Origin of the sequence: Chroococcidiopsis sp. TS-821, from assembly GCF_002939305.1 — a bacterium.
Taxonomy (GTDB): Bacteria; Cyanobacteriota; Cyanobacteriia; order Cyanobacteriales; family Chroococcidiopsidaceae; genus Chroogloeocystis.
The window spans coordinates 1-57,671 of record NZ_MVDI01000014.1 but is presented as its reverse complement, the minus strand read 5'-3'; the positions used below and the strand labels follow the sequence as shown (position 1 = coordinate 57,671).

At 42.1% G+C, this 57,671-nt stretch carries 47 protein-coding genes and 1 pseudogene (1 of these 48 running past the window's edge); 24 read left to right on the top strand and 24 right to left on the bottom strand.

Annotation, left to right across the window (positions count from 1 at the left end):
- The 9 genes from murJ to B1A85_RS21865 all read left to right on the top strand — a co-directional run.
- Positions 1 to 308: the final stretch of a murein biosynthesis integral membrane protein MurJ gene (gene murJ / locus B1A85_RS21905; protein WP_104548844.1), read on the top strand. 1,048 nt of this gene lie to the left of the window's left edge; the window shows 308 of its 1,356 coding nt (coding positions 1,049-1,356); its start codon lies beyond the left edge, outside the window; it ends in the stop codon at positions 306 to 308.
- 81 nt (positions 309 to 389) lie between these two features.
- Positions 390 to 1,502: a glycosyltransferase family 4 protein gene (locus B1A85_RS21900; protein ID WP_104548843.1), complete on the top strand. Its 1,113-nt coding sequence runs from the start codon at positions 390 to 392 to the stop codon at positions 1,500 to 1,502.
- A 13-nt stretch (positions 1,503 to 1,515) separates the two neighbouring features.
- Positions 1,516 to 2,610: a glycosyltransferase gene (locus tag B1A85_RS21895; protein WP_104548842.1), complete on the top strand. Its 1,095-nt coding sequence runs from the start codon at positions 1,516 to 1,518 to the stop codon at positions 2,608 to 2,610.
- A 47-nt stretch (positions 2,611 to 2,657) separates the two neighbouring features.
- Positions 2,658 to 3,995: an O-antigen polymerase gene (locus B1A85_RS21890; protein ID WP_104548841.1), complete on the top strand. Its 1,338-nt coding sequence runs from the start codon at positions 2,658 to 2,660 to the stop codon at positions 3,993 to 3,995.
- A complete protein-coding gene (locus tag B1A85_RS21885) occupies positions 3,992 to 5,143 on the top strand; it encodes a glycosyltransferase (protein WP_104548840.1) in 1,152 nt (383 codons plus the stop codon). The genes B1A85_RS21890 and B1A85_RS21885 overlap by 4 nt, the downstream gene beginning before the upstream one ends.
- Entirely contained in the window at positions 5,136 to 6,263 is a 1,128-nt protein-coding gene (locus tag B1A85_RS21880; protein WP_104548839.1) for a glycosyltransferase, read from the top strand. Before B1A85_RS21885 ends, B1A85_RS21880 begins: the two co-directional genes overlap by 8 nt.
- A gap of 399 nt (positions 6,264 to 6,662) precedes the next feature.
- Positions 6,663 to 7,775 (top strand): GNAT family N-acetyltransferase, encoded by a 1,113-nt coding sequence (locus B1A85_RS21875; RefSeq protein ID WP_210404673.1) that lies wholly within the window; start codon positions 6,663 to 6,665, stop codon positions 7,773 to 7,775.
- Positions 7,776 to 7,832: 57 nt separating this feature from the next.
- A complete protein-coding gene (locus B1A85_RS21870; RefSeq protein WP_104548838.1) occupies positions 7,833 to 8,600 on the top strand; it encodes a bifunctional 2-polyprenyl-6-hydroxyphenol methylase/3-demethylubiquinol 3-O-methyltransferase UbiG in 768 nt (255 codons plus the stop codon).
- Between the two features lie 33 nt (positions 8,601 to 8,633).
- On the top strand, positions 8,634 to 9,290 hold the full coding sequence (locus tag B1A85_RS21865) for a sugar transferase (protein ID WP_104548837.1): 657 nt from the start codon (positions 8,634 to 8,636) through the stop codon (positions 9,288 to 9,290).
- Positions 9,291 to 9,295: 5 nt separating this feature from the next.
- Here the strand turns inward: B1A85_RS21865 and B1A85_RS21860 are convergent, their stop codons facing one another.
- Positions 9,296 to 10,147, bottom strand: a complete 852-nt coding sequence (locus B1A85_RS21860; RefSeq protein ID WP_210404672.1) for a hypothetical protein — start codon at positions 10,145 to 10,147, stop codon at positions 9,296 to 9,298.
- A 121-nt stretch (positions 10,148 to 10,268) separates the two neighbouring features.
- On the opposite strand from B1A85_RS21860, the gene B1A85_RS21855 reads away from it, so the two are divergent.
- Entirely contained in the window at positions 10,269 to 11,399 is a 1,131-nt protein-coding gene (locus B1A85_RS21855) for an aminotransferase class I/II-fold pyridoxal phosphate-dependent enzyme (protein WP_104548836.1), read from the top strand.
- 7 nt (positions 11,400 to 11,406) lie between these two features.
- On the opposite strand, the gene B1A85_RS21850 is transcribed toward B1A85_RS21855, so the two are convergent.
- Both B1A85_RS21850 and B1A85_RS21845 read right to left on the bottom strand, forming a co-directional pair.
- Positions 11,407 to 13,593: a polysaccharide biosynthesis tyrosine autokinase gene (locus tag B1A85_RS21850; RefSeq protein ID WP_104548835.1), complete on the bottom strand. Its 2,187-nt coding sequence runs from the start codon at positions 13,591 to 13,593 to the stop codon at positions 11,407 to 11,409.
- A gap of 251 nt (positions 13,594 to 13,844) precedes the next feature.
- Positions 13,845 to 15,173: a hypothetical protein gene (locus B1A85_RS21845; protein ID WP_104548834.1), complete on the bottom strand. Its 1,329-nt coding sequence runs from the start codon at positions 15,171 to 15,173 to the stop codon at positions 13,845 to 13,847.
- A gap of 422 nt (positions 15,174 to 15,595) precedes the next feature.
- Here B1A85_RS21845 and B1A85_RS21840 point away from each other — a divergent pair, with 422 nt between their 5' ends.
- Positions 15,596 to 16,075, top strand: a complete 480-nt coding sequence (locus B1A85_RS21840; protein ID WP_104548833.1) for a hypothetical protein — start codon at positions 15,596 to 15,598, stop codon at positions 16,073 to 16,075.
- Positions 16,076 to 16,098: 23 nt separating this feature from the next.
- Here the strand turns inward: B1A85_RS21840 and B1A85_RS21835 are convergent, their stop codons facing one another.
- Positions 16,099 to 16,446 (bottom strand): hypothetical protein, encoded by a 348-nt coding sequence (locus B1A85_RS21835; RefSeq protein ID WP_104548832.1) that lies wholly within the window; start codon positions 16,444 to 16,446, stop codon positions 16,099 to 16,101.
- Positions 16,447 to 16,645: 199 nt separating this feature from the next.
- On the opposite strand from B1A85_RS21835, the gene B1A85_RS21830 reads away from it, so the two are divergent.
- From B1A85_RS21830 to B1A85_RS21800, 7 genes are all read left to right on the top strand, one after another.
- On the top strand, positions 16,646 to 18,307 hold the full coding sequence (locus B1A85_RS21830) for a hypothetical protein (protein ID WP_210404671.1): 1,662 nt from the start codon (positions 16,646 to 16,648) through the stop codon (positions 18,305 to 18,307).
- Positions 18,308 to 18,420: 113 nt separating this feature from the next.
- Positions 18,421 to 19,917, top strand: a complete 1,497-nt coding sequence (locus B1A85_RS21825; RefSeq protein WP_210404670.1) for a glycosyltransferase family 39 protein — start codon at positions 18,421 to 18,423, stop codon at positions 19,915 to 19,917.
- A gap of 385 nt (positions 19,918 to 20,302) precedes the next feature.
- Entirely contained in the window at positions 20,303 to 21,400 is a 1,098-nt protein-coding gene (locus B1A85_RS21820) for an ABC transporter substrate-binding protein (protein WP_104548829.1), read from the top strand.
- Between the two features lie 18 nt (positions 21,401 to 21,418).
- Positions 21,419 to 23,158, top strand: coding sequence for an iron ABC transporter permease (locus tag B1A85_RS21815; RefSeq protein WP_104548828.1), 1,740 nt, complete (start codon positions 21,419 to 21,421; stop codon positions 23,156 to 23,158).
- Between the two features lie 21 nt (positions 23,159 to 23,179).
- Positions 23,180 to 24,310: an ABC transporter ATP-binding protein gene (locus B1A85_RS21810; protein WP_104548827.1), complete on the top strand. Its 1,131-nt coding sequence runs from the start codon at positions 23,180 to 23,182 to the stop codon at positions 24,308 to 24,310.
- Between the two features lie 9 nt (positions 24,311 to 24,319).
- Positions 24,320 to 25,843: an acyl--CoA ligase gene (locus B1A85_RS21805; protein ID WP_104548826.1), complete on the top strand. Its 1,524-nt coding sequence runs from the start codon at positions 24,320 to 24,322 to the stop codon at positions 25,841 to 25,843.
- Positions 25,844 to 25,929: 86 nt separating this feature from the next.
- The gene (locus B1A85_RS21800; RefSeq protein ID WP_104548825.1) at positions 25,930 to 26,907 is read left to right on the top strand and encodes a 2-dehydropantoate 2-reductase; all 978 of its coding nucleotides are present in this window, start codon (positions 25,930 to 25,932) and stop codon (positions 26,905 to 26,907) included.
- Here B1A85_RS21800 and B1A85_RS21795 read toward each other — a convergent pair.
- From B1A85_RS21795 to B1A85_RS21785, 3 genes are all read right to left on the bottom strand, one after another.
- Positions 26,896 to 28,479 (bottom strand): gamma-glutamyltransferase family protein, encoded by a 1,584-nt coding sequence (locus B1A85_RS21795; RefSeq protein ID WP_104548824.1) that lies wholly within the window; start codon positions 28,477 to 28,479, stop codon positions 26,896 to 26,898. The two genes, B1A85_RS21800 and B1A85_RS21795, sit on opposite strands and share 12 nt — an antisense overlap.
- A gap of 4 nt (positions 28,480 to 28,483) precedes the next feature.
- On the bottom strand, positions 28,484 to 29,728 hold the full coding sequence (locus B1A85_RS21790) for an EcsC family protein (RefSeq protein WP_210404669.1): 1,245 nt from the start codon (positions 29,726 to 29,728) through the stop codon (positions 28,484 to 28,486).
- A gap of 193 nt (positions 29,729 to 29,921) precedes the next feature.
- Complete coding sequence (locus B1A85_RS21785) at positions 29,922 to 30,674, bottom strand: hypothetical protein (protein ID WP_146087208.1); 753 nt, start codon at positions 30,672 to 30,674, stop codon at positions 29,922 to 29,924.
- A gap of 293 nt (positions 30,675 to 30,967) precedes the next feature.
- Here B1A85_RS21785 and B1A85_RS21780 point away from each other — a divergent pair, with 293 nt between their 5' ends.
- Entirely contained in the window at positions 30,968 to 32,557 is a 1,590-nt protein-coding gene (locus B1A85_RS21780; protein WP_104548822.1) for a glycoside hydrolase family 57 protein, read from the top strand.
- 27 nt (positions 32,558 to 32,584) lie between these two features.
- On the opposite strand, the gene B1A85_RS21775 is transcribed toward B1A85_RS21780, so the two are convergent.
- The 7 genes from B1A85_RS21775 to B1A85_RS21745 form a co-directional block, all read right to left on the bottom strand.
- A complete protein-coding gene (locus B1A85_RS21775) occupies positions 32,585 to 34,189 on the bottom strand; it encodes a hypothetical protein (RefSeq protein ID WP_210404668.1) in 1,605 nt (534 codons plus the stop codon).
- Between the two features lie 292 nt (positions 34,190 to 34,481).
- Complete coding sequence (locus B1A85_RS21770; RefSeq protein WP_104548820.1) at positions 34,482 to 36,029, bottom strand: glycosyltransferase family 39 protein; 1,548 nt, start codon at positions 36,027 to 36,029, stop codon at positions 34,482 to 34,484.
- 10 nt (positions 36,030 to 36,039) lie between these two features.
- Entirely contained in the window at positions 36,040 to 37,005 is a 966-nt protein-coding gene (locus B1A85_RS21765) for a lysylphosphatidylglycerol synthase transmembrane domain-containing protein (RefSeq protein WP_104548819.1), read from the bottom strand.
- Positions 37,006 to 37,058: 53 nt separating this feature from the next.
- A complete protein-coding gene (locus B1A85_RS21760) occupies positions 37,059 to 38,654 on the bottom strand; it encodes a hypothetical protein (protein WP_104548818.1) in 1,596 nt (531 codons plus the stop codon).
- A gap of 11 nt (positions 38,655 to 38,665) precedes the next feature.
- On the bottom strand, positions 38,666 to 39,676 hold the full coding sequence (locus tag B1A85_RS21755; RefSeq protein ID WP_104548817.1) for a glycosyltransferase family 2 protein: 1,011 nt from the start codon (positions 39,674 to 39,676) through the stop codon (positions 38,666 to 38,668).
- 148 nt (positions 39,677 to 39,824) lie between these two features.
- Complete coding sequence (locus tag B1A85_RS21750; protein ID WP_104548816.1) at positions 39,825 to 41,531, bottom strand: calcium-binding protein; 1,707 nt, start codon at positions 41,529 to 41,531, stop codon at positions 39,825 to 39,827.
- A gap of 271 nt (positions 41,532 to 41,802) precedes the next feature.
- Positions 41,803 to 42,276, bottom strand: coding sequence for a TspO/MBR family protein (locus B1A85_RS21745; RefSeq protein WP_104548815.1), 474 nt, complete (start codon positions 42,274 to 42,276; stop codon positions 41,803 to 41,805).
- A 147-nt stretch (positions 42,277 to 42,423) separates the two neighbouring features.
- Here B1A85_RS21745 and B1A85_RS21740 point away from each other — a divergent pair.
- Positions 42,424 to 42,603 (top strand): annotated as a pseudogene (locus B1A85_RS21740) (Uma2 family endonuclease); the annotation flags it as partial.
- A gap of 2 nt (positions 42,604 to 42,605) precedes the next feature.
- On the top strand, positions 42,606 to 42,764 hold the full coding sequence (locus B1A85_RS21735) for a hypothetical protein (RefSeq protein ID WP_210404666.1): 159 nt from the start codon (positions 42,606 to 42,608) through the stop codon (positions 42,762 to 42,764).
- Positions 42,765 to 43,325: 561 nt separating this feature from the next.
- Here B1A85_RS21735 and B1A85_RS21725 read toward each other — a convergent pair.
- The 4 genes from B1A85_RS21725 to sufB are packed head-to-tail and all read right to left on the bottom strand — an operon-like array spanning position 43,326 to position 48,294.
- Positions 43,326 to 44,585, bottom strand: coding sequence for a SufS family cysteine desulfurase (locus B1A85_RS21725; protein ID WP_104548813.1), 1,260 nt, complete (start codon positions 44,583 to 44,585; stop codon positions 43,326 to 43,328).
- A 51-nt stretch (positions 44,586 to 44,636) separates the two neighbouring features.
- Positions 44,637 to 46,013 (bottom strand): Fe-S cluster assembly protein SufD, encoded by a 1,377-nt coding sequence (gene sufD, locus B1A85_RS21720; protein WP_104548812.1) that lies wholly within the window; start codon positions 46,011 to 46,013, stop codon positions 44,637 to 44,639.
- Positions 46,010 to 46,801 (bottom strand): Fe-S cluster assembly ATPase SufC, encoded by a 792-nt coding sequence (gene sufC / locus B1A85_RS21715; RefSeq protein WP_104548811.1) that lies wholly within the window; start codon positions 46,799 to 46,801, stop codon positions 46,010 to 46,012. Before sufC ends, sufD begins: the two co-directional genes overlap by 4 nt.
- Before the next feature lie 56 nt (positions 46,802 to 46,857).
- Positions 46,858 to 48,294, bottom strand: a complete 1,437-nt coding sequence (gene sufB, locus B1A85_RS21710; protein WP_104548810.1) for a Fe-S cluster assembly protein SufB — start codon at positions 48,292 to 48,294, stop codon at positions 46,858 to 46,860.
- Between the two features lie 210 nt (positions 48,295 to 48,504).
- On the opposite strand from sufB, the gene sufR reads away from it, so the two are divergent.
- Both sufR and B1A85_RS21700 read left to right on the top strand, forming a co-directional pair.
- Positions 48,505 to 49,200, top strand: a complete 696-nt coding sequence (gene sufR, locus B1A85_RS21705) for an iron-sulfur cluster biosynthesis transcriptional regulator SufR (protein ID WP_104548809.1) — start codon at positions 48,505 to 48,507, stop codon at positions 49,198 to 49,200.
- Between the two features lie 117 nt (positions 49,201 to 49,317).
- Entirely contained in the window at positions 49,318 to 49,572 is a 255-nt protein-coding gene (locus tag B1A85_RS21700) for a hypothetical protein (protein ID WP_210404665.1), read from the top strand.
- Positions 49,573 to 49,816: 244 nt separating this feature from the next.
- Here B1A85_RS21700 and B1A85_RS21695 read toward each other — a convergent pair whose 3' ends face one another.
- From B1A85_RS21695 to B1A85_RS24970, 4 genes are all read right to left on the bottom strand, one after another.
- Positions 49,817 to 50,464 (bottom strand): HAD-IA family hydrolase, encoded by a 648-nt coding sequence (locus tag B1A85_RS21695; RefSeq protein WP_104548807.1) that lies wholly within the window; start codon positions 50,462 to 50,464, stop codon positions 49,817 to 49,819.
- Positions 50,465 to 50,554: 90 nt separating this feature from the next.
- Positions 50,555 to 51,742 carry an NAD(P)/FAD-dependent oxidoreductase gene (locus tag B1A85_RS21690; RefSeq protein WP_104548806.1) on the bottom strand — a complete coding sequence of 396 codons (1,188 nt, stop codon included), beginning with the start codon at positions 51,740 to 51,742 and terminating at the stop codon, positions 50,555 to 50,557.
- A gap of 50 nt (positions 51,743 to 51,792) precedes the next feature.
- A complete protein-coding gene (locus tag B1A85_RS21685; protein WP_371681704.1) occupies positions 51,793 to 53,385 on the bottom strand; it encodes a DUF655 domain-containing protein in 1,593 nt (530 codons plus the stop codon).
- Complete coding sequence (locus tag B1A85_RS24970; RefSeq protein WP_210404662.1) at positions 53,291 to 53,548, bottom strand: hypothetical protein; 258 nt, start codon at positions 53,546 to 53,548, stop codon at positions 53,291 to 53,293. The genes B1A85_RS21685 and B1A85_RS24970 overlap by 95 nt, the downstream gene beginning before the upstream one ends.
- On the opposite strand from B1A85_RS24970, the gene B1A85_RS21680 reads away from it, so the two are divergent.
- Entirely contained in the window at positions 53,547 to 54,716 is a 1,170-nt protein-coding gene (locus tag B1A85_RS21680; protein ID WP_104548804.1) for a cysteine desulfurase family protein, read from the top strand. The genes B1A85_RS24970 and B1A85_RS21680 overlap by 2 nt on opposite strands.
- Positions 54,717 to 54,766: 50 nt before the next feature.
- Here B1A85_RS21680 and argS read toward each other — a convergent pair whose 3' ends face one another.
- The gene (gene argS / locus B1A85_RS21675; RefSeq protein ID WP_104548803.1) at positions 54,767 to 56,524 is read right to left on the bottom strand and encodes an arginine--tRNA ligase; all 1,758 of its coding nucleotides are present in this window, start codon (positions 56,522 to 56,524) and stop codon (positions 54,767 to 54,769) included.
- A gap of 61 nt (positions 56,525 to 56,585) precedes the next feature.
- Complete coding sequence (gene nadC / locus B1A85_RS21670; RefSeq protein WP_371681703.1) at positions 56,586 to 57,407, bottom strand: carboxylating nicotinate-nucleotide diphosphorylase; 822 nt, start codon at positions 57,405 to 57,407, stop codon at positions 56,586 to 56,588.
- Positions 57,408 to 57,671: the final 264 nt, after the last annotated feature.

The window sequence follows — 57,671 nt, the reverse complement described above, 5'->3', positions numbered from 1 at the left end:
GCTCGTTTACATCTAGCGATACCATTATTGTTGCTCGCATTCAAGCTTTATATGCGTTACAAATTCCTTTTTATATTGCCAATATTTTTGTTGTCAAGTTAATTACTTCAATGCGACTCAATCATTTACTTATGTGGGTTTCTTTATTTAATTTGTTATTTAATATAATTTTTAATTATGTTTTTATGCAATGGATTGGAATTCAAGGTATTGCTTTATCAACAAGTTGTGTTTATGTTTTTTCTTTTACATACCTTTTCTTTTTTACAAAAAAGAACCTCAAACAATTTTCGGAGATTAGTAGCTAATTTAACTTATTAAATACCAAAATTACTGTTATTATCACTTCGCTAGTTTGAGTAAATCGAAACCGTAGGAATAATCGCTTAATGCAACTAACTTTGGTAATTCATGCTCTAACTGCTGGTGGGGCAGAACGAGTGATGTCGATTATGGCAAACTATTGGGCAGCTAAAGGTTGGAACATTACTATAGTTACTATGGATGATGGTTCTATACCCCCTTTTTACGATTTAGATACTCGTATTCAACACATTCCTTTGGGGTTAGCAACAAAATCTCCCAACTTTATCTGGGCAACTTGGCATAACTTAAGACGAGTTTTCATTCTACGCAAGACAATCTATCAACTTAAGCCTGACGCTGTTATCAGTTTTCTAGATACAACTAATGTGTTGACTTTGTTAGCAACACAGTCATTGAAGATTCCAGTGATAGTAGACGAGCAAAATCATCCAGCGATGTACTCTATTGGTAGGAGTTGGGAGAAACTACGCGAATTAACGTATCCTCAAGCGAGTAGAGTTGTAGCAGTTACTGCCAGAGCCTTAAGTTATTTTTCTTTAGCAATACAGTCTCGCGGCTCAGTTATTCCTAATCCTGCATTATCAGTCAAGCTTGATGAAAATTCAGCAACACCTAAGTTAGAAAAGCCATTTTTAATTGCTATAGGAAGACTCGAGGAACAAAAAGGTTTTGATATTTTATTACAAGCTTTTGAGCAAGTAGCAGACTCCTATCCTGAGTGGAAATTAATTATTCTTGGCGAAGGCTCTTTACGTCCACAATTAGAATCCTTAGTGCATCAACTCAATTTAGCAAAGCGCGTTCACCTTAAAGGTGTAGTTAAAAATCCTTTTAGCTTTTTGCAGCAAGCAGAGTTTTTTGTTATGTCTTCGCGCTATGAAGGGTTTCCTAACGCTTTATGCGAAGCAATGGCTTGTGGGCTACCAGTTATTGCAACAGATTGTCCGAGTGGTCCTCAAGAAATTATCCGTAACAATGTAGATGGTATTTTAGTGCCGAGTGAAGACGTATCTGCCTTAGCAGCAGCAATCAAGCGCTTAATATCGGATGAGGAAGAACGTAAACGTTTGGCGAGTCGTGCTACAGAAGTGACAGAAAGGTTTAGTTTAGAGAAGGTGATGAATATGTGGGAAACCTTACTTGCAGAAGTTATTTCAGAAAGAAAAAAGTTGTGATCGTTAATATGTAATGGCTACGGAACGTATTTCTTTTTTTCTACCAGCGTTGTATGGCGGCGGCGCAGAACGCGTGACAATTAATGTGCTTAAAGGCATGATACAAAGAGGTGTCGCATGCGATTTAGTCTTAGCTAGCGCTGAAGGACCTTATTTAGAGCAAGTACCTGAGCAAGTACGTATAGTTAACTTAAATGCAGGTAGAGTCATTAAAGCTATTCTACCTTTATCAAATTACTTACGCCGCGAAAAGCCTAAGGCGTTGGTATCGCATCTCAATCACGCTAACGTTGCAGCAATATTAGCAAAGAAATTAACGCGCGCAACAACTCGCTTAGTTGTGGTAGAACATAATACTTTGTCTGTTGATCGAGCTAAGTTGTGGCGAGGAAAATTGATTCCGCCTTTGATGAAGTTACTTTATCCGCAAGCTGATGCGGTTGTCGGTGTTTCGCAGGGCGTTGTGCAAGATTTAGAAACTTATCTCAAATTAAGACAAGGGATTAGTGTCATCTATAATCCTGTTGTTGATGATGTGCTTTTAACCCAAGCTGCAGCACCTTTGGATCATCCATGGTTTCAAGAAGGTACTCTGCCTGTATTTCTTGCCGTAGGAAGATTATGCGAGCAGAAAGACTTTTTGACTTTAATTAAAGCATTTGCTTTGCTCAGACGCAAAAAACCGGCGCGTTTAATGATTTTAGGCGAAGGAGAAGAGCGCAATAGACTCGAAGATGCGATCGCAACTCTCGGTATTAGCCAAGATGTGGCTTTACCAGGCTTTGTGGCTAACCCATACGCATATATGAGTCGGGCTAGCGCATTTGTTCTTTCTTCACGCTGGGAAGGGCTACCAACTGTACTGATTGAAGCAATGGCTTGTGGTTGTCAAGTGATTGCTACTGATTGCCCAAGTGGTGCTAAAGAAATACTAGATGCAGGAGTGTATGGAAAGTTAGTGCCTGTTGGAGATGTAGACGCGATGGCTTTCGCGATGCAGCAAGTGCTAGAAACTTCTACCAATCGGGATAGGTTAATTCAACGAGCGATGTATTTTACAATTGACCGAGCCGTTCCTGAATATTTAACACTCATAAATCATCTATAGAATGCTTGTCGTGAATCGCTTATTAACATAGCTTAGGGGAGTTCCTGATGCTAGATTCAGCTTACCTAGTTTTATTAGCTCTTATTGTCTTTATAGAAATATTTCGTGAAAAATCAAGTAAGTTTGATTTTCTCACTTTGTTTAATATCTACTTTGCTTTAATGTATCCTTTACCAGCATTTTTATTAGCTTTTGACTTTGCCAATGCAGCATCCTCATTAGGAGCAGGTATATCACTTTATACAAATAAACTCCAAACAGTATTAGCGATCTTTGTAGGTTATTTTTTAGTAGTCATTGGCTTTTACTCCAAGTCAGCGATCGCTTGGGGTCAAAAAATGAGTCTGAAAACTCGACATAATAATTCAGTTCTTATTTATGCTGTTGCTTTGTTGTTATTTTCTAGCATCTCTATTTATGTGTATGGTCTACAGTATGGGAGCTTTATCAATGCTTTATCGCAAGCTTCTCTAATTCGCGCGCGTGCAGTAGAAGGTGGTGCGCTTGTCTTTTTCAAGCATTTTACTTTGTTTGCTATGCCAGCTTCTTACTTATTAGCTTCGGTGGTCTTCTTTCAAAAAGATAAGAAGATTAATCCACTACTCATTCTTTTGATTTTTATTTTTTCAGTTATTGTTGCCGTTATTGCTATTACTTTAACTGGTGGACGTGGATATCTTATTAACTATTTTTTATGTTTTTATTTGGTTTATATTTTGAAAAACAGAAAAGTATCGTGGACTTTTAATATAGTTTTTGGCATATTTGCTGTTTTCTTTTTATTTTATGGTAAGGTATTCTTTTTTAGTTTAACAGCACTTCCTCAAGGATTTGATGCTGTTGTTAATACGTTTGTAAAGACAATTGAGAGCGATTCAGGCAGTGACTTCAACTTTTATCAATTTATGTACAACTTTCAATTTCCAGTTCATTCATTAGAAGTTGCTTTGCACCGAGACTATGAACTGCGCTGGTTTGTAGATATTCTATATGCTTTTGCGTCACTGATTCCGCAACGATTACTAGGAGTTGTTCCACCAGAAACGATTATGTACTACAACACGCAGTATATTATCGGTAACAATGATTTTAGTATTCCCACTGGTTTTTTGGCATTTGGGGTTTATAGTCTGTGGTGGCCTGGACTTTTTATTGTGACGTTTACTTATGGTTGGATTGGTCGCTATTTACAAACTATGTTAATTAAATACATAAATCAAATATTTTGGATGCCATTTATATACACAACGATTGCCCAGATTTGGATGGATTTTTTATCAAGCGATCCAGAAACTTTTATTCAAGGTTACTTTGCATTTTTAACAGGAATTGGGCTACTTTTTATCCTTTACAGTAAGATTTCTGTTGCTCAACAAAAAGCATGAATATGCTGATAAATACGACCAATCAAAAAATTGTAACGCATATTATTACTGGACTGTCTACTGGTGGTGCAGAAATGATGCTTTATAACTTGTTATCAAGAGTAGAGCGAGCTAAGTTTAAGCCAGTAGTTGTGTCATTAATGGATCGAGGTACGCTGGGCGATCGCATCTTGGCATTAGATATTCCTGTATACTCGCTCGGTATGCAGCCAGGAATGTTACCAACACCCAATATTCTCTGGAAACTAATTCATACTTTACGTGAATTACAACCTAATCTTATTCAAGGGTGGATGTATCATGGCAATTTAGCCGCGCAATTTGCTAGCCGTTTTTTCTCGCCTAAAGTTCCAGTCATTTGGGGGATTCATCACTCGATTGCGCAACTCGATGCTGAAAAACAAATGACACAAGTCATAATCAAATTGAGTGCTAAGATATCTCACTTGCCCAAAAAGGTTGTTTTTGTCTCTCAAACCAGTAGAGCGCAACACGAAGCTATAGGATATTCTCAGCACAATAGCTGCGTTATTCCTAATGGTTTTGATACTACCCTGTTTCAACCTGCATGGGAGACGAGAACACAAATCCGCTCAACTTTAGGATTAGCGACAGACACATTATTGATCGGATTATTTTGTCGCTATCATCCGATGAAAGATCACGCCAACTTTCTTCACGCAGCAGCACTTTTGAGTAAGAATTATCCAAACGTCCATTTTTTATTAGCTGGTACTGATGTCACGCCTACAAATCAAGAATTGCAACAGCTAATTTTGAACTTAGGACTAACTCAACAAGTTCATCTTTTGGGCGAGCGCAGTGATATTCCGCAGCTGATGTCAGCACTTGATATAGCAACTTTGGCATCTGCCTACGGTGAGGCATTTCCTTTAGTTGTTGGTGAGGCGATGGCGTGTGGCGTACCGTGTGTTGTTACCGATGTTGGTGATGCCAAATGGATTGTGGGCGATACAGGAAAAGTGATACCGCCAAAGAACTCTCAAGCGCTCGCGGATGCTTGGCAAGAACTGATAGCACTTGGAACAACAGCCAGAACTGCTTTAGGAAAAGCTGCAAGAGCAAGAATTCAAGAAAATTTTGCCCTCGATACAGTTGTCGCTCAGTATCAAGCTTTGTATGCCTAAACTTTTGATTGTTACGACAATTCCAGCAACGGTGCGCGCATTTCTTTTACCGTATATCAAGCATTTTCGTGCCCAAGGTTGGCAAGTCGATGCTATGGCACAAGGAATTACCGATTGTTCTGAGTGTACAACGGCGTGCGATCGCGTTTGGGACGTTGAGTGGTCGCGCAACCCCCTCGACCCGCGCAATTTCATCGCTGCGCCGCACCAAATTCAGCAAGTTCTAACCCAACAAAATTATGATTTAGTCCACGTTCATACACCAGTAGCGGCTTTTGTCACGCGTTATGCGATTCATCGTTGGCAACACCCAACAAAACCAAAAGTGATTTACACAGCGCATGGTTTTCATTTCTATCGTGGTGGATCGCCAGTCAAAAATACCATCTTTCTCACGCTAGAAAAACTGGCGGGGCGCTGGACAGATTATCTCGTTGTCATTAATCGTGAAGACGAACAAGCCGCAAAGCAGCAAAAAATTGTGCCTGCAGCGAAAATCCGCTATATGCCAGGGATTGGAGTTGATACAAATTACTACAGCCCACAAGCAGTTGCTCAAAGTGATGTCATGCAGCTACGCCAAGAATTAGGGCTAACGCCAGAACATCCGCTTTTTTTGTCGATTGCAGAATTTATTCCGCGCAAGCGTCATCGCGATCTTCTCCAAGCTTTTGCGTTGTTACCACCACACGCCCACCTAGCATTAGCCGGAACAGGGGTATTACAAACACAAATGCAAAGGTTAGCCGATCGATTAGGAATTGCTGAACGCGTTCATTTCCTTGGATTGCGACAGGATATTCCAGTTCTGATTCGCGCCTCAGTTGCAACCGTACTCGTCTCAGCCCAAGAAGGATTACCCCGAAGTGTTATGGAGTCTCTTAGCTTAGAAGTTCCTGTGATTGGGACAAAAATTAGAGGTATTCAAGATTTATTAGAAGCAGAACTTTTGGTTGAGTTGGGAGATGTTAACGCAATTGCACGAGCAATGACTTGGGTACTAGATCGTCCTCAAGCAGCTCAAACTTTAGGAAAAAGAGGACGCGATCGCATAGCGAATTATGACTTGCGGCAGGTCGTCGCAATGCATGAAAAACTCTATGCTGAAGCTCTGCTGTAAGTGTTATGTTTACATAGCTATTGCTACATAAGCTACCAGAGCGTGAGTAAGAAAGCATGAATAATATGTTGTAACCGCCAATAATAACCAGTGATTAGTGATTGCAAAAGAGAACAACTCATTCCGAGTAATTTTATTAAAGTTAAAGTTCGCCAAAGTTGGAATTAGAGGGTGCAGCTTCTTTAAAGCTGGCAACACATATAATTCGTTTTTTAAAACTAAATTTGTAGCGTTCATTTTTTTATTTATTATCTTAGATATATATCACTGCGGCACTTTAGAATTGAAAATTCTTATGACAGTGGTAATGTACCGCAGACAAGCATACATAATTAGTTAAAATATTCACACGTTGGGAGAAAAATCTCAATTGGCTACAATCAAAGTGAGCAAATGCAAATGAATAGCTGCTACGAAGCTCAATCTCACAACTCCTTATCACCAACCAAACTAATAGGGTGCCAAGTTCTTGATTTGTCACATCCTTTGTGGAAAATAACTCTCAACAACTTACGCCACGATATTTATCATCTACCTGAATATGTAGATTTAGAAGCACAAAGAATCCAAGCAACTGCTGAAGCTATTTTAATTACTCAAGGTGATAAAGTTTTTTTCGTCCCCTATCTATTACGTTCGTGCAACTTACTATTTCAGTCGGAGATAGAACTTTTTGATGTTATCTCTCCTTACGGCTACCCAGGAATTTTACTCAACGAAGCCGCTAGTACGCCGGAATTTCTCAATTTGGCATTTCAGCAATTCATTGAGTGTCTTGCTTACAAAAATGTTTGTTCGGCTTTTTTACGACTTCACCCCATACTTAATCAAAATTTGAGTCAGTATCCGTACTGCCAATTCAACGGCGAAACTGTTTCAGTCAATTTAACACTATCACTTGCAGAAATATGGCAGCAAACTCGCCCAGAACACCGCAATAAAATTAATAAAACCAAACGTAGTGGAATGGTAGCTAAAATAGTACCATTTGCGGACTACATTGATATTTTTGTCGATCTTTACGAACAAACGATGGATCGTGTAGGCGCAACTCAGTCATACTACTTTGGCAGAGATTACTTTGTGCAATTGTCGCAAGCATTAAAGAATCATTTACACTTGTGTGTTGTGGAATTGAATGATGAAATCATTTGTGGTGGCATATTTACTGAAGCTTGTGGCATAGTTCAATATCACTTGGGTGGAACCAAATCAGCTTTCTTGAAACAAGCACCAAGTAAACTTATGTTTGACTATGTCCGCACTTGGGCAAGAGAACGCGGAAATGAATTTTTGCATCTTGGTGGTGGAGTTGGTGGTGCAAAAGATAGTTTGTACCATTTTAAAGCGGGCTTTTCCAAACAAAGACATATTTTCTCCACTGTGCGTTTAGTTGTCAATCGGAAAGACTATGACAACTTAGTGCAAGTACGTGCAAAAGAGTTAGGTACTTCGGTTGCAGAGTTACTAAAATCTAACTTTTTTCCTGCTTATCGTGCCACTTGTGTTTGATAGTAAAACACTTGCAGAAGCTCAATAAGTGAACGTTTCTTAGTTACTTAGTTAACCATGAACTTAGTTAGCAACAAGCAAATATATAACACTGTAGAATTTGATACTTGGGCACATGAAACAAATTTACTTGATGAGGAAAAGTATCTTATAGAAACTTATTTAAACAAAGAAGCAAAGACGCTAGAAGCAGGTACTGGGGGGGGCAGAATTTTATTTGAAATGAAAAAAATGGGCTTTCATTCTCTCTACGGATACGATTATGTACCTAAGTACATTGCACAAGCTCAACATAAAGATCCAGAATCTGATATTTGCTTTGAAGTTCAAAATGCAACTCAGTTAAAATATGCAGATTCTAGCTTCGATCAAATTATTTATTTACAGCAGATTTTGAGTGTTATAGAAGATGAAAATGGACGAGAAAAAGCACTTCAAGAAGCTTACCGAATCCTCAAAAAGCAAGGAATGGCATTGTTTTCTTTTTTGTGTTTTGAATCTAGGATGAATAACATTGTATACTTTCCATTTTTAGTTTATTTGAGTATTGTAAGAAAATTGCGTGGCTCTCATCACTCATTGCGTTATCTTCCTTGGCTAAAACTAGGAGGAAAAGTTAACTGGAGAGCGCTGTGCGATCGCGCTCCCTACGTATATTGGTATAGTTTACACGAAGCAGTTCAAGCCTTAGCTTCAGTTGGTTTCAATATATTAGCAGTTGGTTCCACCAGGCAAATTCAAAAGCAACAAATGCATGCAAATTTAGAAAGTTTAACAGGTGAGCGGCTAGAAGGAATGCTTTACTGTGTGTGTCAAAAAAGTTGACTATACGTACGCCATTTTGGGAAGAGTTGAAAGATGAAGAACAAGTCGAATCATTTTTTGTATTGGTTAAGCCGTTTAATAAAATCTTTGACGGACATAGTTGTAGCAATCATAACTTTAATTGCGCTATCTCCTATCATGCTAGGAGTTGCGATCGCAATCTTTACTCAGATTGGACGACCAATTTTGTTCGCACAACCGCGCCCTGGAAAAGACGGTAAAATCTTCAACTTTTATAAGTTTCGCTCGATGACTAATGACTGTGACGCGCAAGGAAATTTGCTTCCTGACGAGCAACGTCTGACACCTATAGGTCAATTTCTGCGCCGCACGAGTTTGGATGAATTACCACAACTGTGGAATGTGCTAAGAGGCGACATGAGTATTGTTGGTCCTCGCCCTTTACTCGTCAAATACCTCGATCGTTACACTCCTGAACAAGCACGTCGCCATGAAGTCAAACCAGGTATTACTGGATTAGCACAAGTTAATGGTCGTAATGCCCTTTCGTGGGAAGAAAGATTTAAACTCGATGTTTGGTATGTTGACCATTGGAGCTTGTGGCTCGACCTCAAAATTCTGGGATTGACTGTGTGGAAAGTCTTACAGCGCGAAGGTATTAATCAACAAGGTTATGCTACGTGCGAAGAATTTAAAGGACAAAAGAACCAAGACCAAGCAGTAACGTAGAAGCGTTAATCTTTTCCAGTCAAGCGATAGTATACGTGTGGATAGCGCTTATGGATCAAGCTGCTAACTATTGGATTTAAGACAACTTTACCCGGAATCTGCTTTACTGGAAATCCGATACTCTCTTTGTAAACACATAGCGCTCGATCTTCACGCGAGTGTAGACCGTTGACAACCTCGCGAATTTTCCCACTGCGACGACAAACTTGTACAAACTCATATACGAGACCGCTATTAATATTAGTTGTTAATACCTCAGTTGCGACATAGAGATTTTCAAAGTAGGCTACTCCGTCAACAGCATAGCCACTGATGTATCCGCCGAGTTTGTCACCAATGATACCCGCAAGAACTAATCGATGCTTCGGGGCGATGAAGTGCTTAAGGTTGGCAAGATATTCTTGCTTAGAAGGTGCTTTTAAGTATTGAGTTCGCTTGGCTGCCGAGAAAACAACTTCATATCCTTGGTGGTGTAAGATTTCTGTATCAGTAAGTTCGACAATCTTCACCCGTTTCTGACATCGGCGAAGATTATGCCTGCGATTTGACGAAAAGTTTTGCAGATCGTAGTTATTGAGATCTGATAAAAGGTGAACAGGAATTGAGCCATTACTTCCTGCGATATCAGCCTCACTTAAAGCTGCTCGAAATCCCCAACATAGTGATGTTGGCTTTGTTGCTTGTTCTGCACTCAAGCGCGCTAGCAAATGAACGGGTTGATAAAAGCCAGGACGTATCTTTTCCCAATAGCGATCGCGATGCAAAATGATATGAAAGCCCTGCTGGTGTCTCCAGGTAGCCATTTCTAATTCTGTCATTGAGATTATGCTAGCTTCGGCGACTTTTCGTGCTTGCACTGATTTCTCCTGAGGAGTGCTGGTATTGCCTATCATGGATTCTAGGCTTGCGAAAGCCAAAATGTCAGAATTTGTTAACTTAACTTAGTCCACTACTCGTACGTCAAAATCAAGCTAAGTCGTGATTAAACCAATTCTCCTTTCAACGCCACATATGGGCGACCGCGAACTAGAGTTCGTCAGAGAAGCTTTTGAGACGAATTGGATCGCGCCTGTGGGCCCGCACGTTGATGCGTTTGAGCAAGAATTCTGCCAAACGATTGGCGCAAGTCATGCGGCGGCGGTGAGTTCCGGAACTGCAGCATTGCATTTAGCATTGCGACTTGTGGGAATTGAACCAGGTGATGAAGTCATTTGCTCGACACTCACGTTTATTGCAACAGCAAGCCCAATTACTTATTTGGGAGCAAAACCAATATTTATCGATAGCGATCGCACTTCCTGGAATATGAATCCCGATTTATTGCGGGAAACCTTAGCAAAGCAAGCGCATCAGGGAAAACTACCTAAAGCTGTTGTTGTTGTCCATCTTTACGGACAAAGTGCGGATCTATCTCCGATCGTTAATGCGTGTAATGAGTATGAAATTCCGCTGATTGAAGATGCGGCTGAGGCGTTAGGTGCGACGTACAAAGGGCGATCGCCAGGAACATTTGGGCGAATCGGGATTTTTTCATTTAATGGCAACAAAATTATTACAACTTCTGGTGGGGGAATGTTAGTATCTGAAGACGCTGATTTAGTCGCCAAAGCGCGTTTTTTAGCAACACAAGCGAGAGATCCTGCACCCCACTACCAGCACTCGGAAATTGGTTACAATTATCGCTTGAGTAATGTCTTAGCTGGAATCGGGCGCGGACAGTTGCGCGTTTTAGAAGAGCGCGTTGCTGCGCGACGGCGTAATTTTGCAACTTATCAGCAGGCGTTGGGCAAGTTACCTGGAATTGAATTTATGCCAGAGGCTGCTTTTGGGCGTGCGACCCGCTGGTTGACTTGTTTGACAGTTGATGCTGATACGTTTGGAGTCGATCGCGAGCAAATTCGCGTAGCACTAGCACAACAACAAATCGAAGTGCGTCCGGTATGGAAACCGTTACACCTGCAACCAGTATTTAGTGGATGTGAGTGCGTTGGCGGCGCGATCGCCGAAGATTTATTTAACCGTGGTTTATGTTTGCCATCTGGTTCGAATTTAACTTCTGAAGACTTGGAGCGAGTCATTCACGCGATCGCTGCACTTCACCAATGCTGATCGCTTCTTATCTTTTGTGGCTCTGCTGTAACACCCTCGGTCGCGTGGAATCGCTGCCGTAGTATTCTTGGGAAAAGTAATAATAGCTATGCGGTTCGTTTTCTGGAATTACACCATTGATGACTTGCCCAAGAACATGCTGTCCAGATTGCGCCAGAAATTCTTTGGCAAAAGTCGCACTCGCTGAATCAACAACTCCAGGACGGACAACAAGTAAAACACCATCAGCCATCTTACCTAAAATTGGTGCGATCGCATCAACATTCAACGCCGGAGTATCAATAATTGTAAAATCATAATTTTCAGAAAACATCGTTGCCAAGTTGGCCATGCGCTGCGATTCGAGTAAAGCTACTGGGTTAGGTGGTGTAGATCCGGCAGTCAAGACATGGATATTATCGATAACTTGCTTGACAACCGCAGGAAACTCTACTTGTCCAACTAATAAATTACTTAAACCTGACTGATTTGGCAGTTCCCAAATTTGATGCTGCGTAGGACGAAGCATATCAGCATCGACGAGGAGTACTCTTCGTCCTAACTGCGCCATTGATGCGGCTAAGTTTGCAGAGACAGTGGATTTACCTTCTTGGGGGACTGAACTCGTAATGACAACAACTTTAATTTGTTTATCAGAACTTAAAAACATCAAATTAGCTTGCAACATGCGATAAGCAGCACTCATTGGAGAACGCGGTGCAGCTTGAAGCATTCCTGGAGTATAGGTGTCTGATTCTCCTGCAATGGAGGAAGTTTCCGAGCTTTTAGAAATTGGAATCACCCCTAAAGGTGTAAAACCTAAAACTTGCTTTGCTTGCTCTACCGTTTGCAGCGATTTATCTCTGGCTTCGAGTAACAAAGCTGTAGCGATCGCAAACGCGCCACTGACGAGTAAACCGGTAACGATAAATAAAGGCTGACGCGAATTAACAGGTTCGTCAGGAATTGTAGCGGTAGCGATTACCCGTGCGTTGCCGACGTTTTGGTTTTCGGCAAGGCGACTTTCCTGGAGTTTTTGTGTTAGTAGTGAATATGCTGACTGCGCTGCTTCTAACTCGCGTTCTAACTCGCGTTGCCTTTGTTCTAACTGTGGAACTCTGTTGAGTTTTTGCGTATATTGCGCTTGTAATTCAGATAAAGCTGCCAGTTGACTACTTAAACCTAAACGTCTTGCTTCTGAATTTGCTAGTTGCTGGGTCAAGTTTTGCTCGTACGGGCTAATTTGTCCGTTACTTGCTTGTTGCAGGTTAGTATTAACAGCGCGTTGCGTTCGCTGTTGTAATAAACGCTCTAAATCAGCTTTGCGCGATCGCAGCGCGACAAGGGTAGGATGATCTTCGCGAAAACGGTTTTGATCTGTAACGATTTGCGTTTCTACTTGTTGAATTTCTTTGAGTAGCTCTTGTACTCCAGGAGCCTGGCTAATCGATGTCTCTGCGCTTGCAGTTGTTAAATCTCTGCCCAACTCTTTTTGTAAAAGTGCTGACTGCGCTTGCGCATCGGCGAGTTGCGTTTGTGTCGCGTTAATTTGTTTTTGCAGTTCAGTGTTAATATCAACGGCGGCGCGGCGTTCTTCTTCTGCAGCAACAATTTTGTTTTCTTCTTTGAACGATCGCAAAGCTGATTCAGCTCGATTAAGAGTTTCTCTGGCTCTAGGGATTTGATTTTCAATAAACTCGCGCGCGGCTGCAGCTTCTGTGCGATTACTCAAAAAATTATTTTCTAAATACACCGCCATTAGAGTATTTACAACTGCAACAGCAGTTTCTGGATTGCGGTCTTGGTAAGAGATTCGCAAGATATCCGTACCCCGAATGTTACTCACATTGAGGTTATTCAGAAACTGATTCAGTCTCAGGGGATTACCACTTGCATCTCTAAGATCCAATCGTTGCAGTGCTTTTTCAGCAACTTGTACCGAACGAATAATTTCTGCCTCTGTATCGAGTGGATTATTTTGCTGTTGCAAAGGATCTAATTGTCCAACGTTTGTTTCTACGCCAGTAATCGAAGATGTTGCATTTCCTCTTCTAAACAACAGTTTTCCTTCCGCAATATATTGGGGCTTTTGGAGTATCAAGCCCAGCATAAATAGCGAAAGAACTGATCCAAATGCAACTGAGGAAGGTAGCCATCGACGCTTGAGGATGCGCCAGTATCGTTGGAACCCTCCAGTAGATTCCCTAGATTCCATAATTCATTTGTAAAAAGGTTTTCCGATGAATGTAGGAAATTTTTCTTAGTAGATCCTACCGCAATATCTTGTTTGATTGAACTACAGGATTTAGCAAAAATGTATTAAATAGGTGGATATCACTAAATATCATACTTTTTGGGCAAGAGGTAATTGGTAATGGGTAATCGATCCTATTTGAGAATTACCGGTTACCAATCTTTTGGTGACATTTACTTTTATCCACTTACTAACAGCAGACAGATTTACCATCAAGTTCCTCCTGTATTATCCACCGATTCTCGATCGCCATGCGACTGTGACAATCGGCGTTGCCATTGAGCATCTATTTTGTCGGAGCGTTCTACTTCTTGTTCTAGCAGATCTGTTTCAGTACTGTAGATTAAATCTTCCTGAGTAATCACTGTATTTGCACTAAATTGCTTAGCGTAAGCCATTTTTTGTTGTAAAGTCGCATCAGGATTGGCTAAAGTTCCGGCTCGCAGTTGTCGCTGGCGATTGCGATCGCTAATTCGTTGATTCCGCGCTTTGATCCAGAAATAGCGCGCGAGAGGAACGGCTAAAAAGGCAGTACCGTATCCGAGAAGTAGCCAATAAATTCCCTGGGCAAACGCGACTATCCCTCCCAATTCGGCTGCGATCGCGCCGTCGGCTAACAAGTATCCTAAAAATACCGCACCGACAAAGTTTAACAATCCTAACCCTGCGGCTAACGCAATTTGTCCTGAACTTGCGGCACTAAAGCGCCAGAGTGACTCTTGTAAATACGGCGCAACCCCACGCGATCGCCGTTGCGCTGCACTCGCTTGTAATTCGGGAAAATGATACACTAGCTGTCCTTGGGGACTAACCGCCGGTTGTCCATTAAAGCGCGTGAGTACAGGTAACATATAATCTTCGTACTCTTGTGCGTACCCTGAACCGATATCGTCAAGATATGGCGCAATTTGTTCGGCAACAACTGCACCAGAGTTATTCCGAATGACAGTTGCAATCGATTGCCAGCGCTGTTCCTCTAAGTTAGCGTTAGGATTGCCATCACCGAATAAAAACGAGAAGATCGCTTCTAAAAAATTAAGTTCGTTCTTTTCATGGCGTCTTTGTTGGTAACGCGTAGTGTAATCAGGGTAAAAAAACCAATACCAACTAGGACTAATCCAAAAGCGGGGTATGTACACCATACCACCACCCGAACGATTGCCGCGATCGTCGCTATCGCGGTTTATCATACTGATAATAATAAAAATGCTCAGAAAAATGATCGCGATTGACAATATCAAAACAATACCGAAAGAAATCCGAATCAAATAAAATAAAACACGCCAAACCCTTTGCCACCATGCTTGTAGCCGTAATCTCCAAAACTTATTTCGCAGAACTGTACGGAAATTTTTGGGAAACTGATAGACAATTTCACCTGATTCAGCGACTTGCATATGTCCACCAGCTTCGGAAGCAAGCGTTAATAATCCCTGCTGTGCCAAGCTGACGTTTAATCCTGATTGCGTAGCAACGTCTCCAACCGTAACGCGGTAGCCTAGTTGCTCCACAGCTTGCATAATTGTGGGATTTGGAGCCATGATATTCCTCAGTCAAAAAAATCAGCTTCCTATTTATCAGTATAAAGTTCTGCCCTCTGACAGTTGAACTGTTTGATAAATGGCAAGTTGCGATCGCACCACAAATTGCCTACGTTACAATGTGTTTCCCAGCTTGCTAGAACAAGAACAGTTGTTTACGAAGATACAAGGAAAGATACAGAAGGGGAAAAACAGACCTATGTATCCCTGCACGCAAATTTAGGAGTTTTAACAGCGATTGCTTTTCTCACACTAAGTTCCTCAAAAAACCTTATCTCTCTGTTGAGTAATAAATTTAGGAACTTGGATCTATGAAGATAGAAAGAAATCACCTTCTACCCTCTGCCCTCTACCTTCTACCCTCTACCTTTTTCAGTCACAATTAAACTCAGCAGCACTAAATAATATTGAACAGACAACTTATGGTTAAGTACACTTTGCCGCAAAGCCCAGAAATTATCCTGAATGTTCCTGGTAAAGATTCGGCGAAAGCGCGGGACAAAGCAATGGATCAGCTAATGGAACTTATGGATGAAGGTAAGTTACCTACTGATCTTGCCGAAGGTTTTAGTTCTCAACAATTAATTGAGGTAAAAGAAGCAGCGACAGATACTGCGAGTGATGAAGATGCGGTGACGCAAGCAGTACAAGTTTTGAGTAATCTTGCTACGCTTAAACTCAAAGTGCAAGAATCGCGCGAAGAAGCAATGGTAGTGCGTGCTGCAATTGATGTACTGTTTACAGATAAGTCTGTCAGCGAAGAGGAAATTACTCGGATCAAAGAAGGCTTCAAAGTATTAAAAAACTTTGCGCAAGTCAATTTGCGTTATCAAGAAGCAAGGTCCAAAGCCGAAGAAGCGCGTAATATACTCGATCGAGCTTTAAAATCGCAAGAGTCTTAAATAGCAAACTTTGAGATTTTTACCTATAAACGTTTTTCTAAAGTAGAAACTCGCTTTTCTAAGTTGTTAACTTGTTGCTTAATCTCAATTACGAGCGTTGCTAATCTATCAAACATTTCTTCTTGGTTTGATTGCGCCCTCGGTCCTGGGGGTGTTGGTATATTTATTGGTGTTCGCGGTGATTGTATGCTGCGCGATTGATTAAGTTGGGCTTCAATGCGGTTAAGTCGCGATTGCACGCCGCGAAGATCGACTTCTAGTGCGTTAATACGTGATTGTACTTGTGATGCAGCAGGATGGGCAAGTAAATTGCCCCACACAAAGACAACGGCGATCGCCACCAGACTAAACCAGATAATTTTTCTAAACATTGTTGTTGAATGCGAAACCGCGAGTTTTGACGCCGAGTTGTTACAAAAATTCTTCCTATTGACGAAAGGAGAATTCTCATAGACAATCGCTGTACTTTCAACTCTAACTAATACCAATGTGTATTTATCAGCGATCGCGGTTATGCTAACGCAACTGCATAAGCTTCTCTTCCCGCAGAACTCTAAACCTAGCATTCAGATGAAATTCTGGTTTGGTCTGAGTCTCGTTTTTGCTGCTATTTATGGCATTCTAGCGCTTCAGCAAGCTTTTAGCAGTGAGTATGTGGTACAAGATGACGCGCGACAACACGTTTTTTGGATGCGTCGGTTTTTAAACCCTGACTTGTTTCCAAATGATTTGATTGCTGACTACTTTCAATCAGTTGCACCATCGGGATACGCGATCTTTTATCGCAGCTTTACTATTGTAGGAATTGACCCGCTGTGGTTAAGTAAAATTTTACCACTAATCTTAGGATTACTTACAACAAGTTACAGCTTTGGTGTTTGTTTGCAAATATTACCCATACCTCTAACTGGGTTTATTGGGGCAATTCTTCTTAATCAAAATTTGTGGATGCAAGATGGCTTAATTTCCGCTACACCAAAAGCTTTTATTTATCCCTTATTTTTAGCATTTTTTTATTACTTTTTACGACGTTCTTTGATACCTTGTTTAGTTGCGATCGCCCTTTTAGGATTATTTTATCCTTCGTTAATTTTTGTGTGTATTCTCATTTTGCTTTTTCAGATTTGTCATTGGCGACAATGGCGATTACGACTATCCCTAAATCGTCAAAACTACATCGGTATTGCCGGAATTGGAGTCGCAATTCTCGTTCTCTTACCCTATGCACTTTCTTTAAGTGAATTTGCACCGACGATCGCTGCATCAACTGCAAGAACTTTACCTGAATTCTTACCAGGAGGAAGAAGCAGCTTTTTTATCAACGATGCTTGGGAGTTTTGGTTTAATGAGAGTCGCAGCGGGATTCGGTTGACTTCGGCGTTAATGCCACCACTAGTGTACGCTGGGCTATTGCTACCAATGATGTTGTGCTATCCATCGCTGTTTCCTTTGACAACTAAGATCCGCAGTAACATTATTCTTTTACCACAGATGATAGTTGCATCTTTGGTCATGTTTTTCATTGCCCATGCGCTGATATTTAAACTTCATCTTCCTAGCCGCTATACGCAACATAGTTTGCGGATCGTCTTGACAACCGCTGCTGCTATTGCTTTAACTTTGTTACTTGATACTCTATTACGGCGATCGCACAAGTTTTATCCAGGAATATTTGACTATATAAAACGTACCTGCGCGCTGATAATTGCTTTAATATTGATATTTTATCCAGCTACATTACATCAGTTTTTATGGACAGGTTATATTGTTGGAAACAACCCTATTTTATATCAGTTTTTTCAACAACAACCCACAAATATTCTCATTGCTTCGCTAGCAAATGAGGCTAATAATTTGCCTACTTTTGCTCAACGGTCTATTCTCGTCGGTAGTGAATATGCTATTCCTTATCATTGGGGATACTATCATCAATTTCGTCAGCGCACGCTCGATCTCATTCAGGCACAGTATAGTCAAGATTTAACTGATGTACAGCAATTCATTCAAAAATACAATATTAATTTTTGGTTACTAGAAAAAAACGCTTTTACTCCAGAGTATGTGACAAGCGATCGCTGGATTCGACAATTTCAACCACTTACTACAAATATAATTCAAGGACTCCATCAGCAAGCCCCAGCTTTAAGTAAAGTCACCACTCAATGTACTGTTTTTGAAGTCGATAACTTTATTGTTTTACAAGCACAATGTATTCAAACAAAATCTGAATGACTCATTATAGATATAAATTTTCCTACCTTTATTTCTTCTTAATTGCTGTCATATCACTAGGTATATTCTTTAGATTCGTCAATCTCGATAAAAAAGTGTACTGGATTGATGAGGTGCATACTTCAGTACGCGTTGTTGGCTACAAGAAAACAGAATTTGTCGATGAAGTACCTAGCGATCGCATTATTAATATTCAAGATTTACAAGTTTTCCAACGCTTATCGCCAGAAAGAAATTGGTTCGATACGATTAATGCTTTAGCTGCGAATGCTGAACACACACCCGCCTATTATGCGATCGCCCGTTTGGCAATGCAAATTTTTGGAAGTTCCGTTACTGTCACTCGTGGTGTCGCGGCTGTTATTAGTTTATTCGTCTTTCCCTGCGTTTACTGGTTATGTTTAGAGTTATTTGCTGCGCCACTTGTGGGGTGGATTGCGATGGCTTTAGTCGCAGTTTCTCCAATACACGTACTATATGCCCAAGAAGCAAGACAGTATAGTTTACTAACTGTAACTACCTTACTAGCTAGTATTGCTTTCTTACGCGCTATTCGTCAAAAGACAAAGTTAAGCTGGGGAATGTATGCTTTAACCGTTGTTTTGGGTTTATATTCCCATCTTTTATTTATTTTAGTTTCTTTCGCGCATGGTGTTTACTTATTACTTCTAGAGCAATTTCGCGTAACTAAGAATTTTCTTGCTTATCTTATTGCTTCATTAGTTGCGATCGCAACGTTAATTCCCTGGATAATTCTATATTTTATTAATGCCAGTAGCATTGGAGAATGGACAGCGCGGGCAATTAGTTTTGAGGCTTTAATCCAAAGATGGTTATTAAATTTCACTGCTTTATTTTTTGATATGCAAGTTGCTTATAATAACGCTCAGTTCTTTGACGTTGAAGCAGGTAATGATATTCAATTTAATGCTAATGATGTTTTGCTATATGTAATTCCTTTATTTATAGCGCTAGTTGTATACGCATTTTATATTTTATGTAGTCGTACATCCATATCAAGTTGGTTATTCGTTGTTACACTTTTAATCATTCCTACTATAAGCTTAGTATTACCAGATTTAATTTCTGGCGGACAACGCTCTAGTATTGCTAGATATTTATTACCTGGTTATGTTGCTATACAAATAGCTGTTGCTTATTTATTTGCTAACCGTTTAACAGCGTCTTTGAAATATTCGCAGCAGAAAGTATGGCAAATTATTTTGGCGATCGCACTAGCAAGTGGAACTATCTCTTGTATTGTGAGTGCGCAAGCTGAAACTTGGTGGAATAAATATAGTAGTTATTACAACCCTGAGATTGCCAATATTATTAATCAAGCAAATCAGCCACTTGCGATCAGTAGTCAAAGGCGAGTAAGTCGTATTACTTCGCTAAGCTATGAACTTGAGCCCAACGTCAGTGTACTACTGGTGAGTGAAACTGAAATTCCTGAGGATGTTAAACGATTTCGTGAAATTTTCTTGTTTAGACCTGATGCAGAATTGCAAGCCAGATTACAAAACGACCCTGAATATAAGTTAGAACTCCTTCATGCTCCAGGTCAACTTTGGAGAGTGCAAATTGACGAGGCTCAACTATCCAATTAAAAAAGTTAACCTTTGTTATGTATCAATTTCTTAACATGAGAGTTGACAAGATTGAAGTTGGCAGCAGCGCATCTACACCTTTCTTAATCTCTTTAAAGTTTTACTTATAAGTATAATCCGACTAAGTTTATCAAAAACTTTTACTTATAAGTAGAAACAAAAAAAATAAACTCTTTCATAAAAAAAGATTTGGAAAACTGTAATATTCTGAACATAAGAATACGCAAACTAGTTCAAACCCAACTCGATTAAGTTTACTTATTTCATTAATAGTTAACCTAATAAATCTAGAGTTGACTTTTTAAACATTGTGGGAATCCTGGTGCTTGCCTGAACAGTTTTTTTTGACAACAGGCAAGAGATAGGTTTTCGGTCTGGAGGCTGAATGAAGAAAATTTCTCGACGCAAATTTATTGTCATTACTGGAACTTCATCTGTAAGCTTGATTGCACTAAAAGGATGTACAGCTAACCCTGGAAATCAATCGGCTTCGCTGGTTACAGAACAATCTCCTATATCACCGAGTGATGAAAAAGCTCTTTACGAAGCTGCAAAAAAGGAAGGAAAGCTTGTTCTATACACTGTTTTCTTTACTCAAGAGATAGTTAATGAAATCGGGGCAGCTTTTACAGCTAAATACCCAGGAATTACTTTTGAAGGAACTCGTAATGCTGCTGCAACGTTGTTTCAAAAAATTAACCAAGAAATACAAGCTGGCTTAAGAGTAACTGATGTTTTTGGCACGACTGATATCAGTCAAATGATGCAGCTAAAAGAGCAAGGAAGACTTTTACAATACGAACCATTAGGTAAAGCAAATATTCCAGAACCGTATCGCAATCTCGATCCAGATAACTTCTATCAAGTCGGTGCTTTGATTCCGATTGTGATTGCCTATAACACTCAAAAGCTGCCAGCAGCAAATGTGCCTAGAAGTTGGAAAGATTTAGTGCAAGCGCAGTATAGAGATCAAATTGCCACAGGTAGCGGTGCAGCAAGTGGACAAGTAGGAACGTGGGCGATCGCAATGCAGCAAAAATACGGTTGGGATGAATATATTGTGAGATTTAATCAACTTAATCCTAAGCTGGGGCGCTCGATTAACGACGTTATTCCGGTACTCGTATCTGGCGAACGCGCGATTGGGATTGCAACGTTGGGACAAACATTGACGCGTAAAGCGCAAGGCGACCCGCTGGAAGTCGTTTATCCCACTGATGGTGCAGTTGTCGTCGTGGGTCCAATTGGCATATTGCGTGATGCACCGCATCCGAATGCTGCCAGGCTATTTATGAATTTCTTGCTGACGAAAGAGTATTCAGAACTAATTGCTAAATATTACGAGCAACCGCTCATAGCTGGTGTTTCTATTCCTGGCGCGAAAACACTTAAAGATATGCAAGCTACAGTTCCTACAGCAGCGGAAATTCAACGCGATATCCCTGAAGTTATTAGGAAATGGCGTAACGAGTTTGGCGCTTGAAGCAACGGAGGAAAAATTTTGACGACTCAAACTGGTATCGCAAGATTCATTGTTAGCCCGCAGCGGTTCTTAAATCGTTGGTTTGGGAAATATGACTTTTCTTTCGTTTTTTGGATTGGATTTATTCTAATTTTGCTATTGCTGATTGGTTTACCAAGTTATTGGTTAGTCTTGCGTAGCTTAATGCAAGTCAATGAAGGTGGGTTTACTCTCAGCAATTACGTTGAAGTTTTGACAAACCCGCGCTTTCGCGAGGCAGCGCTTAACTCGTTGATACTAGCAACAGGAACAGGAGTTCTCAGTATTTTGATTGGAGTTCCTCTCGCTTGGGCGACGACTCGGACAAATATGCCGTTACGAGGACTTGTGCGGATTTTGTTGTTGGGGGCATTTTCGATGCCTACCTTTTTGGGTGGAATTGCGTGGATTCTGCTTGCTGCACCAACATCAGGTTGGCTGAATCGGGTTTTTGTTGAATTGACTGGCACAGAAAAAGGACCGCTCGATGTTTATACAATGTTGGGCGCAATCTTTGTAGTGGGAATCTACAGCTTTCAATATGTATTTTTGATGGTGAGTTCGGCGCTGGAGTTTGTCTCCTCAGAATTAGAGGATGCGGCGACAGTCTTAGGCGCAGGCACATTTGCAACAACATTTCGCATTACTTTACCACTCGTATTACCGGCAATTATTTCCGGCTTCATTTTGTCCTTTTTAGAAGCGATCGCACTGTTTGGTTCTCCTACCTTAATACTGATTCCAGCGCGAATTAATATCGTAACAACCGAAATCTGGCAGCAGTTTCAGTATCCTTCTAACGTTGAACTAGCTTCTGCTTTTTCGATATGTTTGGTTGTTCTCACCGCAGCGTTGCTGTTATTGCAACGTCGTCTGCTAGCGCGCAAGGGCTACACTACGCTAACGGGAAAAGCTGGACGAAAACGCCTTATTGATTTGGGATACTGGAAATGGATTTTTCTAGCTTTCTGCTTCCTTGTTGCGACGCTATCGCTGTTTTTGCCAGTTTACGTTCTATTACGTACAGCGCTATCAAAGTCTTGGGGACGCCCGCTGGATGCTTCTAACTTGACACTTGCCTGGTTTGAAGACGTATTGTTCAAGCAGCCTTTTACTTCAGTCGCGATTCAAAATACGCTCATTTATGCTGCTGGTGCAGCGACGTTTGCGATGTTAGTTGGAATTGCGATCGCTTACATCGTTAATCGCAAACTGGTACGGTTTTATCAGGTATTAGGCTTTCTTCCCATGCTACCTTTAGCAATTCCTGGAATTGTAATTGCTGTGGGAATTTTTTCGGCTTACTCGCGTCCACCTCTTGTACTGTACGGCTCAGCAGCAATTTTGATTGTTGCTTTTACAACGCGATTTTTACCGATCGCTTTTTCTAATGCTGGTAACATTTTCACGAGCATCAATCCTGAGTTGGAACTCGCGGCGCGTAACCTGGGCGCAACGCAGGCGACAACAGTCCACAAAATTACTGTGCCTTTGGTACAGCGCGGCTTAATCAGCGGCTGGCTGCTTGTATTTATCTTGTCGGTACGCGAACTTAGTTGTGCGATTTTACTCTATACGAATAACACGCAAGTCATTTCCACTGCCCTGTTTCAATTGGTAACAGAAGGCAGCTACGAACGCGTAGCCGCATTAGGAATCGTGATGCTAGCAATTATCTTCACCACAATAGGTATTGCTTACAAGTTCCTAGGACGCGATTTCATGCTGGAAAAAGGCTAAACAATCACGCAAATTAAATCTATGGCAAGCATTACAATCGACAATTTAACCAAATACTTTCAGAATAGCTGCGCAGTTGACCACATTAATTTGAATGTAGCCGATGGCGAATTGATTGCTTTGTTAGGTCCTTCGGGGTGTGGTAAAACGACGACGTTGCGGATGCTAGCAGGTTTTGTATTTCCCGATGAGGGACGAATTTTTGTAGGCGATCGCGTTGTTTCTTCTCCCCAAAAAACTGTACCGCCAGAGAAGCGCAATATGTCCATGATTTTTCAAAGTTACGCGATTTGGCCGCATAAAACGGTGTTTGAAAATGTAGCATTTGGACTAGAGTTGCGCCATGTAGGACGCGAACAACTGCGATCGCGCGTGAATCGAGCCTTGGAAATTGTCCACTTAAGAAGATTTGCCAATCGTTATCCCGCGGAACTATCCGGAGGACAGCAGCAGCGCGTCGCGCTAGCGCGGGCGATCGTTGTGGAACCACAGATTTTGCTGTTAGATGAACCACTGTCTAACTTGGATGCAAGTTTGCGCGATGAAATGCGCAACGAAATTCGCAATCTCCACGATCAGCTAGGATTGACAACGGTGTATGTCACGCACGATCAAGGAGAAGCGCTGGTACTTGCCGACCGCATTGTTGTGATGTATGAAGGTACTATTCAACAAGTAGGCACTCCTGAAGAAATTTATGAAAGTCCAGCAACTGAGTTTGTAGCGCGGTTTATTGGACGTTGTAACGTGCTTCCTGGTACTTTATTAGCTTCAGGACAAGTAGATGTGGGCGGAGTATTCATTACAGCAAAAAATTTTGCTCCTGGAGTTTATCCTGGTCATGCAGTCGCATTAAGTGTACGTCCGCACTCGATTATCATGAACCCAATTTACTGCCCGACAGATAATCCCGAAATGAACTGTTTTAGTGCTTGGGTAGAACACCACAACTATTATGGAGAATTTCGCGACTATACTGTGCGTTTAGATAACAGCGATATCGTTTTGAGTGTGGTAACTTCTCCTCATGTTCGTCACCAAATTGGCGAACAAATGTATCTAGCAATTCCTGCTGAATGCTGTCGCGTGGTTCCTCAAAGTGCTACCACTCAAGTAGCAGAAGCGATCGCCACAGCAGCGGCTGTATCTTGAGACGATCTTATGACTTCACTAATTCACCAATCAGCAACACTACTCGATCTACTTATTGGAGAAGACGATCGCCCAGCGATTGTTGCACCAGATAAACCAAGTTTGACCTACAAGCAACTACGTCACCAAATTGTCGAACTCGCAGCGCAGTTGAATCGCTTGGGAATTAAACGCGGATCGCGAATTGCGATCGCCATGCCGAATGGTCCAGAAATGATTTTAACTTACCTGGCTGCGGCAACGTGCGCTACAGCAGCGCCGCTGAATCCTAAATATAAACAAGAGGAATTTGCGTTTTATTACGAAGATACGCAAGCGATCGCCTTAATTGTTCTCGGTGACGAAATCGCTACGGCGCAAGCGGCGATAACTCCACAGATGATGCTCATTCAAGCGACGCCAAATTCTGATGGTACGTTGTCTTTCCACAAAATTCAAGGAAAAGAATATCCACCGCAAACGATTGAACAAGCTGAATCAGAAGATGTCGCGATGATTCTGCATACGAGTGGTACGACAAGTCGCCCGAAGCGCGTACCTATAAAACATCGTCATCTAGCGGCTTCAGCACAAAATATTATTGGCACGTATAACTTGAGTGCCAGCGATCGCGCTTTGTGTATTATGCCGCTATTTCACGTTCATGGAATTGTCGCCTCAATGCTATCAACTTTAGCATCAGGAGGAACTGTCATTTGCCCAAACGGGTTTAATGCCATGGAGTTTTGGCGGATTTTTAGCGAGTTTCAACCGACGTGGTACTCAGCCGTACCAACGATGCATCAACTAATACTTGCACGCGCCGAACGCAATCAAGAGGCGATCGCGCAAAGTCGTTTGCGATTTATCCGTTCGAGTAGTTCCTCGTTACCTCCAGTAGTGTTAGAAAGCCTCGAAGCGACGTTTCATGTTCCGGTACTAGAAGCCTATAGCATGACCGAAGCATCGCACCAAATGACTTCTAATCCCTTACCTCCTCATCCGCGCAAAGCTGGTAGTGTCGGGTACGGGTTCGGCGTGGAAGTCGGGATTATGGATGAAGCGGGTAATTTATTAGAAAAGGGTCAGTTAGGCGAGGTTGTTGTTAAGGGTGCTAATGTAGTAGATGGCTACGAAAATAATCCTGAAGCTAATGCGAAAGCGTTTACTCAGGGTTGGTTTCGTACTGGCGATCAAGGTGTAATCGATCCTGATGGCTACCTTTCGCTAACAGGGCGCATCAAAGAGTTGATTAACCGAGGCGGCGAGAAAATTTCTCCTCTAGAAGTTGATAACGTTTTGCTGCGTCATGCGGCGGTTGCAGAAGCACTGACGTTTGCTGTTCCCCACAAAACTTTAGGCGAAGATATCCACGCAGCAGTGGTCTTAAAAGATAGTAGTGTCAGCGAACAGGAATTACGCAAACATTGCTCAGAACTGCTTGCAGAATTTAAAGTTCCCCGTCAATTGCATATTCTAGAAGAGTTACCCAGAGGCGCAACAGGTAAATTGCAACGGTTGAATATGGCAAAATTGCTAAATATTGGGGCATAGTACGGTTTTGATTTCAAGTTTCTACAAATACGTTGCAGAGGGAGAATTAGTTGTAGTTCTTAGTTAAAGAATTAGTATAAGCTGCTATGAAAATTTGCATTGTTGGTGCAGGTGCGATCGGGGGATACATTGGGGCTAAATTGGCGCAGGCTGGCGAACAAGTGACGTTAATTGCGCGCGGCGCGCATCTGCAAGCAATTCAACAACAAGGCTTAACGCTACGCAATGCAGATGGTACAGAAGAGTTGATTAAAGATGTCGTTGCAACGCAAGATATTGCAAGTGCGGGTACGCAGGATGTTGTCATTGTGGCATTGAAAGCGCAGAGTGTACCCAGCGTTGCGCCTCATTTACCTGCATTGTATGGTGCGGAAACAATCGTCGTGACTGCGCAAAATGGCATTCCTTGGTGGTATTTTCGCAAGCTTGACAGTCCCTATGCTGATTATCAAATTCAGGCGGTCGATCCGCAAGGAATCGTGGAAGCGCATATTCCTGTCGATCGCGTCATTGGCTGTGTCGTATATCCAGCAGCGGAAATTGTCGCGCCTGGCGTTGTGCAACATATCGAGGGCGATCGCTTTTCTTTGGGCGAACTTGATGGTACGAAAACTTCTCGCATTCAACAACTCTCGCAAAGCTTCCGTCAAGCAGGAATCAAAGCGCCTGTACGCAACCAAATTCGTAATGAGTTGTGGGTGAAGCTGTGGGGAAATTTAGCGTTTAACCCGATTAGTGCATTAACAAGAAGCACATTAGAAGAGATTTGTCAATACTCTTTAACGCGTGAACTGGCAAAAAATATGATGCTCGAAGCGCAGGCGATCGCCGAGAAACTGGGCGTAGAATTTGGCATTTCGCTAGAGCAACGCATCGAAGGCGCAGAAAAAGTAGGCGCGCATAAAACTTCCATGTTACAAGACATTGAAGCACGTCGTCCCACCGAAGTTGACGCCATTGTGGGTGCAGTTGCCGAACTTGGAAAATTAACACAAACTCCGACTCCCTATATTGACGCTATTTACGCGAGTGTCAAGTTACTGGAAAAAACTCTAACCTGCTAAGGCAATACCATCCGCACGCGGTTCAGAAGCCGCGATTAAAGTTTCTCCTTGCCGTAAGATGATTTGACCTTTGCCAAAATTACGCCGTTCGGCGATGATTTGAATATCATGTCCGCGATCGCCTAATGCAAGTGCAACCGAATGCGGTACGGTTGGTTCGAGTAACACTGTTTTCCTTGTCGTAAATTGCCAGCGGGGTGCGTCTAAAGCTGCTTGCGGATTCATGGCGTAATCAGCTAAGTTAACGACAACTTGCAGATGTCCCTGCGGTTGCATATGTCCTCCCATGACGCCGAAGGGTCCTAACGGCTTGTTGTCTTGCGTGAGAAAACCTGGAATAATTGTGTGAAAAGGACGTTTTGCAGGTGCAATTTGATTGGGATGTCCGGTTTGTAATGTAAAGCCTGAACCGCGATTTTGTAATGCAATGCCTGTTTCTGGTACGAGAATTCCGCTACCAAAGCCCATGTAGTTCGATTGGATAAAAGATACCATCAAGTCGCGATCGGCAGCTGCAAGATAAACAGTACCTCCTTTGGGTAAATCAGGTTGTGCAAATAGCGCGTGAAAGTTGTTAATTAACTCTCTTCGCTGCGCAGCGTAGGTTTTGTCTAATAAGCGATCGCTTGTCACTTGCATAAATTCAGGATCGCCAATGTGTGCATGAACATCCGCAAACGCAAGTTTCATAGCTTCAATTTGCAGATGATAGCTTTGTACCGACTCGCGCGGATAACGCGATAACTCAAAACCTTCTAGAATATTTAACGCCATCAATGCGGCAATTCCTTGCGTATTTGGAGGAATTTCCCAAACGGTTAAATCGCGATAATTTGTCGAAATGGGTTGTACCCAGTCGGGTTGATGCTGCGCCAAATCTTCTTTTGTTAACATTCCTCCTGTATCCGCAGCAAAATTGGCAATTTTTAGGGCTAAATCTCCACGATAGAAACTCTCTCCTCCCGTTTTGGCAATTTCGCGTAGTGTTTGCGCGTGAACTATACTTCCCCAGATTTCACCTGCACGCGGGGCGCGATCGCTGGGAAAAAAAACTTGTTTAAACGGTTGAAATTCTGGGGCATTGAGTGATAAAAAATGCGATGCTGCTTGCCATGCACGCGCAGTTTCGGGAGATACCGGAAAACCTTGTTCAGCATAACGAATAGCTGGGGCAAATAATTGCTCAAACGGTAATTTCCCCCAACGTTCCCACAGCGATCGCCACGCAGAAACAGCCCCTGGTACTGTAACGGTTAACCAACCTACAAGCGGAATTTGGGGTATGTCATCAACTTTGAGATTTCGCGGACTTTTACCAGAAGCATTCAATCCATGTAATTTTCCATCCCAAACTAACGCAAAAGCATCCGAACCAATTCCATTAGAAGTTGGTTCAACGACTGTGAGTGCGATCGCCATTGCTAACGCCGCATCGACAGCATTACCACCAGCCCAAAACATCTCCATAGCAGCCAGCGTTGCTAATGGTTGGCTGGTACTGGCGGCATAATTTTTCCCTAAGATCGCGCGTCGCGATGCAGCATAAGGATATTGCGTTAAGTCAAACGCCATTAAGTTAACCTTGAGACTCTACCTTTGACTGAATTGAGTTTAAGTCAAGATCGAACTTATTCGCGATCGTTTCCATAATGCGTGCTGCTTCAGGTGTAATGATACGGTCTTTTTGCGCAATTCGATAACACTGCGCGAGTAAAGGAATCGCAAAATCGCGGTTGAGTTGATCGAGAAGCGTGTCTAATGGTTGCGGCGATTTAATATTATTACCGATACTTTCTAACGAAGACTCGCTGAAATTGAGGTTTTTTAATTCAGGGAGAATCTCTTCCCACGATTTTTCAGGATGAGTTGCAAGGATCGTGTGTACTAAAACTTGATCCATAACAGCTTCTTGGGCGATCGCCGTTTCAGCATAGCGATCGCTTTGTTTTGCGATCTCTGCAAGTGTTTCCTCCGAATCAATCGAAGTATTTTGGTCTAACTTCGCTTCATAAAAGCGACACGCTGCATATCCTACAGAATACATAATCGCCGCGTTAGAACTTGAGCCAATCATTGCCCCAGCAAAGGGAATATTTCGCAGTAAGCCCAAACCTGCGGTACGTAACAACCGTCCACCACCTAATGCTAAGCCAAAAATTGCCAGCACTTCTCCTTTACGCGCGGGATCTTTCAAGTCAAGTCCATACGCCGCCGCAATTTGATAAACCATTTCTGCTTGTAGGCGTGTGGTTGCAGCTAAGTCCACCGCTAATAGTGCTAAAGCTGCCCCTGGTAGAATACTACTTGCTAAACCAATGCCACCTGCATACGTTGCTTTTTCCACCATAATCCGATGTGCAATTTCGCTGGGCGACTCGTGAGGATACTCTTGTTGTAGCTTTCTGACTTCCTCAGTAGCTTTGTCAAGATTAACGTTATCGGTTGCGCCGACTAACCATTGCAGATTAAGCAAGCGCGAAAAGCGCTGTACTATCCAATTATCGCCGACAAAGTTAATAGCTTCGCCTGCAGTCTGCGTTGCTTGCGAAATGAGATCGTGCGTTTGTTTTGCAGCAGCTTCACCAACTTCCACAGCAGTTTGTGCTAGTGATAACCCTGTTTGCGCTGCGGTAGTTGCTACTGCTACTGTTACATCACCAACAGTTTTGGCAAAGAAATCAAAGAAAGATAGCGAATCGTCTGTGGTGTTTGATTGTGTAGGTGGATTTGGATCTTTGTTTTCAGTTTTTGGCGGGAGAATCGTCACTTCAACATCCGATGTATCAGACACCGGTGACGGCTGTTGAGATTTATCTTCCATGAGTAAGTATATGATTTAAATCGACTTCACTCTCCTTTTAGCCGAAATTCCAGAGATAAAACATCTACCTGCGATCGCATCTTATGCTAGCAGCAAAGCAGATTTTTGTACTAACGCAAGTGAAGGCACTATACGCAGTTCACAACCGTCATATTAAATCTGGTTGATTAGCGATGATAAAAATGGTAACTAACTACTTAACCAGAGATCGCATCTCCGACCTCTGACCTCTACTATTCGCAGTTGCTTGCACAATCCGACTATCTAATTTAGTCGCTAACTCTTGCAGTGATGCTTGTGGTGTCGTGTGATTTAAAGACATGACTGCGGTGAATACACCAACATTACCCCGCCGAAAGCTACCGATATCAACTTGCGCTCTTTGATTTAATGCACCAATTGCTAGCGTTGCGCCTGCGGAGGAATTACCAACATTCAAGCGATTCGGTTGGTGTTCGAGGAGTTTGGCGGCTACGCCGATTTGCGGTTGTAATTTCGTAAATAACTGTTGCCAGTATTGTGGTTGTTCCACTTGTCGCAGATTCGCATCAAAGCGTAGTAAACTCAACGGTTGATTGGGAATTGTTGTTGTAAAGCCGGAGACAACTTCTAATGTGTCGCGGTTGACATACACGAAATAATCGTTGATTTGCAGGTTCTGCTTCGTTAAAAGTGGGACAAAATTGCTTAAGTAAGCTGCGAGTTGCGGTTTAAAAGCTGAAGGAATTTCTTCAAAACCTGCGGGTAAGTCTTCAACTCTCAAAGTAGTAGTAGCAGGCGATACAGTTTTTTGGGCTAATTGCACAGTAGAAGGTGTTGCAGCGTTTAAAATTTCTACTGAAAATGGAGTCAATAGCGTACTTGTTACAACAGCTACAGTAAAAAGCGATCGCCTCCGGCACTTAGATACTTGCAATGAATCGTTGACACCAGTTTTCATTACCAAACGTTTTTATTATCTCAATCTACAAAAAATACTGACTTCTATGAACGACGCTTTAGTTCCTGCACTGCTAGCACGTTTTACTTTATAGTTGATTCACACCGGTAGCTTCAGATGTCCATTGATATTTTTTATTTATATAGTGTAGTGGTATGAAAGCCATCTATTTTATCTCAACATCAAAGCTTTAGAGTAAAACAGGACTGCTACGCGTCCCCATTTCGACATAAAATTCTTAGAACATCCTGACGTTTCCCTTACTGGTCTGTTCCTTAACCCATAATTTTTAGATTACTATGGCTATTGGCTACGTTGCCCTTGTCCTCCACGCTCATCTCCCATTTGTTCGTCATCCCGAAAGCGATTACGTACTTGAAGAAGAGTGGCTTTATGAAGCCATCACAGAAACCTACATTCCTCTACTTCAAGTTTTTGAAGGACTCAAGCGAGACGGTATTGACTTCAAAATTACGATGAGTATGACACCGCCGTTGGTGTCGATGCTGCAAGATCCGCTTTTACAAGAACGCTACGATCAGCATTTAGCCAAGCTAGAAGAATTAGCAGAACTCGAAGTCGAACACAATACTCACAACGGACACATTCGCTACCTTGCTGAACATTACGCCACAGAATTTAATAACGCACGCAATCTATGGGAACGGTACAAAGGCGATCTCGTCACTGCATTTAAGCAATTTCAAGACACTAACAACTTAGAAATTATCACCTGCGGTGCAACGCATGGCTATTTGCCGTTGATGAAGATGTATCCACAGGCTGTGTGGGCGCAAATTCAAGTGGCTTGCGAACACTACGAACAAACGTTTGGTTGTGCGCCTAGAGGGATATGGCTACCGGAATGCGCGTATTATGAAGGTTTAGAGCGAATGCTTGCGGATGCAGGCTTGCGTTACTTTCTGACAGATGGACATGGTATTTTGTATGCGCGTCCGCGTCCTCGTTTTGGTAGCTACGCACCTATATTTACCGAAACAGGTGTTGCCGCATTTGGGCGCGATCACGAATCTTCGCAGCAAGTTTGGTCATCAGAAGTCGGCTATCCTGGCGCGCCAGAATATCGCGAGTTTTACAAAGATTTGGGCTGGGAGGCTGATTACGAATATATCAAGCCCTACATCATGCCCAATGGACAGCGCAAGAATACGGGTATTAAATATCATAAGATTACTGGACGCGGGTTGGGACTATCTGATAAAGCGCTTTACGATCCTTACTGGGCGCGGGAAAAAGCCGCAGAACATGCGGGTAACTTTATGTATAATCGCGAACGCCAAGTCGAGCATTTGTATGGAATAATGCAGCGATCGCCGATTATCGTCTCGCCCTACGATGCAGAATTGTTCGGTCACTGGTGGTATGAAGGTCCGTGGTTTATCGATTACTTATTCCGTAAGTCATGGTACGATCAAAATACTTATCAGATGACGCACTTAGCAGATTATTTACGCGTCAACCCCACACAGCAAGTTTGCAAGCCTTCGCAATCAAGCTGGGGCTACAAAGGATTCCACGAATATTGGTTAAATGAAACAAATGCCTGGATTTATCCGCATTTGCACAAAGCCGCTGAACGCATGATCGAATTATCGCGGCGCGAACCCGCAGATGAGTTAGAATGGCGGGCGCTAAACCAAGCCGCAAGAGAAGTATTACTAGCGCAATCCTCAGACTGGGCATTTATTATGCGCACGGGAACAATGGTACCTTATGCGGTGCGTAGAACGCGATCGCACCTGATGCGTTTTAATAAACTCTACGAAGACATCAACATCGGCAAAATCGATAGCGGTTGGCTAGAAAAAGTCGAGTCGATGGATAATATTTTCCCTAAAATCAACTATCGCGTTTACCGTCCGCTTTAAGTTCAAATTATAGGGTTGGGTGCTAACCTAACCCTTTGTACCAATACATGAAGCTTGTAACACTACATAATTACCCGTTTGAAAAACTGAACAGCGCTTAACTTCATTAGCTAGTGCGGGAATTTTTCCTTGATGTAAGAAACTAATCGCTTGCTTCGCCGCATCATACTGTCTAATCCACCGACTGCGGGCAATATATACTGGATGCCAGGCTGAAGATTCAATTAACCAGTAATCTATATTGTATTTTTGAATAAAACTTTGTACTTGGTGCAAATCAGGGCTGTATTGTGCAGCAATTAAATCATTTGTTCGTTGTCGAATTTGTGCATAGTAACCTTTATGATAGGGAACAGGAAAACCGACACCACCTACGAGAATCGAACGTTGCGAAAATGAAGGAATATTCGCAGTTTCGTTGGTTAAAGAAGCAATGAGAATATCTTTTGGCTGCTGCGCAAAAAACTCATACAAAGCTGGAGATTTACCGATAACGTAGTCTGTTTTAGGAAACTTTTCTAGAAAAGCTGGTGAGATGACAATAGCAGTTAATAATAAAGTTGATAATCCTACAGCTAACCACTGATATTGTTTGGCATTTTGTTTAGTATGCGCAGCCCAATTTAATAAAGCATCTAATAGTATAACAATCGCAATTCCCCCCGCGATCGCTGTCACAATTCTCAAACTATGCTCAGTATATCTTGTCGGCAGATGTAAGCGAAATAATAAAGCATGAGCCGCAAAAAACATCCCTAACGATGCTAAGGTAATTTGTACCAGAAGCCAACTTTGAGAAGTTAGCTGTTTTACCAAAGGAAATACTCTAGGAAAAAGTAGCATCGGTAACAACAGCAGCGTTGCCACAATCGGTAAAATCGTTCCGTACTTGGGCATCATACCGCTACGCTGTCCAGTAAACCAGAAGTGTTGTGGCGTATCAACAAAAAACTGACTCAAACCGGTCGAGCTAAACTCTGGTAAAGTTCTTGCTTCAGCGGCTGTAATTACTGGACCATACTCAGAAGACTTTAACGCATAAATGAATAAAACGAGAAAAGCTACGCCGAAAGCGATCGCACAAAACAAATAGTCACGCCGATTTTGGGTAAATGCAATTCCACCACGTTGCCAGCGAATCAATTGTAGAACTAAAATACCCGCACAGATAAAGACGCCCTGGGGATAGAATAAACCTAACAGTGCGATCGCAACACAAACGAGCAATAAACTACGACGCAACAAATAGAATAAAAAGCCAGTAAATAGAGGATAGAAAAAAGCGACAGCAGTACCAGAAACTAAATCGTCGCGCAGCCACAAATACTGATTTAATAATAACGTAGCGAGAAATCCTGCTAAAGGTATAGGAAAAATTTGTAGGCAAGTACCAAAACAAAATCCTGTTGTAATAACTCCTAATATTGTTGGTATAAATTTATTAAGCAACATAGGGTCAATGCCTATTGTTGCAAAGAAGCGATAAAAATTGGTGTAACCAAGAGGCGCGACTGATTGAAAGTAATCTGCTAATAAATCATTAGGAAATAAGTCAGGATCTAAAAAACGTCGCATCCAAAATACGTGCTGACGAGCATCGTCTTGAACGACGTAATAACTACTAAAGCCCATTCTTAGACCCAAGAGACTATAAATTATAGCAAAAACTAAACTCAAACTGAACCAAAATACTACTCTACGGTTGAATTTAATTTTTGGAGTATTTATAAAGTTTTGTCGGCGTAAAGTTACCATAATATCAAATAATTTAGCATCGTTAACTTTAGATTTAAGAGTCTAATAGAGTTCATTGGTTAATTTGCAAACCTCAACTCAGCTAATGTTATTTCTTAACAGTTATCAGAAGTTGATAGATTTGAAAAGTAGGGCGTGCGATCGCAAACGTAAAATACTCAAGTTTTAGTTAAAACTGAGCTAGATTGTATAGATAGACATAGGCTCCTTTTGTCTCATAAGCGTCAATTTGATGACCAAAAGTATCAAGATAAGCTGTTATCCTTTCTTTTTCTTGCGCCCAGCTACGCACATGAGAAAAGACAATCCAAACTCTTGACTTTCCACGTAGTTTATTTAGATCGCTAGTGTATCTTTGCCATTCGTTATCTGAGATTCCCTGCCCATCTTGCTTATCTAAATCATCAACACCTAAGATATAGTCATCTGACTGATAACCAAATTTACTGGCATAATACTTAAATTGAAATTCTGCACGTTGATATACATAGAGTGTGTCATTTTGTTTTTGGTGTTTTTTTATATAACTCATTATTGGTCTCATTTCTTGCTTTTCATAAGGTCTAATTGTTAAATATCCAGCAGTTCCTATTGGAGGAGTAAGCAGTAATATCAAAATAAGAACACTTATTTTCTCGGTTTTAAAAAAAGATATTTCTCTACTAAATGCTGCGCCTTCACTAATTAATAAAACGAAAAAGGGCGTTAAAAATAATACAAGTCTACCATCAAAAGGATAGATTTGTAAGTAAGCAGCACCAAAGGTGACAAGGATAGGAGATAGCAATACTAGTAAAATTCTTAGATCTGCTTTGATTAAGGATATACAACCTACAAAAAAAGTAATGATAGCAAGCCATAAAAAGATATCAGGAAAACCTAAAGGTTTGTGGAAAAACTCCCAAAAAGTTGTCAACAACCATGAAATATCAAGAAACGAGTTCGGAAAAGTCCCGCGACTTTCCCAAGAATTAAATAAGTCAGTTTGATTAGCTAAATCTTGAAGTGTAAGTTTATAGAAAATATTAAAACTAGCAAGCCAAAATAAGTAGATTCCTAAAAGCTTTAGACTTTTTGCTTTTTGCTTGTGTATTAAAGTCCAAATCAAGTTAGTAACCCCAATACCTGCTATCACAAATACTACCGAATGCGAAAACCAAACAAATATTGCCCCCAAAATTCCGTAAGTTATGATGTGTTTGCCGTTTAGCTTGCTTTGTGACAAGTCAATAAAAAGTAAACAAGCAAGTATTGCGATCGCCACATCGCTAGAATACTGCTTGACTTCTGTAGCATAGTAAACTATGATATGTAGGCTAGAAAAAAGTGCTAAGGCAATCCATACGGCAAAAGGTTGCAAGCAGCGTTGTGCTAATCGATAGAAAAGAAATAGCGCGATAATCGCTGATAAGAAAGGAAATAATCTTAACGAGTACTCGCTATCACCAAATAACTGGGTTGCTAATCTTTCTACGAAGAGAAAACCAACAGGTGCAGCTTGATCGTAATCTAGCGGTTCAAGTAACCCAGCGTAGGAACGATTCACAATATTAAGCGCAAGTGCTGCTTCATCATTCCATAACGAACGATTATACAAGTATTGCACTAAGCGTACTAAGATACCAAAGCTAATAATTGTCCAAGGTAATCTCTGTGGTGAAAATAATGCTTTATTGATAGATTTTATAAATTGATTATGTGTATGTAGTAGTTGCATAAAATAAGACTTATAAGCGGAGCGATTTTTTATTCACTTGCATAGTTTGAAGCGTTGTAAGATAGTGCCCTAGAAAAGGTAAGCCAGCGATTGCTGGTATGAAATAGCGAGAAGTACAGAGTAAACCTAAAGCTGCCGCTGTTGGTGCGCTGAAATAAGGTTGATAAAAAACAATGAGTGCTGCATCGCGAGTACCAATACCAGCAAAAGTTAATGGTAGTAACCCTGCTAGAATAGCTAAAGGAGATAATGCTAGATTCGTAAGAAAAGGTGTCCAAGCATTAAGCGCAAGAATAAAAAACCAAATTTGCAACAAATGCAGAAACCAAATAAAAATGGAAGTTGTACTTATCCGTAGTAAATGAATTTTATCACGCCAAAAATAATTATGCATTTGCCTCCAAGAGCTACGGAGACTTTCTAATTTTGAGTGTATTTTTTTAGGTATAATAAGTTTGAAGATATCAAAAAACAACTCTGTAAATTGACGCGAGGCAAGTAGTAGTATTCCCGTAATTAAACCTAGAGTAACACTTGCTGACATTAACCAGAATAGCCAATTGTTTTGCGAATAAAACATTAACCCAAATACACACCAAAGTAATAATGAAAGTAAATCGCAGGCTTTTTCAAAAATAACTAGCGATAGTGACAAAGAACCGCTCAAATGTCCTCGCTCTTTCATAAAATAAGCTTTAGCAATATCTCCCATTTTGGAAGGAAGAATCATGTTCAAGACACTTGCAGCTAAAATTAAACGATTTGCCTCAAAAAAACATAAACGCTTGCCTGTGGGTATAAGTTGTTGTAATCTCCACGCTGTTAACATTGTTAAAGGAATAACCATTCCTAAACTAATTATCATCCACCAAAGATTACTGTTTTGAAAAACTTGAATTAATCGAGGAAAGTCTATTTTCCAATAAATAATTCCTAAAATAGTAAAGCTGATAATAATAGAAAGCAGTCTTTTCATGTAGTTAAATAAAGTAAGTTCGTTAGCTTTTTCAGCTTATAGTTTGCTCATTCTTAGAAAGAACGCTCTAACTTTAGTGGTTCACCAGGAGCTAGTTTTCTTACTTCTTGTGTAAGGTTAAACCACGATCGCATTTGATTGCGCTGAAATGTGCGACTCATTACAACATATATAGAAGTTTGATCGCCGCCAATACCTGCATAAATAACATTGTGCCAAGATTGTGTATAAACTTCATCGGTAACGTACCAGTGCCCACTACTCCAGCGAAGTTTTCGCCTAAAGTAATAGGGAGCGTTTTGTTTGCCTGTAATTAATATTTTTTGCAAAATTTTACGAATTAAATTTGGGAAGAAACGTCCAACAGTAAGCATTACAGTACGTAAAACGAGTAAATTTGCTGGTGTCATTTGTTTTTGTTTTGCCCATCCCATTGCCCCAGCGATCGTAATTTCGTTTTCGCTAATATTAATTTCGTAAGTATCAACTAAATGCGCTACACAATTTTTCAGTTTATTTTTGACTTCAACTTGTAAGGAAACTTGAGTATCAGAAATAACTAATTGATTATTGCGAAATAGTTTGAAAACACCGCCTTTATTTAAAGCTAAATACAACGCTGTATCTTCGCGTCGATCGATCAAAATCTTTGCTTCCTTTAACCACAAACGTCCTTGAGGAGGTGTGGTAAGTGTAGGGCGCTGTGGCACAAAATCGCGCCATGCTAGTAAATAATTCCAAGTATGATGTCCAATGATATGATCGTCAGCGTAACAAGGTGCTAAGCCTTTAGCGAGTCCCTCAAGAAAGCGATCGCTAATCTGCAATGCTTCTGGCATCCAGCGCCCGATTAATTCAAATCCATGTGGAAAGAAGTTGTAAGTGTTACGACTTGCATATTCACCGCCATAGGAACCATCAGGATGCACAAAATGGGCTGCTAACTTGACGGCTTTGATCAGTGCTTCTTTGAGTTTGGTGTCGGGTTGAAGTTGATAAATTCGAGCCAAACAGGAAATCGTCATTGTGTTATAGCCAGGATCGCAGCCTTCGTATTCTTGAAACCAACCCTCAGAACTCTGCCAGGATAATACGAGTTCTAGCCGTTGGGCGATCGCCCTTTGCCATCGGGTTGTTTGCAATAAATGAGAAAGGAGCAATAAACACAATGTAATTAAGGCTTGATGGTTACTGAGTCGCCCGCTTTCTTGATGGCTGGCTAACCAATCTGCCCGTCGCGCGAAAAACTGTAAAATTGCTGAATTATTTAACTTGAAAAGTACATAGCTATCAATACAAGCAAGTAAAGAAAAAGCCGCCGCCCCACTCGCGCGTTCGTAAGGAAAGTAATCATCACACGAACCATCTTTGTGCGCGCTTTTTGCAGCGTAAATAATACCTGCTTCTACCCAATCGCGCAGCACTGGTTGTCGGTAAAAAGGATTATCAGGTACATCAGTGTCGTAGGCGAGAGCAAGTGGCAAAACAAATTCCTGCGCCATCCCGCTCGGAAAATCGATAATCTTGTAATGCCAAAAGTTACGATCAAAGCAGCCATAAGTAGGGCTATGCGGATTGCGATCTAGTAGTGTCAAAATTTTAGGAATGTTTGCTAAAGCACTACGGGCAAATAAATCGCGGTGTGTCATAATCGTAAAATTTAAAGTTCAAAATGAACATTACTTCCTTGTTTGACAGGTGAAACATCTTTGACAGTTCGCTTTGCTGCATCTGCGTCTACCCGCCGCATCCGTAATTGCACCTCTTCGATTAAGCGGCGATTTGCTGCCATTAAATCAGCAACTAACCCAAACATCCACAACTGAAAGCCAATTAGAATTAAAATTGCTGCCAGAATTAAACTTGGTACGCGCGTACGTGTAGTGGTTTCAAAAAAGAAGAAGAATAGCCAGCGAAATCCTAATAATACTCCAATACTAAATGGCAAGCTGCCTAGAAACATAAAAAAGCGTAGCGGTTTATAGATAATGAAAATACGCAAGATGGTAAAAAGCGATCGCACAACGTATCTAGGTGTACTTTTAACTAATCGCGACGGGCGCATCACAGGATTCGTGTGAATCGGTACAGATGCGATCGCAATTCCTTTTTGCCCCGCTTGAATAATTGTTTCTAACGTATAGGTATAGTTGTTGAAGACATTGAGTTGTAACGCGGCTTCACGACTAAACGCCCGAAACCCACTCGGCGCATCAGGTACTTTAGTGTTACTCGCGATTCTAACTACCCAGCTACCTAATTTTTGTAACAGTTTTTTCGACAGCGAAAATTGCTTAGTTTTCCAAATGGGTCTAGCACCAACAACAATTTCGGCTTGGTGTAATAAAATTGGTTGAATAAGCGTAGGAATATCTTCAGCAGAGTATTGATTATCTGCATCCGTGTTGACAATAATATCTGCTCCAGCTTTAAGACTGGCTTCCAACCCTGCCATAAAGGCTTTCGCTAAACCTTGATTAGTTGGAAAACGAACGATGCGATCGACGCCATAGGCTTTAGCAACTTCAATCGTGCGATCGCGACTGCCATCATCAATCACCAACCATTCGATACAATCAATTCCAGGGAGCGATCGCGGTAGTTCAGCTAGTGTCCTTCCTAAAGTATGTTCCTCGTTATAACAAGGAATTTGAATAATTAGTTTCATCATGGTCGATGGCGTGCAGCTTTCCTCGAGTAAAGGAGCATGAAGTACTGCACCTACTCGTAGAACTCGGATGGAGCTAAATTGTATAGCAAGCTCCACCTTATGAGTCCCAGAGTTAATAACTATTCAAAGAAATACTTCCTAAGTGAGTTTAAGAAATTGTACGCGTGATATCAGCGTCTACTAGCAGTGTCGCTGCGCCGGATGTGTAGCGATCGTACACAATACCATTAAGTGTAGTTGTACCACCCAACAACCATCCTTGTCCTGTAGAAGTTACCCGATCGCCTGCATTACCGTTGACGATCAGTTGATTTGTCGTATTTGATAAATCCAACAAATCTAAACGAGTCAGTTTTAAGCTGTTATTACCAGTACCCGTTAAGTCAATAATCTCGATACCTTGAATTCTGTCATTTGGTAAAGTTGTTAAGTCAACAAAAATACTACTACCCTCGACAGCTACAGTATCTGTACCACCACCACCATCAAGGCGTTTATCAATAGCTCCAAAGCTAAGAGTATCATTGCCTGCACCACCATAAAGCTCGTCAATACCCCTACCACCGATCAATCTATCATTACCTCGATCGCCAGTAAGGATATCGTCACCATCACCACCAATCAAAGTATCGTTACCTGCCAGTCCTTTGAGCGTGTCGTTACCCGCTTTACCATCAAGAATATTGTTAAGACTGTTACCAGTAAGCGTATTACTGACTCTGTTACCATTACCTACTATTGCATCGCCTGTCAAAATTAGGTTTTCAAAGTGTTCTGGCAGCGTGTAATCATAAGAAGCATAAACAGTATCTGTGCCTGCGTTTGCCGTTTCTGCAATACCTACTGTAATCTCAATTTCATACGTTCCGCCAAAAGGATCGTAGACTGTAACAATTTCTCTACCTACAAAATAGGTATCGTCCCCAGTACCTCCAGCATTACTACTCTGTAAGGCACCATAGAGTGTATCGTTACCACTACCACCATACGCAACGCAACCAACATCAGAGTATAAAACATCATCGCCACTACCCCCATATAAAGTGTCTTCATCTTCAGAGTAGAAGTAGCCATTGAACAATCGACTATAGCTAGCTGCGTAGAGAGTATCATTGCCATCACCGCCATATAGAATATCTTCTCCTACGTAGGGTAGGAAGTCATTACCACTACTGGTATTGATAATATCGTTGCCACCACCACCAATGAGAGTATTGTTATTAAAGTTACCTGTAATAGTATTATTCAGGTTATTACCTATTCCTGTTGTGGCGCGATTTCCGCGTAAAATTAAGTTTTCTACGTTTGCACTTAGTTGGTAGTTGGTATATGTAATAACGGTATCTATTCCTGCGTTGGCTGCTTCAATAATTTCGTCGTCAAATTGATCGCCTACGATATATGTATCGTTGCCATCACCACCATACAAAAAATCTGAAGCAGAATCACCTACGTAATAGTTATATTCCACGTATGTAGTACCAGCATTGAGCGTGTCATTGCCATCACCGCCATACAAAATATCGCTACCATCGTTTCCACTTAAACCGTCATTTCCAACTCCGCCATACATAATGTCATTGCCATCACCCCCACTCAAATTATCGTTGCCTATCCCGCCATCAAGTGTGTCGTTGCCAGGTGGTACAAAAATATTAGGGTTATCATTTGCTCCACCAAACAGATTATCGTTACCGTTACCTCCTGCTAAATAATCATTGCCTACTCCACCGTCAAGTGAATCATTCCCACCCAGTCCTAAAAGGCTATCATTGCCTGCAAACCCAAAGATGGAGTCTGCAAATTGAGTTCCAGTAAGAGTATCGTTACCTGATGTTCCATTAATAGTTGCCATAACTTTTCTGCTCTAAATCTTCAGTAGAAATACGGTTGAATTCTTACAAAAAACTTTTGCTATTTCCACTCATTTTTTTAGTAGAAATAGCGATCGCTGCTATTAAGTTAAGAAAATTAGTTCCTCAAAGCTGGTAATTTGAGATTAGTTTATTAGTGACACTTCAACTATAAAATTTGTATAAATAATAATGATAAATTGTGAGGTAAATTAAAGATTTAGCAAAGAAGAGGTGACATTTAAATTATTTGAGTGTATGCAACAGAAAAAGCTAAACATCCGCAGGATTGAGCCGCATCATTGCCCAAGTTGTATAAGTACCAATTGGACTCCAAAGCAGATATGGTACGAGTAATAGTGCTGCCCAACCAGAAATTGGTAATACAGTTAGCGTCAATAAAAGACCAATAATTGCACCAGTACCACCGATAATTGTTCCCACACGAAGGCTGCGCGTTCTAAACATGACTGGCGTGTACGCAACTGTCACTATTTCTAGTAATAAATAACACCCCATTAATAACCAAGTAAAACTCGTACCTGGATTAGCTTCCCAAACGATATATGCTGACCAAGCACCGCAAATAAAAATAATTGTCCAAATAATGGGAATTAATGGCTCAAATGTCAACCAGCCAGGACGACGCAAGCGTTTAAACCACTGGCGATCGCCTCTTGTAATCAAGTTAGCACCCAACGCCACGAGGAAAGCAACAGCCCCAATCACCATCCAAGACCTAATCATACGTTGCTACTTGCTCCTCTACGCTGCATCACTATTATCTAGCGATCGTGCCACCTAACGTACTGAAATGTTGATAAAGGCGATCGCTTAACGCCTTAAATCTTGACTGCCATATCATCAAAGTAGTAAGTCTGCGAGCAATCCATTATGCTAAAGTACAATCTGCTGCATTGTTTACCATCAGCCGAGGATCTGCCCGATTCTGACGATACACCTGTGGATAATGAACTGCAAGACTTAATTCCTGGTTTACTCAAAGCAACCTTGGCTTGGATATGGGCGAACCGGATGGATTGGTTTTTTGGTGTTGATATGGGGATTTACTACTGATGTTGGCATACAATCCCACCCCACCTTTTCATGCTGGTTCACCAGCAAATGCAGGAGAAGCTTTAGTTCAAAAGGTGCAAGTCTTTGGCAAGCAACTCATTGAAGCATCTTCTGTTGCAACTCAGCAAGCAGCTATGCAGTTAAATACGAGAACTTAGTTAATGTATCTCTTACATTGATTCACCTATGTAGGAAGTCTAATGCATTGTATCTATTGTGGGTAACTACTGATTTCACTGGGCGATCGCGCTATTCAATTTCCGTATTTTCATAGTGTCGCTTTTTAATTTGTATATGGCACTCTGAGGTATAGAAATACGCTTTATGGTGCGGTCAAATTACTATATTTTTTCAATGCAATCTTATATATTGTGTTATCAATCTATTCTTGAGCAAAAAATTAAATTTCTGATATCATACTGGAGTCGAAAATTTAATGATGCTATGCCTTGGAGGTTAGTTAGACAGCTAAGCTTTTCTGCATGGAAGCGAATAGCCGTATATTTGGCGCTAGACTACATTATTCTGCCTGCTGACCCGTTGCACAAATTGCTTCCAAACGGTGTATTTACAGATACATTATCTTCAGTTTTTACTATTATTTTAACTGTAGCAATTTACATTGTCCCTGAGTTGAGAGCCGTTGGCAAAAACAATATTCAAGGTTATTTGCATAATAATGAATTGGAAAGTGGGTGAGTGGTTCTCACCCGAATTAATTAGCTAAAGATACTACCAAAGAATTCAACAGCTTCTTTTAATGCAGTAATAAAAACATCAATTTCCTCACGCGTGTTGTAGAAAGATAAGCTGGCGCGTGCAGTAGACTGAATGCTGAGATGCCGATGTAGTGGTTGAGTGCAATGGTGTCCGGCTCGAATTGCCACACCAGCTTGGTCTAAAATTGTCGATAAATCGTGAGGATGAACATCACCCGCAGTAAATGCAGCGAGTGCCGCTCTACCTAAACCTGCTACTTTGGGTTTAGGACCGTAAGTGCGAATTTCAGGAATTTGTCCGAGTTGTTCCCACAAGTAAGCTGTTAATTCAGCTTCGTACGCATAGATGTTTTCCATACCAATCGCACTGAGGTAGTCTACTGCTGCACCAAGGGCGATCGCTTCGGCAATTGCGGGAGTTCCTGCCTCAAACTTATGTGGTAGATCTGCGTAAGTAGCGTGGTCTAAATAGACATCCGCAATCATTTCACCACCACCTAAAAACGGCGGCATTGAGCGGAGTAGCTCTAACTTTCCGTAAAGAAATCCAATACCTGTCGGCGCGCACATTTTATGTCCAGAAGCAACGAGCCAATCGCAGTCAATTTGCTGCACGTCGATGGGCATATGCGGGACACTTTGGCAAGCATCAATCAAGACTTTGGCACCGTGTTGGTGCGCGATCGCTGTAATTTCTTTGACTGGATTGATACAGCCTAGGGTATTGGAGACATGAACTGTCGCGACGAGTTTGGTTTTATCCGAAAGCAGCGATTTGAAGTGTTCTAAATCAAATTCTTCGTCGGGTGTAAGTTCAACAAATTTAAGTACTGCACCACTGCGTTGGGCGAGGAGTTGCCAAGGAATTAAATTGCTGTGGTGTTCCATGACAGAGAGAATAATTTCGTCTCCTGGCTGTAGGCTGCTTCCCCAACTATAGGCGACTAAGTTAATTGCTTCTGAGGCGTTGCGCGTGAAGACAATTTCTTGACGTGAAGCGGCGTTGACGAAAGCTGCGACTTTATCGCGGGCGGCTTCGTAAGCATCGGTAGCTTTGGCGCTGAGGGTATGTACGCCACGATGCACGTTGGAATTGTACTGCTCGTAGTAGTCGCGCAGTGTATTGAGGACAAGGAGTGGTTTTTGCGATGTCGCGGCGTTGTCTAGGTAAACTAGGGGCTTGCCGTTGACTTCTTGGTGGAGGATGGGGAAGTCGTTACGAACGCGATCGGCGAGGGTTTTTTCTCTAGTGAGTGTCATGGTCGGAGGGAAGTTGATGGAACCACAAAGGCACAAAGGGCACGAAGGTTTTTATTGGAGGTTGATAGTTTTTAGTAGGGTTTGTTGGAGGGAGGATACAGGAATTTGGTTAATGATTTCGGCGGCGAAGGCGTTAATTAGGAGGTTTCGGGCTTCGTTGGCGTTGAGTCCTCGGCTTTGCAGGTAGAAGACTTCTTCGTCATCGAGTTGGCTTACGGTTGCGCCATGGGCGCATTTGACGTTGTCGGCGGTGATTTCGAGTTGAGGTTTGGTATCGACTCTGGCTTTGGGAGAAAGGAGTAGGTTGCGGTTGAGTTGGGCGGCGTCGGTTTGTTGTGCAGGTTTGGGCACGAAGATTTTACCGTTGAAGACGGCGTGGGCGCGATCGCCGACGATGCATTTGTGTAGTTGGTGACTCGTACCGTAGGGATGATTGAGTGCGAGAGCGCTGTGCGTATCGGCGAGTTGATTTCCGGCAATTTTGGTTAGACCGTTGAGCGTAGTTTGAGTTTGTTCGCCTGTTTGGAAAATGTCTAAGTTATGGCGTGATAGTTTTGCCCCTAGATTAATTGCGTTGCAGGTGTAGCGGCTATCGCGGGCTTGGGCGATCGCCGTTTTACCAATATGAAATGCCTCTGGACTATCGCGCTCGATGCGTGTATGGTTAACTTGCGCGTTTTCTTCAACCCAGATTTCAGTGACGGCGTTGGTAAAGTAAATGGGTTCGCCAACTTCGGCTTCGCCTTCTTCCGCTTCTAGGTTTGTCATTTGATTGAAATAATCTTCAATTAGCGTGACGCTACTACCCGATTCGGCAACAACAAGGCAGCGTGGTTGAGTAATGATGGGCGTAACGCTCGCAGTCGAGACAAATAAAAGATGGATTGGTGTTTCTACAACGACATTTTTGGGTATCCAGACGACCGCAACATCCGCGATCGCCGCCGTATTAAGTGCGGTAAAAACTTCTTCTGTACCTGGAATTTGCGCTAAGTAGTTTTCTAGCCGCGAACGATTTGCTGGTGGTAGGCGATCGAGGTTACTCGCAATAACGCCATCGGGTAGCACAACGGCTGATAACTCAGGTGTATAAATACCGTTGACAAATACTAAGCGACTGCGACTAGCTTCTGGTAATAGCAGCGATTGCAGTGCAGCTAAATCAGGTACTGCTGACGGTGCTGCTTGAAACTGCACTTGCTTGAGCGGCGAAATGTCTGTAAATCGCCACTCTTCATCGCGAGTTGTCGGGAATTTCGACTGATGAACAATCGCTGTGGCGCGATCGCGGATTGCTTGTAACAAAGATTCTGATTCTTGGGCTGCGATCGCTTGTTGTTGAGATTGGTTTAATAAGTTAGTTAACTCTGTATCAACTGCCGACACAACGCCAACTTCGTTCCAGTTAGGAGTGACTTGAATACTCATCTTGCTCCCACCTCAGATACATTCTCTTCCAGCACCCAATCGTAGCCACGCGATTCTAATTCGAGTGCTAGTTCTTTACCACCACTTGTCACAATTTGACCATCTGCCATGACGTGTACAAAGTCTGGCACGATGTAGTTGAGTAACCGCTGATAGTGGGTAATTAACAGGATGGCATTATCGGCAGTTGCTAATTGATTGACTCCGTTTGCGACAATTTTAAGCGCGTCAATATCCAATCCTGAGTCAGTTTCGTCCAAAATTGCTAATTTTGGTTCAAGAAGAGCCATTTGTAGAATTTCATTCCGCTTTTTCTCGCCGCCTGAAAAACCTTCATTAACACTGCGGTCAAGAAAAGATGCATTCATTTTGACAATTTCCAACTTTTCCTGTACGACTTCATCAAAGTCAAAAGCATCTAATTCTTCTAACCCTTGTGCTTTACGGCGCGAGTTGTAAGCTACTCTTAGAAAATCCAAGTTCGTTACCCCAGGAATTTCTAAGGGGTACTGGAATGCCAGAAAAACACCACTTTGGGCGCGTTCTTCTGGTTCCATTTCTAACAAGTTTTGTCCCTGAAAAAACACCTCACCACCAGTTACTTCATACGCTGGGTGTCCTGCTAACACTTTGGAAAATGTGCTTTTTCCAGAACCATTAGGTCCCATAATGGCATGGATTTCACCTGCTTTAATCTCCAGGTTGACACCTTTGAGAATTGGGTTTCCGTCAACTTCTGCTGTCAAATTCCGCACCGACAGCACAATTTCACTGTTTTCTACAATCATGTTTTTTTCTTAGCGTCATTAATTTTAGCAGGATAGGCAAGATACCTATCCCCGCGTTAGCCTACACTACCTTCAAGCTTCAGACTCAACAAGCGATCTGCTTCTACTGCAAATTCCATTGGTAACTGATTGAAGACATCTTTACAGAAACCGCTAATCATCATCGAGACAGCATCTTCTGCAGAAATACCGCGTTGCGCGAAGTAGAATAGCTGTTCTTCCCCAATCTTGGAAGTAGAAGCTTCGTGTTCGACTTTGGCAGTGTTGTTTTGTACTTGAATGTAAGGGAACGTATTTGCGTGAGCATTATCTCCAATTAACATTGAGTCGCATTGCGAATAGTTTCTCGCGCCTTTTGCGTTTGGACTAACTTTCACCAAACCGCGATAGCTATTCGAGGAACGTCCTGCAGAAATTCCTTTAGAAACAATCGTGCTACGGGTATTTTTACCAACGTGTATCATCTTTGTTCCCGTATCAGCTTGCTGCATATTGTTAGTCAAAGCAACCGAATAAAACTCGCCTACTGAGTTATCGCCAACTAACACGCAGCTAGGATATTTCCAAGTAATTGCGGAACCAGTTTCGACTTGCGTCCAGGAAATTTTGGAGTTGACTCCTTGACACAAACCACGCTTGGTGACAAAGTTGTAGATTCCACCTTTACCATTCTCGTCTCCCGCGTACCAGTTTTGCACGGTAGAGTATTTGATTTCTGCGTTGTCCAAGGCAACTAGTTCGACGACTGCTGCGTGAAGTTGATTAGTGTCGTACATTGGCGCAGTACAGCCTTCGAGGTAAGAAACATAGCTACCTTCCTCAGCGACGATCAGTGTCCGTTCAAATTGTCCCGTGTCACCACTGTTGATGCGGAAGTAGGTCGATAATTCCATCGGACATTTCGTATTTTTGGGAACGTAGACAAAGGAACCATCGCTAAATACTGCACTATTTAAGGCTGCAAAGTAGTTATCTGCGACAGGAACAACGCTACCAAGATATTTTTGAACGAGTTCAGGGTACTCGCGTAGCGCTTCGGAGATCGAACAGAAGATCACGCCCTCTTTCGCTAGCTTTTCCTTGAATGTCGTAGCGACTGAAACGCTATCAAAGATAGCATCGACGGCTACGTTAGAAAGCCGCTTTTGTTCGGATAAAGGAATGCCTAGTTTCTCGAAAGTCTCTAATAGTGCAGGATCGACTTCCTCAATGCTATTGAGTTTGGGTTTCTTTTTCGGTGCGGAGTAGTAAATGATGTCTTGGTAGTCAATAGGAGGATACTTGACATTAGGCCAAGTCGGTTCGGTCATTTTCTGCCACTGACGAAAAGCTTTGAGACGAAACTCTAGCATGAACTCTGGCTCTTCTTTCTTAGCAGAGATCAGCCGAATGACATCTTCGTTCAGTCCACGCGGGATTGTATCTGCCTCAATATCAGTGACGAATCCATATTTGTAGGGCTGATTGACTAGGGTTTTGACAGTGGCACTCATGGGTAATGTTCTCTCGTGTGTTGCAATAGAATCTCTTTAAAGCTCGAAGACGGGGTAAGATTTACTTTTTAACGTTTTTAACTTAACTGCTGCTACAATGAAATCAACTAAAACAACAACTATGTTGTTTAATATATCTCCATTTTACGCTACATTAACAACAGGTATGTTGTCAAAGTAAATTTTTCACCTAAGAATTCTGGTAAGACGATGGCGATTACGCAGCAGCCTTCCACAAAGCAGGACATTCTGCATTATCTACTGAAACAGGGTCAGGCAACAGCCCAGGAACTTGCTACGCAGTTGGATGTCAGTCCCCAAGCAATTCGTCGTCATCTTAAAGATCTAGAAGCCGAAGCTCTCATCCGATACTCACCAGTACAGGCGGGAATGGGACGCCCGCAGCACATCTATCAACTTAGTTCCTTAGGACGCGATCGCCTGCGCCGCAATTCAACTGATGCAGACAGTTATGGTGATTTTGCTGTTTCGCTACTCGATACATTAGCGGAAACTGTAGGGCGCGAACAGATGAGTTCGATTTTACGCAAACAGTGGGAACGCAAAGCAATCGAATATCAAGATCGCTTAGGTCATGGTTCTCTAGAAGAACGCGTTGCCAAGTTAGTCGAATTTCGCAAAGCCGAGGGATACATGGCAGAATGGTATCCAGTTGACGCGGATAATGATACCACTCAACAAGGCGATCGCTTTATCGTCACCGAGCACAACTGTGCTATTTCCAATGTTGCAGAGTCCTTTCCTAGTGTGTGCAGTCACGAACTCGAAATGTTTGCCGCAGTTTTACCAGACTGTACAGTAGAGCGCACGCACTGGATCATTAATGGCGAACATCGTTGCGGTTACTTGGTACAGGCTAAAAAGCCAACGCGTGAATCCAAGTAATGCTCATGTTAGTCTAAAACTTTTTTACAATTGACTAAAACAATCTAAACGTTGACCTCTGCTACACAACTCACTGCTGAGGCTCGTAAGTAGACAAATTGAACTCTGACTCTGGCAATGAATGCACAACAGCCATCAACTCAATTTCTAACTTTGGAAGAATCAGCTAAGGTCGATGCAGCTTTACTATCTTCTTCAGAAAAATTTTTGACTAGATTAACCATTTCTTCTTGGAAGCTATTAAAGCATATTGCTCAAGATTACAACGTAGCCGTAGAAGACTTAACAACCCAGCAAATTATTGATTGGTTTGAAAAAGATGGCAAAGTGCGGCGAGAACAAGGCAATGAAGCTGCATACCTCAAGTGGTGAGCCTAAATATACAGCTTTAGCGTGCTGCCGTGCACTACTTTGTTTAATTAAAGTAAGTGGGTAAAAATAAATCCTAACTTAAGGGCTGGTAATTGGTAATTGGTCAAGCTCAGTAAATTTCTATGACTGCTTTCTCCATTACCAGTTGTCTGATAAATGTTGGGTGTGATGTTTGATTATGTCTACCTACTTAGCTCTCAAGAAAGTCGGAGGATCTCTATAATTTCCACAGCAGCTCCAAAGATTATTCCTTCCTATCAATAACAAAAGCCCGCAGCCCTGCTGCAGTAGCGCCGTGATAATCTTCTGTCCAACTATCACCAATGTGCCAAGCAAGTTCAGGATTGCATTGATGCTTCGCTAAAGCTGTTGCAAAAATCTCCTTAGCAGGTTTTGCTGCGCCTGCTTCGGTAGAAATCGTAATTGACGTAAAAAATTTTTCTAAACCAAGCTCTGCCAAAACTAAGTAGAGCCGAGAATCAAAATTTGAGATTACCCCCAACTCAATTCCTCGCTGTTGCCATTGCTCTAACGCAGGAAACACGTCAGGATACACGTACCAAGGCTCAGCAGTTGCGAAATACTGATACAACTCGGCAAAAAAAGCTGAAAAATCAGCAAACTGGTTAAGAACACCAACTTGCTGAAAAGTTTGCTGCGCAACGGCTTTCCACCAATGAAACTCGCAGCTTGCGATTTCATCAGGTTCCATATCTGGAAAGACTGGTGGGGGCGCTGCTTGAAAACTTTGCAGAAACGCTTGATTTAATGTTTTGGCTGAAACATAAATCCCGAATCTTTGTGCTACCTCGCCATAGGCTTGACCGACGCTACCTTTAACGCCGAAAAGCGTACCAACTGCATCAAGAAAAATGATTTTTGGTTTTTGCATCATTTGTTGTTCATTGTTAGCCTGCGGCGATCGCGCAATGTCAATATTTATTTACCTCTCATCATACTCTGCTCGTTGTTACCGTTGAAACTATTCAGCCAGTTCGGTCAATGGGCTAGTTATCCAATTTATTCCTACCTTAAGTTTGTGACCTAAAGTCGGCATGCGATAAAGGTAGGCTAACCGACGAGCGACATAAGCTAAAGGACCATCAAGCTGAATTCCCAAACCTGTAAACGTTGCGTTGTCAGTTCCTAGCGTCATCATTTCGCCTAAATGTTGATAGCGGAAGGGAAGTAAAGGACGTTGTGTTAAAGACGCCCAAACGTTCCAACCCACGTAGTCGGCTTGTTGAAATGCAGCTTGCGCGGTTGCAGGGACTTGTTGTCCTTCAGCATCGCGACAGTCAGCCAAGTCACCCAAAGCAAAGATTTCGGGATGGTCAATAACTTGTAAGGTAGATTTTGTTGTGACTTGACCGCGTTGATTTTGCTTGAGTGGAAGCGATCGCACCACAGGCGCTACGCGCGTTCCTACTGTCCAAATCGCGATATCGACTGGAATTGTATCCACTTGATTCTTGTATTCCAGGGCGATCGCTTGTGGTTCAACTTCTTGGACGCTTGTTTCTAAATCAATCCACACACCCCGCGCCTCTAGCGCTTTGCTCGCGGTGACGCGATTGTGTTCTGGCGATGTCCGCAAAATTTGATCTGTCATTTCAATTAAGCGAATGCGCGCGCGGCTTTGTAAACGATCTGCTAATTTGCACGCCAACTCAACACCGCAGTAACCTCCTCCGACGATTGCTATACGGATTTTATCGACAGGTGATTCTTCTAAAAGTCTGAGTCTGGCTTCCAAGCGGTACGCATCGTCAATTGTTCGGAATGGAAATGCATATGATGTTGCTCCAGGAACCATATCCAACGGGGTTTCACCGCCTAACGCTAAAACTAGGCGATCGTAAGGAATGTCCGCACCTGCTTGTAAACGAACGCGTTGGTCATCAATATTGATGTCTGTAACACTTCCTTGATAAAAGCGTACGCCTGTGCCTGCTAAAATTTCCGAGAATGGTGGCGCTATTTCCCACGTTTGTAGCTCGCCGGTGAGAAGTTCGTAAAGTAGCGGCGAGAACAAGAAGCGATCGCTTTGATCGACGAGTACAATTTCGGGTTTTTGCGAATTCCACGGCAGTTGTGACAATCTTAAGGCAGTGTAAAGACCACCAAAACCACCACCGAGGATACAAATTCGTGCAGGTTGCTGGGTCATAAGTCTAGTCAAGCATAAGCAGCAGGGCTTCTTTCAGGATAGCAAGCGAATTACCAAGTCACGCGATTGCTCAACTGAGTCGCTAACTTTTTGCCGATTCCTGATACGCGTTCTAAATCAGCGAGGGATGTGAAAGGTTGTTCCTGACGTGCAGCGATAATTCGTTGGGCGAGTTTTTCACCAATACCAGGTAGCGCCATTAATTCTTCTAGGCTAGCTGTGTTGAGATTAACTCGATCGTTAACCTTTGTATCAAAGTCAGCAGTATAATTCGCACATTGTTGCTGTTGTTCCTTAATTTTTCTTTGTACGCTAACTGGTACACCTAATTGTGCCGTTGTATAAAGTCGCTCAAATTCTTGGACGTAATGTGCAGCGACAATAGAATTTTGCAAAATTAACAATGTTTCATCATTTCGTGTATTTGCTGCGGCTGACCAATTATGTGACCCTGTAATGACAATTCGTTTGTCTACAACACCAAACTTGTGATGTAAGGAATCACCTTGCGGTAGTTGCGGCGTTCCGACAGTAGCGATCGCATTTTGCCAAGGACGATTATTTTTTTCGTACTGACAATTATCACTTAACGCTACTCCCATCATGTCTAGTGCTTCACTGTAAGTACGAAAAGCAAAACTCGGATCAATTAATGCTCGAATTTGAACACTTTGTTGGCGTGCAGTTTCTAAAATATTTGCCAACTGCTGTTCAGAAAAAACGAACAAAGCTAAATCTACAGAACTTTTGGCCGTACTAAGTGCTTGACCAATTAAACCATTAGTGCTGTATATCCAAGGAACAGTGGGTGAGGTTGGCGAAAACTGTACAGAAATATGTGTATTACCAACTTGAACGTGCTGCGGCGATCGCAAAGGTTTTTTTAAACCAAACTTACTATCAAATTCACCCCCAGGACCGTCACCCCACATTAAATTAAATTCTTCAGTAAATAGCTTGGCGAGTTCTGGGCTGTCAATTTTTAAGAGATTATTCGCATTACCAAGACTACTAGGAGAAGCAAAATCGCCATGGACATCACTTGTTGTGAAGTTCGCAGAAGTTACAATGACAGTTCGTCGATCGACAACAACAAATTTGTGATGCATCAAGCCACTACCTGCTGAACCATCTGCTGTATCGTCAATCCAAGGAACTCGTGCTTGATTGAGTATGACTAAAGCATCACCTCGGTTAATTTCATCAGGTGTGATTTTGCCATCTCGATTGCGATCTACCAACTCCTGAAATTCTTGGTAGCGATCGCGTTCGCGTTGCGTCAGTTTTGCAACTTCTGCGGCGCTAAAGCTACTCCACGGACGACTATAGTTATTTTCCAAAATTACTCTAACTTTTACCCCAACGTTATGGCGTTCTACTAAAGCTTGGGCAATTTTCGGTAAGCGTAATTCTTGAATTGCGACATCTACTGTAAATTGGGCAGCAACGATCGCTTCAATGATTTTTTCTTCTAAATTGTCGCCCTGTCGTTTTTGCTGACGATAAGGTTCTTGGTATTCTGCTGATTCGGTATGGTTAAAGTACACTCTAACGAAAGAATCTTGTGGTAGAGGTTTTGGTGTTTGTTGCGACTGTACTGAGCGACACGCGCTCAAAATCAGAGACAGTAAAAAAATTAACAGGTGATTGACAGTAACAGATCGTAGACGCACAAAAGAGTTGGAAAATCGCTACTGTATCGAGTTTTCCCAGTAAAGATGTGCGATCGCACAACCACTCAAGCGATATCCTGAAAGAAGCAACCTCAGCTAGCCGATCGCTGAACGATTGAGAGTTCGACATCATGCAAATCTACCTAGACTACAGTGCGACAACACCACCACGCCCTGAAGCGATCGCTGCCATGCAGGCAGTTTTTACACAACATTGGGGTAATCCCTCCAGTTTGCATGAGTGGGGCGGGCGTGCAGCAACGGTACTAGAACAAGCGCGAATGCAGGTTGCTAGCTTAATCAATGCACCAGCCGAATCAATTGTTTTTACGTCTGGGGGTACTGAAGCTGACAATCTAGCAATTATGGGAATTGCGCGCCAGTACTCGCAACCACAGCACATCATCATTTCGCAAGTAGAACATCCTGCGATCGCGGAACCAGTCAAGTTACTAGAACAATGGGGTTGGCAAGTTACTCGCTTACCAGTAGATGCGCAAGGAAGAGTCAACCCACTCGAATTGAAAGCAGCATTACGCAGCAATACCGTTTTAGTTTCAATTATCTACGGACAAAGCGAAGTAGGAACGTTACAACCTATCGAATCTCTCTGTAGAATTACGCGCTTACATGGTGCTGTATTTCACACTGATGCCGTGCAAGTTGCTGGAAGATTACCTATTGACGTACAACAACTTCCTATTGATTTACTGTCGCTTTCTAGTCATAAAATCTATGGACCTCAAGGCGCTGGAGCGCTTTATGTGCGTCCTGGTATCGAAATAGTACCATTGCTAGGTGGTGGCGGACAAGAGTCCCGCCGACGTTCTGGTACTGAAGCTGTACCAATCATTGCGGGATTTGGTGTAGCTGCAGAACTCGCGGCACAAGAAATAACAACAGAAACACCGCGTTTAATTCAACTACGCGATCGCCTTTTCGATTTACTCAGCAATACACCCTATTTAATTCCCACAGGCGATCGTACCTGTCGGCTTCCGCATCACGTGAGTTTTTGCCTCACACATACTGACGGCAACAATGTTACAGGTAAAACGATTGTCCGCCAACTCAATTTAGCAGGAATTGCCATTAGTTCCGGTTCTGCTTGTCATAGCGGTAAGCTTTCCCCAAGCCCAATCCTGTCCGCAATGGGTTATACCCCTCAGCAAGCACTAGGCGCAATTCGGATAACTTTAGGACGAGACACCACCGCAGCCGATATTGACTGGACAGCAATGGTACTTAAACAAGTTTTACATCGATTGATACCTGAGTTAACCTTTACGAGTTGCTCATAGTAGTTACTAGGTATTTGTGTTTGCTCTAACTGAAGCCGGAAGGCATCTCGTCACATCCTTTCAATGACCGATATACCAAGTAAAGATAAACCAAGTCGCAGCGTTCTCGCAGTTAGATTGCACATAAGTAAGCGAGATGTACGTATCGGTTCTGCTGCTTGTAAAACTGGACACTGGTCGTAAAACTGATTAAACTTCTGACTAAGTTCAAACAAATACTGACATAAGCGATTGGGCATTAAATCTTGCTCAACATCGCTGATAATTTCCCCAAGTTGCAATAAGTGCTTTGCTAGTGCAAACTCTGTTGGTTCGTGTAGGAAAATCTGTGCTTCTGAACCTAGTTGCTCAAAGTTTATTTGTCCCTTACGACTAATTCCTTGAATTCGCACATAGGCATACAGCATGTAAGGTGCAGTGTTACCTTGCAAAGCAAGCATCTTATCGTAGCTAAAGATGTAATTGCTCGTCCGATTTTGACTTAAGTCTGCGTATTTAACCGCACTAATACCAACGGTTTGAGCCACTTTAGCTTTAAATTCTTCAGTCTCGTTCCGACCTTCGGCTTGCAGTCGAGATTCTAAATCAGCACGCGATCGCGCGATCGCTTCATCAAGCAAATCTCGCAACCGAATAGTTTCTCCTGAGCGCGTTTTGAGTTTTTTTCCATCTTCCCCCAAAACCAAACCAAAGGGAACATGCACAACGTCTACATTCTCTGGAATCCAACCTGCCCGTCGTGCTACTTGAAACACCTGTGCAAAGTGACTTGCTTGTCCAGCGTCTGTAACATAAATTAACCTCTCGGCTCGGTCTTGGTTGATTCGATAACGTATTGCAGCAAGATCAGTCGTTGCATAGTTGTAACCGCCGTCCGATTTCTGCACAATCAGCGGTAGCGGTTCTCCTTCTTTGTTAGAAAAACCTTCTAAAAAAACGCATTTCGCTCCTGCATCTTCTACAAGTAAACCTTGACGATCTAAATCTTCTACAACGGCTGGTAGCAAAGGGTTATAAAAAGATTCTCCGCGCTCGATTAAATGAATGTCGAGTAGATCATAGATAACTTGAAATTCACGCCGTGACTGTTCGCACAGCAATTTCCACGCTTTTTGAGTATCTGCTACTCCGGCTTGCAGTTTGACAACTTCTTGTCGTGCTGTTTCTCTGAATGTCTCGTCTTCGTCAAACCTTTGTTTTGCTTTGCGGTAAAAAGTTACTAAATCTCCAAGTTCCAATGCATTAGCTGTCGTCAACGCATCAGGATACGCCTCGCGCAAGTAAGCAATCAACATTCCAAACTGCGTACCCCAATCACCAACATGATTTAATCGCAGAACATCGTGACCGCGAAATTCTAAAATTCGCGCAATACAATCTCCAATAATCGTGGAACGCAGATGTCCTACGTGCATTTCTTTGGCAATGTTCGGGCTAGAAAAGTCAACAACTACCCGTTTAGGAGTTTTGGCTAATGCAACTCCTAACCTAGAATCTGTCTGAATCGAACTCAGTTGTGTTTCTAGATATTCGGTTTTCAACAATAAGTTGATAAAGCCAGGACCAGCGACACTTGGTGGTTCGCAAATATCAGCTACATCCAAGTTATTTACGATCTGCTCGGCGATCGCGCGTGCTGGTTGTTTCAGTTGCTTACTCAGCGACAAAGCAACATTTGATTGATAATCGCCAAACTTAGGATTACTGGCAGGTACAAGTATCGGATCTACCTCAGCATAATCATTGCCGAAAGCAGCAATCAAGGCTTGTGAAAATCTGTCTTTTAGTTGATCCAGTGTCGCTATCATAAGGTTAAGGGTTGAAACGAAGAGATACCAAAGCGCAGTCAAGAAGTTATATACTACAACCCTAACCTTTTATTCTCATACTTATATCGAGCCACGAAGATTGAGTCACTGGCGCACTTGTAGAAACATAATCAACTCCAGTAGCTGCGACTTGATAAATTGTGTCTAGTGTAATGTTACCGGAAGCTTCGATTTTAACTCGACTATCGTACTGACGAATTACCGCAACTGCCTGATGCATCATTTCCACAGGCATATTGTCAAGCATAATGATGTCGGCTTGGTGCTGCAAAGCTTCTTGCACTTGTTCTATCGTTTCTGTTTCAACTTCTATTGTTAAGGGATAAGGACTTTGAGCGCGAATGCGAGCGATCGCGTTTCCAATTCCTCCTGCAGCAACAATATGGTTGTCTTTAATCACGATCGCGTCATCCAAGCCCATACGATGATTTTTCGCTCCACCTACTTGTGTTGCATACTTCTCGAGCAACCTCAAACCAGGTGTTGTTTTGCGCGTATCGACTAATTGAGTAGGAAGTTCAGCTAACTTCTCTACATACTTCCGCGTCAAAGTCGCAATTCCACTCAAGTGCATAGCTAAGTTTAGAGCTACTCGTTCTCCTGTTAGCATTGCCTCTAGCGGACCTTCTATTTGCGCGATCGCTTGTCCTGGCTGGCACAATTGTCCTTCGTCAATTTTAGTTATAAAACTCGTTTTTTCGGACAAAAGCTGAAACACTCTGGCTGCGACTGGTAATCCGGCAACAATTCCAGCGGCTTTTGCTATCCACTGTGCGCTTGCCCGAGAATTTCCGGCTGATAGTAAACCTTGTGTTGTGCGATCTCCTCGCCCAATATCCTCGCTTAACCAACTCCGAAGCATGGGGTCAAGAATTAATAATGGTGGTAGTACAGCAATATTTTTCACAGTTGATTGTTCCTTTTCTGATTTTTTGGCAGTCCATCTATTCTAGAATCATTATCTAGTAAGCTTTTCAAGATTTTTTCAATTTTTCTTCTCAACCGGTTGACAATATTGATTTAGGTTAGATATATTAGTAAAGCGCCGGTGAGGGAGGCAAGCGACAAGGCTTCCAGCGCGGCGACCGAACCAAGAAAAGAAGATAGTTTGAAAGCCAAAGAAAGC

What these genes read in the sequence shown, in the direction of transcription:
- B1A85_RS21800 (WP_104548825.1), top strand. Translation starts at nt 25,930, where the DNA reads ATGAAAATTTGCATTGTTGGTGCAGGTGCGATCGGGGGATACATTGGG.
- B1A85_RS21835 (WP_104548832.1), bottom strand. Translation starts at nt 16,446, where the DNA reads ATGTTTAGAAAAATTATCTGGTTTAGTCTGGTGGCGATCGCCGTTGTC.
- sufB (WP_104548810.1), bottom strand. Translation starts at nt 48,294, where the DNA reads ATGAGTGCCACTGTCAAAACCCTAGTCAATCAGCCCTACAAATATGGA.
- B1A85_RS21760 (WP_104548818.1), bottom strand. Translation starts at nt 38,654, where the DNA reads ATGACACACCGCGATTTATTTGCCCGTAGTGCTTTAGCAAACATTCCT.
- B1A85_RS21895 (WP_104548842.1), top strand. Translation starts at nt 1,516, where the DNA reads ATGGCTACGGAACGTATTTCTTTTTTTCTACCAGCGTTGTATGGCGGC.
- sufR (WP_104548809.1), top strand. Translation starts at nt 48,505, where the DNA reads ATGGCGATTACGCAGCAGCCTTCCACAAAGCAGGACATTCTGCATTAT.
- B1A85_RS21690 (WP_104548806.1), bottom strand. Translation starts at nt 51,742, where the DNA reads ATGACCCAGCAACCTGCACGAATTTGTATCCTCGGTGGTGGTTTTGGT.
- B1A85_RS21900 (WP_104548843.1), top strand. Translation starts at nt 390, where the DNA reads ATGCAACTAACTTTGGTAATTCATGCTCTAACTGCTGGTGGGGCAGAA.
- B1A85_RS21805 (WP_104548826.1), top strand. Translation starts at nt 24,320, where the DNA reads ATGACTTCACTAATTCACCAATCAGCAACACTACTCGATCTACTTATT.
- B1A85_RS21745 (WP_104548815.1), bottom strand. Translation starts at nt 42,276, where the DNA reads ATGATTAGGTCTTGGATGGTGATTGGGGCTGTTGCTTTCCTCGTGGCG.
- B1A85_RS21755 (WP_104548817.1), bottom strand. Translation starts at nt 39,676, where the DNA reads ATGATGAAACTAATTATTCAAATTCCTTGTTATAACGAGGAACATACT.
- B1A85_RS21765 (WP_104548819.1), bottom strand. Translation starts at nt 37,005, where the DNA reads ATGAAAAGACTGCTTTCTATTATTATCAGCTTTACTATTTTAGGAATT.
- B1A85_RS21700 (WP_210404665.1), top strand. Translation starts at nt 49,318, where the DNA reads ATGAATGCACAACAGCCATCAACTCAATTTCTAACTTTGGAAGAATCA.
- B1A85_RS21790 (WP_210404669.1), bottom strand. Translation starts at nt 29,728, where the DNA reads ATGGAAGATAAATCTCAACAGCCGTCACCGGTGTCTGATACATCGGAT.
- B1A85_RS21750 (WP_104548816.1), bottom strand. Translation starts at nt 41,531, where the DNA reads ATGGCAACTATTAATGGAACATCAGGTAACGATACTCTTACTGGAACT.
- sufD (WP_104548812.1), bottom strand. Translation starts at nt 46,013, where the DNA reads ATGAGTATTCAAGTCACTCCTAACTGGAACGAAGTTGGCGTTGTGTCG.
- B1A85_RS21775 (WP_210404668.1), bottom strand. Translation starts at nt 34,189, where the DNA reads ATGGGCTTTAGTAGTTATTACGTCGTTCAAGACGATGCTCGTCAGCAC.
- B1A85_RS21810 (WP_104548827.1), top strand. Translation starts at nt 23,180, where the DNA reads ATGGCAAGCATTACAATCGACAATTTAACCAAATACTTTCAGAATAGC.
- B1A85_RS21870 (WP_104548838.1), top strand. Translation starts at nt 7,833, where the DNA reads ATGAACTTAGTTAGCAACAAGCAAATATATAACACTGTAGAATTTGAT.
- B1A85_RS21795 (WP_104548824.1), bottom strand. Translation starts at nt 28,479, where the DNA reads ATGGCGTTTGACTTAACGCAATATCCTTATGCTGCATCGCGACGCGCG.
- B1A85_RS21845 (WP_104548834.1), bottom strand. Translation starts at nt 15,173, where the DNA reads ATGGCTCCAAATCCCACAATTATGCAAGCTGTGGAGCAACTAGGCTAC.
- sufC (WP_104548811.1), bottom strand. Translation starts at nt 46,801, where the DNA reads ATGATTGTAGAAAACAGTGAAATTGTGCTGTCGGTGCGGAATTTGACA.
- B1A85_RS21865 (WP_104548837.1), top strand. Translation starts at nt 8,634, where the DNA reads ATGAAGAACAAGTCGAATCATTTTTTGTATTGGTTAAGCCGTTTAATA.
- B1A85_RS21735 (WP_210404666.1), top strand. Translation starts at nt 42,606, where the DNA reads ATGTTGGCATACAATCCCACCCCACCTTTTCATGCTGGTTCACCAGCA.
- B1A85_RS21890 (WP_104548841.1), top strand. Translation starts at nt 2,658, where the DNA reads ATGCTAGATTCAGCTTACCTAGTTTTATTAGCTCTTATTGTCTTTATA.
- B1A85_RS21725 (WP_104548813.1), bottom strand. Translation starts at nt 44,585, where the DNA reads ATGACACTCACTAGAGAAAAAACCCTCGCCGATCGCGTTCGTAACGAC.
- B1A85_RS21840 (WP_104548833.1), top strand. Translation starts at nt 15,596, where the DNA reads ATGGTTAAGTACACTTTGCCGCAAAGCCCAGAAATTATCCTGAATGTT.
- B1A85_RS21695 (WP_104548807.1), bottom strand. Translation starts at nt 50,464, where the DNA reads ATGCAAAAACCAAAAATCATTTTTCTTGATGCAGTTGGTACGCTTTTC.
- B1A85_RS21770 (WP_104548820.1), bottom strand. Translation starts at nt 36,029, where the DNA reads ATGCAACTACTACATACACATAATCAATTTATAAAATCTATCAATAAA.
- B1A85_RS21820 (WP_104548829.1), top strand. Translation starts at nt 20,303, where the DNA reads ATGAAGAAAATTTCTCGACGCAAATTTATTGTCATTACTGGAACTTCA.
- nadC (WP_371681703.1), bottom strand. Translation starts at nt 57,407, where the DNA reads ATGCTTCGGAGTTGGTTAAGCGAGGATATTGGGCGAGGAGATCGCACA.
- B1A85_RS21680 (WP_104548804.1), top strand. Translation starts at nt 53,547, where the DNA reads ATGCAAATCTACCTAGACTACAGTGCGACAACACCACCACGCCCTGAA.
- B1A85_RS21830 (WP_210404671.1), top strand. Translation starts at nt 16,646, where the DNA reads ATGAAATTCTGGTTTGGTCTGAGTCTCGTTTTTGCTGCTATTTATGGC.
- argS (WP_104548803.1), bottom strand. Translation starts at nt 56,524, where the DNA reads ATGATAGCGACACTGGATCAACTAAAAGACAGATTTTCACAAGCCTTG.
- B1A85_RS21875 (WP_210404673.1), top strand. Translation starts at nt 6,663, where the DNA reads ATGAATAGCTGCTACGAAGCTCAATCTCACAACTCCTTATCACCAACC.
- B1A85_RS21850 (WP_104548835.1), bottom strand. Translation starts at nt 13,593, where the DNA reads ATGGAATCTAGGGAATCTACTGGAGGGTTCCAACGATACTGGCGCATC.
- B1A85_RS21780 (WP_104548822.1), top strand. Translation starts at nt 30,968, where the DNA reads ATGGCTATTGGCTACGTTGCCCTTGTCCTCCACGCTCATCTCCCATTT.
- B1A85_RS24970 (WP_210404662.1), bottom strand. Translation starts at nt 53,548, where the DNA reads ATGATGTCGAACTCTCAATCGTTCAGCGATCGGCTAGCTGAGGTTGCT.
- B1A85_RS21880 (WP_104548839.1), top strand. Translation starts at nt 5,136, where the DNA reads ATGCCTAAACTTTTGATTGTTACGACAATTCCAGCAACGGTGCGCGCA.
- B1A85_RS21885 (WP_104548840.1), top strand. Translation starts at nt 3,992, where the DNA reads ATGAATATGCTGATAAATACGACCAATCAAAAAATTGTAACGCATATT.